Annotated in this window: 47 protein-coding genes, 1 pseudogene and 1 riboswitch (2 of these 49 running past the window's edge); of the genes and pseudogenes, 14 read left to right on the top strand and 34 right to left on the bottom strand. The window is 55.2% G+C overall.

Features of this window, described 5'->3' with window-relative positions:
* Positions 1-1,937, bottom strand: partial view of an AAA family ATPase gene (locus tag AAY24_RS18385; protein ID WP_052761032.1) — the 5' portion only. It extends 421 nt beyond the left edge of the window; the window shows 1,937 of its 2,358 coding nt (coding positions 1-1,937); its start codon is at positions 1,935-1,937; its stop codon lies beyond the left edge, outside the window.
* A 631-nt stretch (positions 1,938-2,568) separates the two neighbouring features.
* On the opposite strand from AAY24_RS18385, the gene AAY24_RS03525 reads away from it, so the two are divergent.
* Positions 2,569-3,414, top strand: coding sequence for an ExeA family protein (locus AAY24_RS03525; protein ID WP_052761031.1), 846 nt, complete (start codon positions 2,569-2,571; stop codon positions 3,412-3,414).
* A gap of 59 nt (positions 3,415-3,473) precedes the next feature.
* On the opposite strand, the gene AAY24_RS03520 is transcribed toward AAY24_RS03525, so the two are convergent.
* Together AAY24_RS03520 and AAY24_RS03515 are read right to left on the bottom strand one after the other, a co-directional pair.
* The gene (locus AAY24_RS03520; protein ID WP_046858515.1) at positions 3,474-4,787 is read right to left on the bottom strand and encodes a nucleotide sugar dehydrogenase; all 1,314 of its coding nucleotides are present in this window, start codon (positions 4,785-4,787) and stop codon (positions 3,474-3,476) included.
* Positions 4,788-4,923: 136 nt separating this feature from the next.
* Positions 4,924-5,961: an SDR family oxidoreductase gene (locus AAY24_RS03515; RefSeq protein WP_046858514.1), complete on the bottom strand. Its 1,038-nt coding sequence runs from the start codon at positions 5,959-5,961 to the stop codon at positions 4,924-4,926.
* Positions 5,962-6,272: 311 nt separating this feature from the next.
* Here AAY24_RS03515 and prsK point away from each other — a divergent pair, with 311 nt between their 5' ends.
* Together prsK and prsR are read left to right on the top strand one after the other, a co-directional pair.
* The gene (prsK, locus tag AAY24_RS03510) at positions 6,273-8,336 is read left to right on the top strand and encodes an XrtA/PEP-CTERM system histidine kinase PrsK (protein WP_046858513.1); all 2,064 of its coding nucleotides are present in this window, start codon (positions 6,273-6,275) and stop codon (positions 8,334-8,336) included.
* Positions 8,337-8,380: 44 nt separating this feature from the next.
* Positions 8,381-9,736, top strand: coding sequence for a PEP-CTERM-box response regulator transcription factor (gene prsR / locus AAY24_RS03505; protein WP_046858512.1), 1,356 nt, complete (start codon positions 8,381-8,383; stop codon positions 9,734-9,736).
* Between the two features lie 24 nt (positions 9,737-9,760).
* Here the strand turns inward: prsR and AAY24_RS03500 are convergent, their stop codons facing one another.
* The 8 genes and pseudogenes from AAY24_RS03500 to cobU all read right to left on the bottom strand — a co-directional run bounded on the left by AAY24_RS03500 (position 9,761) and on the right by cobU (position 17,337).
* Complete coding sequence (locus tag AAY24_RS03500) at positions 9,761-11,278, bottom strand: TIGR03013 family XrtA/PEP-CTERM system glycosyltransferase (protein ID WP_199930480.1); 1,518 nt, start codon at positions 11,276-11,278, stop codon at positions 9,761-9,763.
* Between the two features lie 409 nt (positions 11,279-11,687).
* Complete coding sequence (locus AAY24_RS03495; protein WP_046858511.1) at positions 11,688-12,125, bottom strand: hypothetical protein; 438 nt, start codon at positions 12,123-12,125, stop codon at positions 11,688-11,690.
* A gap of 329 nt (positions 12,126-12,454) precedes the next feature.
* Entirely contained in the window at positions 12,455-13,438 is a 984-nt protein-coding gene (cobD, locus tag AAY24_RS03490) for a threonine-phosphate decarboxylase CobD (protein WP_046858510.1), read from the bottom strand.
* The gene (gene cbiB / locus AAY24_RS03485) at positions 13,431-14,333 is read right to left on the bottom strand and encodes an adenosylcobinamide-phosphate synthase CbiB (protein ID WP_046858509.1); all 903 of its coding nucleotides are present in this window, start codon (positions 14,331-14,333) and stop codon (positions 13,431-13,433) included. Before cbiB ends, cobD begins: the two co-directional genes overlap by 8 nt.
* Entirely contained in the window at positions 14,330-15,070 is a 741-nt protein-coding gene (locus AAY24_RS03480) for an adenosylcobinamide-GDP ribazoletransferase (protein ID WP_046858508.1), read from the bottom strand. Before AAY24_RS03480 ends, cbiB begins: the two co-directional genes overlap by 4 nt.
* Before the next feature lie 68 nt (positions 15,071-15,138).
* Complete coding sequence (gene cobC / locus AAY24_RS03475) at positions 15,139-15,759, bottom strand: alpha-ribazole phosphatase (protein ID WP_234422235.1); 621 nt, start codon at positions 15,757-15,759, stop codon at positions 15,139-15,141.
* Between the two features lie 5 nt (positions 15,760-15,764).
* Positions 15,765-16,813 (bottom strand): annotated as a pseudogene (gene cobT, locus AAY24_RS03470) (nicotinate-nucleotide--dimethylbenzimidazole phosphoribosyltransferase).
* Positions 16,810-17,337, bottom strand: a complete 528-nt coding sequence (cobU, locus tag AAY24_RS03465; RefSeq protein ID WP_046858507.1) for a bifunctional adenosylcobinamide kinase/adenosylcobinamide-phosphate guanylyltransferase — start codon at positions 17,335-17,337, stop codon at positions 16,810-16,812. Before cobU ends, cobT begins: the two are co-directional and overlap by 4 nt.
* A gap of 88 nt (positions 17,338-17,425) precedes the next feature.
* Positions 17,426-17,636: riboswitch (cobalamin riboswitch) on the top strand.
* 46 nt (positions 17,637-17,682) lie between these two features.
* Between cobU and bluB the strand changes: the two genes are divergently transcribed.
* The 4 genes from bluB to lexA all read left to right on the top strand — a co-directional run bounded on the left by bluB (position 17,683) and on the right by lexA (position 22,238).
* Positions 17,683-18,414, top strand: coding sequence for a 5,6-dimethylbenzimidazole synthase (bluB, locus tag AAY24_RS03460; RefSeq protein ID WP_046858506.1), 732 nt, complete (start codon positions 17,683-17,685; stop codon positions 18,412-18,414).
* A gap of 305 nt (positions 18,415-18,719) precedes the next feature.
* Positions 18,720-20,726 (top strand): sodium-translocating pyrophosphatase, encoded by a 2,007-nt coding sequence (locus AAY24_RS03455; RefSeq protein ID WP_046858505.1) that lies wholly within the window; start codon positions 18,720-18,722, stop codon positions 20,724-20,726.
* A 237-nt stretch (positions 20,727-20,963) separates the two neighbouring features.
* Complete coding sequence (locus AAY24_RS03450; protein ID WP_046858504.1) at positions 20,964-21,419, top strand: RNA recognition motif domain-containing protein; 456 nt, start codon at positions 20,964-20,966, stop codon at positions 21,417-21,419.
* 210 nt (positions 21,420-21,629) lie between these two features.
* Positions 21,630-22,238 carry a transcriptional repressor LexA gene (lexA, locus tag AAY24_RS03445; RefSeq protein ID WP_046858503.1) on the top strand — a complete coding sequence of 203 codons (609 nt, stop codon included), beginning with the start codon at positions 21,630-21,632 and terminating at the stop codon, positions 22,236-22,238.
* Between the two features lie 37 nt (positions 22,239-22,275).
* On the opposite strand, the gene AAY24_RS03440 is transcribed toward lexA, so the two are convergent.
* From AAY24_RS03440 to smc, 10 genes are all read right to left on the bottom strand, one after another.
* Positions 22,276-22,611 carry an SET domain-containing protein gene (locus tag AAY24_RS03440; protein ID WP_046858502.1) on the bottom strand — a complete coding sequence of 112 codons (336 nt, stop codon included), beginning with the start codon at positions 22,609-22,611 and terminating at the stop codon, positions 22,276-22,278.
* A gap of 58 nt (positions 22,612-22,669) precedes the next feature.
* The gene (locus AAY24_RS03435) at positions 22,670-23,446 is read right to left on the bottom strand and encodes a polysaccharide deacetylase family protein (protein WP_234422234.1); all 777 of its coding nucleotides are present in this window, start codon (positions 23,444-23,446) and stop codon (positions 22,670-22,672) included.
* A gap of 155 nt (positions 23,447-23,601) precedes the next feature.
* Entirely contained in the window at positions 23,602-25,923 is a 2,322-nt protein-coding gene (locus tag AAY24_RS03430) for a Tex family protein (RefSeq protein WP_046858500.1), read from the bottom strand.
* Between the two features lie 1,215 nt (positions 25,924-27,138).
* Positions 27,139-27,447 carry an integration host factor subunit beta gene (gene ihfB, locus AAY24_RS03420; RefSeq protein WP_029133775.1) on the bottom strand — a complete coding sequence of 103 codons (309 nt, stop codon included), beginning with the start codon at positions 27,445-27,447 and terminating at the stop codon, positions 27,139-27,141.
* An 81-nt stretch (positions 27,448-27,528) separates the two neighbouring features.
* The gene (gene rpsA / locus AAY24_RS03415) at positions 27,529-29,205 is read right to left on the bottom strand and encodes a 30S ribosomal protein S1 (protein ID WP_046858498.1); all 1,677 of its coding nucleotides are present in this window, start codon (positions 29,203-29,205) and stop codon (positions 27,529-27,531) included.
* A gap of 104 nt (positions 29,206-29,309) precedes the next feature.
* A complete protein-coding gene (gene cmk / locus AAY24_RS03410) occupies positions 29,310-29,975 on the bottom strand; it encodes a (d)CMP kinase (protein WP_046858497.1) in 666 nt (221 codons plus the stop codon).
* On the bottom strand, positions 29,976-31,301 hold the full coding sequence (gene aroA, locus AAY24_RS03405; protein WP_046858496.1) for a 3-phosphoshikimate 1-carboxyvinyltransferase: 1,326 nt from the start codon (positions 31,299-31,301) through the stop codon (positions 29,976-29,978). It abuts the gene before it with no gap.
* Positions 31,302-31,428: 127 nt separating this feature from the next.
* Positions 31,429-33,444, bottom strand: a complete 2,016-nt coding sequence (ligA, locus tag AAY24_RS03400; RefSeq protein WP_046858495.1) for an NAD-dependent DNA ligase LigA — start codon at positions 33,442-33,444, stop codon at positions 31,429-31,431.
* A complete protein-coding gene (zipA, locus tag AAY24_RS03395; RefSeq protein ID WP_046858494.1) occupies positions 33,441-34,271 on the bottom strand; it encodes a cell division protein ZipA in 831 nt (276 codons plus the stop codon). Before zipA ends, ligA begins: the two co-directional genes overlap by 4 nt.
* A gap of 106 nt (positions 34,272-34,377) precedes the next feature.
* Entirely contained in the window at positions 34,378-37,884 is a 3,507-nt protein-coding gene (smc, locus tag AAY24_RS03390) for a chromosome segregation protein SMC (protein ID WP_046858493.1), read from the bottom strand.
* Positions 37,885-38,095: 211 nt separating this feature from the next.
* Between smc and queF the strand changes: the two genes are divergently transcribed.
* Positions 38,096-38,485, top strand: coding sequence for a preQ(1) synthase (gene queF / locus AAY24_RS03385; RefSeq protein ID WP_046858492.1), 390 nt, complete (start codon positions 38,096-38,098; stop codon positions 38,483-38,485).
* Between the two features lie 112 nt (positions 38,486-38,597).
* Here the strand turns inward: queF and rdgC are convergent, their stop codons facing one another.
* Both rdgC and amrS read right to left on the bottom strand, forming a co-directional pair.
* The gene (rdgC, locus tag AAY24_RS03380; RefSeq protein ID WP_046858491.1) at positions 38,598-39,509 is read right to left on the bottom strand and encodes a recombination-associated protein RdgC; all 912 of its coding nucleotides are present in this window, start codon (positions 39,507-39,509) and stop codon (positions 38,598-38,600) included.
* A gap of 98 nt (positions 39,510-39,607) precedes the next feature.
* Positions 39,608-40,696, bottom strand: coding sequence for an AmmeMemoRadiSam system radical SAM enzyme (gene amrS / locus AAY24_RS03375; RefSeq protein ID WP_046858490.1), 1,089 nt, complete (start codon positions 40,694-40,696; stop codon positions 39,608-39,610).
* 90 nt (positions 40,697-40,786) lie between these two features.
* Here amrS and amrB point away from each other — a divergent pair, with 90 nt between their 5' ends.
* Together amrB and amrA are read left to right on the top strand one after the other, a co-directional pair.
* The gene (gene amrB, locus AAY24_RS03370) at positions 40,787-41,575 is read left to right on the top strand and encodes an AmmeMemoRadiSam system protein B (RefSeq protein WP_046858489.1); all 789 of its coding nucleotides are present in this window, start codon (positions 40,787-40,789) and stop codon (positions 41,573-41,575) included.
* Positions 41,562-42,161: an AmmeMemoRadiSam system protein A gene (gene amrA, locus AAY24_RS03365; protein ID WP_046858488.1), complete on the top strand. Its 600-nt coding sequence runs from the start codon at positions 41,562-41,564 to the stop codon at positions 42,159-42,161. The genes amrB and amrA overlap by 14 nt, the downstream gene beginning before the upstream one ends.
* Here amrA and AAY24_RS03360 read toward each other — a convergent pair.
* A complete protein-coding gene (locus tag AAY24_RS03360) occupies positions 42,158-43,072 on the bottom strand; it encodes a pentapeptide repeat-containing protein (RefSeq protein ID WP_046858487.1) in 915 nt (304 codons plus the stop codon). The two genes, amrA and AAY24_RS03360, sit on opposite strands and share 4 nt — an antisense overlap.
* Before the next feature lie 111 nt (positions 43,073-43,183).
* On the opposite strand from AAY24_RS03360, the gene fliK reads away from it, so the two are divergent.
* Positions 43,184-44,485 carry a flagellar hook-length control protein FliK gene (gene fliK, locus AAY24_RS03355; RefSeq protein WP_046858486.1) on the top strand — a complete coding sequence of 434 codons (1,302 nt, stop codon included), beginning with the start codon at positions 43,184-43,186 and terminating at the stop codon, positions 44,483-44,485.
* Positions 44,482-44,784 (top strand): EscU/YscU/HrcU family type III secretion system export apparatus switch protein, encoded by a 303-nt coding sequence (locus tag AAY24_RS03350; protein ID WP_046858485.1) that lies wholly within the window; start codon positions 44,482-44,484, stop codon positions 44,782-44,784. Before fliK ends, AAY24_RS03350 begins: the two co-directional genes overlap by 4 nt.
* Here AAY24_RS03350 and fliJ read toward each other — a convergent pair.
* From fliJ to AAY24_RS03300, 10 genes are all read right to left on the bottom strand, one after another.
* Positions 44,781-45,212 (bottom strand): flagellar export protein FliJ, encoded by a 432-nt coding sequence (gene fliJ, locus AAY24_RS03345; protein WP_046858484.1) that lies wholly within the window; start codon positions 45,210-45,212, stop codon positions 44,781-44,783. The two genes, AAY24_RS03350 and fliJ, sit on opposite strands and share 4 nt — an antisense overlap.
* A 69-nt stretch (positions 45,213-45,281) precedes the next feature.
* Positions 45,282-46,628 carry a flagellar protein export ATPase FliI gene (gene fliI / locus AAY24_RS03340; protein WP_046858483.1) on the bottom strand — a complete coding sequence of 449 codons (1,347 nt, stop codon included), beginning with the start codon at positions 46,626-46,628 and terminating at the stop codon, positions 45,282-45,284.
* Complete coding sequence (locus tag AAY24_RS03335; protein ID WP_063370477.1) at positions 46,625-47,323, bottom strand: flagellar assembly protein FliH; 699 nt, start codon at positions 47,321-47,323, stop codon at positions 46,625-46,627. Before AAY24_RS03335 ends, fliI begins: the two co-directional genes overlap by 4 nt.
* Complete coding sequence (gene fliG / locus AAY24_RS03330) at positions 47,304-48,314, bottom strand: flagellar motor switch protein FliG (protein WP_046858482.1); 1,011 nt, start codon at positions 48,312-48,314, stop codon at positions 47,304-47,306. The genes AAY24_RS03335 and fliG overlap by 20 nt, the downstream gene beginning before the upstream one ends.
* Complete coding sequence (fliF, locus tag AAY24_RS03325) at positions 48,301-49,935, bottom strand: flagellar basal-body MS-ring/collar protein FliF (protein WP_234422233.1); 1,635 nt, start codon at positions 49,933-49,935, stop codon at positions 48,301-48,303. The genes fliG and fliF overlap by 14 nt, the downstream gene beginning before the upstream one ends.
* 91 nt (positions 49,936-50,026) lie before the next feature.
* On the bottom strand, positions 50,027-50,347 hold the full coding sequence (fliE, locus tag AAY24_RS03320) for a flagellar hook-basal body complex protein FliE (RefSeq protein WP_046858480.1): 321 nt from the start codon (positions 50,345-50,347) through the stop codon (positions 50,027-50,029).
* 59 nt (positions 50,348-50,406) lie between these two features.
* Positions 50,407-51,762 (bottom strand): sigma-54-dependent transcriptional regulator, encoded by a 1,356-nt coding sequence (locus tag AAY24_RS03315; protein WP_046858479.1) that lies wholly within the window; start codon positions 51,760-51,762, stop codon positions 50,407-50,409.
* Entirely contained in the window at positions 51,759-52,982 is a 1,224-nt protein-coding gene (locus AAY24_RS03310; protein ID WP_052761026.1) for a sensor histidine kinase, read from the bottom strand. The genes AAY24_RS03315 and AAY24_RS03310 overlap by 4 nt, the downstream gene beginning before the upstream one ends.
* A 124-nt stretch (positions 52,983-53,106) precedes the next feature.
* Positions 53,107-54,585: a sigma-54 dependent transcriptional regulator gene (locus AAY24_RS03305; protein ID WP_234422232.1), complete on the bottom strand. Its 1,479-nt coding sequence runs from the start codon at positions 54,583-54,585 to the stop codon at positions 53,107-53,109.
* 240 nt (positions 54,586-54,825) lie between these two features.
* Positions 54,826-55,410 carry a PilZ domain-containing protein gene (locus AAY24_RS03300; protein ID WP_046858477.1) on the bottom strand — a complete coding sequence of 195 codons (585 nt, stop codon included), beginning with the start codon at positions 55,408-55,410 and terminating at the stop codon, positions 54,826-54,828.
* Between the two features lie 146 nt (positions 55,411-55,556).
* Between AAY24_RS03300 and AAY24_RS03295 the strand changes: the two genes are divergently transcribed.
* A complete protein-coding gene (locus AAY24_RS03295; protein ID WP_046858476.1) occupies positions 55,557-56,828 on the top strand; it encodes an HlyC/CorC family transporter in 1,272 nt (423 codons plus the stop codon).
* Between the two features lie 213 nt (positions 56,829-57,041).
* Positions 57,042-57,671: the 5' portion of an FHA domain-containing protein gene (locus tag AAY24_RS03290; RefSeq protein ID WP_046858475.1), read on the top strand. The gene runs 57 nt beyond the window's last position; 630 of the gene's 687 nt are visible here — the first part of the coding sequence; its start codon is at positions 57,042-57,044; its stop codon lies off the right edge, out of view.

Raw genomic sequence — 57,671 nt, 5'->3', positions numbered from 1 at the left:
CCCCTATCCCCTGCGGCAGACACAGCCCCTGATGAGAGAGAGGCAGTCACTATCTCTTCTACTGCCGCGTTCTGCTTCTGGTTTTTAGCTGCAAAGGTTTGGGAAGCCAACGCGATCTTTCCGCTGTCAGCACTCTGATCCACCGCTAATGAGACCCTGGTTAGGGCCTCCTCCACATCATCTCTGTCTGTCAGTGGAGAAACGTCACTTAACTCAACCTCGGGCGCTGTTTTTTTTTCAGTCAGCACGGTCTCGCTATTCAGCAAAGTTTGAGTAACTGGATCAATGGAAGAGCGGGTCTCCTGCTGTTTCAATTCGCTGGTAGCAGAGGCAACATCAGCTCTGGCTACCTCCTCCGGGGTGACTGGCTGTGCACTCTCTGCATCCCCATTCCCGGTCTCTGTCCCGGCCGGTTGGGATACGGATTGATCAGCAGCCTGATGCCCATTAACCACAGCAGCTGGTTGATTCGGTTCCTGATCGTTTTTTGACACACGCTCATCGAGCAGTTGAGGACCAAGCAGGTAAACCGCCGCGGCAATGGTGAATGCCGCAATCAGGATCAGTAATGCAACGGACAACCGGCTCCACTTTCTGGAGCCGGCACCGGAAGAGCGGGAATCAGACCGGTATTGATTGTAGTAGTGAGTTTTGTTGGCACTAGCCGGCTCGTTCAGCTTGACACTGGCAAAACGGTCACCATAGCCACCACGCGGCTTAACTCTCGGCTCTGCTGGCTTCTTGATCGGTACCGGTTCGGAAGGGAGATCTACTGCTTCAGAGAGGGAGAAATAGTTCTCCTGGATAACATCTTCTTCCACATCATCAGGAACAGGTGAGGAAGTAACCGCATCTTGACGTTTCTGATTCTCCAGTGAGCTCAGATCAGCCACTCCATCCAGAGGTTTAATCGGGGCGGCTGCTGGTGTCTTGGTGGCAACAGGTGCCTCCTGAACAGATGGATTGCTTTTTCCGGTATCGACAGCCTTAACCGACAGCTCTTCCTGTGCCGCCATAGCCGCCGGCTGTTCCTCATTAACATCCGGCTCCATATCCGAATCAGGCTCAAGCGGCTCTTCATCCTGGGGCAAGGGCGGCAGGTCGGCCTTGAAACCGACAGGTGCGAGTTGCTCATGCTGCAACTCCTCAACCACCGTTCGCACATCTGCCACACGAATGCGATGTTTCTCTTCCACGCAGCCGTGGAGCAGGAAACGGCTACAGACCAGATTAATTCGGCGCGGAACCCCTTTACTGAATTGATAAACCAGAGGATAGACTCCCTGATCAATCTGGGGGTCATTTTTCCAGCCTACCCGGTCCAGACGATGCTTGATATAGGCCTCTGTATCCGCTTCATTCAGGGCTTCAAGATGACAGGCGGCAACCAGACGCTGATGCACCTGCTCCATACTCGGTTTCTGTACCAGATCACGCAGATTCTCCTGGCCGACCAGAAAAATCTGCAACAGAGGTTGATTGTTCAGCTGCAGGTTGGTCAACAACCTCAGCTCTTCCAGTGCGGAAGCAGAAAGATCCTGGGCCTCGTCAATGATCAATAGCGCCCGGGTGCCCTCTTCATGGTAGCGACGCAGACGGACTGAAAGTCCCTGCAACAGCACCGCCTTGTTCGGCGCATCCACTTCCAGTCCAAAGTTATAGGCGACCAGTCGTAACAGGTCATCCGCCTCCAACTGTGTGCTTACAATGGTGGCGACCACTATCTGGGAGTGAGAGAGGCCATCGACCAGGTCATTTACCAGGGTGGTTTTACCGGTACCCGGCTTGCCGGTAACCATGACGAAACCTTCAGCCCGGTGAATGGCATACTGCATGTATGCCTTGGCCTTGGCATAGCTTTTGTGGCTGAAACAGAACCGGTGATCCGGACTCAGTCGAAAGGGCTCGACCTTTAGATTATAAAAAGATTCATACATAAAACACGATCAATCCTTTGTCAGACGCAAGAACGGGAGCAACACCACCAGCCGGGAGCTATCCCCATTAACCCGACTGGCCGTTACACATAGTTGTCTACTTACAACTGTTTCGACCAGTACAGCGGCTCTCTTTAGCCACCAGGAGGCTGAGAAGGATAAAATTCCATCGGCAGATGGCAGGCTGCGAACCTATTTCTTACGAGGCAGCAGGAAGTCTAATTTCCTTTAATCAGCATGTTACAGATTACATGTACAATAGTACATGAGGATGAACGCAGATTTTATCAGCCAGCCCGATACGGACAAAGCCGGTAACACGAATCAGGTAAGATTAGTCTGTTTATTGGAAAAGATGTTGGGCGTTAAAATCCTTATCCGGAAAACCAAGACCCATAATGGGCCTCCGCAAGTCACAACGTCCCATATCTGTACTATAAAAAGCAGGAGATCCGTGCAATGAACTACTCGATGCCGTGAATGGGCGTATAATATTCAGGCGTCGATGATTCCAGTCATCTAAAGAACAACGGTTTGGCGCAGATCCATAAACGGCCAGGGACGAATAACCGGGATCGGGAATACCCCCGTCCCCATGACAAGGATGGCGGTAACTGCCATAGAAAATACTATGTATGAACAGTTTTATAATCTGACCGAGGATCCTTTTCGACTGAACCCGAATAGCAAGCCCTGCTTCAGACATGGTAGTTACAATCACGCAAAGACCTATATGCACTATGCCCTGCACCGGGGCGAAGGGGTGGTTCTTGTTACCGGCAGGTCGGGTACCGGAAAAACCGCCCTGCTGAGAGATTTTATCCAGACCATCAAGAGTGAATCAGTCGTCACCGCCGATCTGGTATCCACCCAGTTGCAGGCTGCTGACCTGATCAGAATGATCGCCTTCAGTTTCGGTATTGACAGACTGACAGGCAGCGAAAACGAGGTGATTGCAGAACTGGAGCGACATCTGTCTGGTATGCATTACCTTGGGAAGCGTCCCCTGCTGCTTATCGATGAAGCCCAGAATCTGGAAACAGAAGCGTTACGCAAGATCCAACTGTTGATGGAGTTGTGCTGGAAATCGGAGCCCCTCCTGCAAATTTTTCTTATTGGTAGGGAGAGTCTCCATGAGTTGTTGCTGTCAGATCGCCTCAAAGCACTCTACGCCCAGATAAATGCCGCCATCCGCCTTGAGCCCCTTGATCAACAAAGTACCGGGGAATATATCCAGCACCGACTCAAGCAGGTGGGCTGGAACAATGATCCCCAGTTGTCTGAAGATATTTATCCGCTCATTTTCAGCCACAGTCACGGTATTCCACGCCTGATCAATCTGATCTGCAGTCAAATGCTACTGTACGGCATGACTGAACAGCAGCACCATATCGGTCCGGCCGATATCCGGGAAGTGTTACAACAGATGCGTGATGACCAGATATTACCAACTCCCCTTCAACAGGTAACTGCTTGATCTGGCTAAAGAATAAAAAAGGGGCGGTAAACCGCCCCTTTTTACCACTGGATTACTAATCACAATCTCCAGAGTTCTATCCCTGCTGCCGCGAACCCTTGGCGATCCAGCTTGGATTTCACATCCATGACTACCGTATTGTCCTGCATGATGGCTCTGAAATCAGAAACCGAAAGCGCCTGGTACTCATTATGGGCAACCGCCAGAATAACCGCCTGGGCCTGGGGTAGTTGATCCCAGCTTTTCAGTTCGACTCCATACTCATGCACAGCCTCTTGCGGATCCGCGAGTGGATCAGTCACATGCACATTGCAGTTGTAGCTTTTCAGTTCATCAATAATGTCCACAACCCGCGAGTTTCGCAGATCCGGACAGTTCTCTTTGAAAGTCAAACCAAGAATAATCACATCGGCGCCATTGACCGAATGGCCGGCGCGGATCATCCGTTTTACTGTCTGTTCGGCAATATACTTGCCCATACCGTCATTGGTCTTGCGCCCGGCAAGGATCACCTGGGGATGATAGCCCACAGCCTCTGCCTTATAGGTCAGATAATAGGGGTCTACACCAATACAGTGCCCGCCGACCAGTCCCGGGCGGAAAGGGAGAAAATTCCACTTGGTGCCGGCAGCCTCAAGCACATCGACAGTATCGATATCCATCTTGTGGAAAATCATCGCCAGCTCATTCATCAGGGCGATATTCAGATCACGCTGGGTATTTTCAATAACCTTGGCGGCCTCAGCTACCTTGATAGTGGCAGCACGACAAACGCCGGCAGTGACAACACTTCCATACAGCTCCGCAACCAGATCCTGGGTGGTTGGCGTGTCACCGGAGACAACTTTCACAATAGTCTCAAGCCGATTCTCCTTGTCACCCGGATTGATACGTTCCGGTGAATAACCGATATAGAATCCACTATCCCGAGCGCCACTGTCCACGCCATCCTTACCGGCCCACTTCATACCCGAGACCTGCTCAATGATGGGAACACACACCTCTTCAGTACACCCGGGATAAACAGTGGACTCAAACACAACGGTGGCGCCAGGCTTCAGGTTTGCTGCCAGTGTGCGACAGGCGCCGATGACGGGGGAAAGATCCGGTTTCCTGGCATGATCAATAGGGGTCGGAACAGCGACCACGACTATGTCTGCCTCAGACAAGCGGGATGGATCGCTGGTATACGCCAAATGGGTGGCAGCCACCAGGTCCTCCGGCTCTACCTCACCGCTCGGATCAAATCCATTCCGATAATTAGTCAGTTTCCGTTCATCCAGATCATATCCAATAGTGTCGCGCTTTTTACCAAATGCAACCGCCAGTGGTAATCCGACATATCCAAGGCCTACGACTGCTATTTTATCCATTATCATTCCTGATTTTCGTTAGAGCCCATGCGGCGGGCCAGCCATAATAAAAACTTCCACAAAAGATCCGGGCTGAAATGTCCGGACAGCTCCGGGCTTTGATCAATCCGTCAGGGAATTGTGCTTGCCAATTATTTCAGGATCCAGACTCAAATTCATCTAGAAACCACTCGGTAGTAACGTCCAGTCCCTGTTGCAGATTGTGGCTTGGCGCATAACCCAGCAGCTTCGATGCTTTGGAAATATCGGCCAGTGAGTGACGCACATCACCCGCACGGAAGTCGACATATTCCGGCTGTGCCTGGGCAACCTTTTCGTGACGCAGTGCGATGCGTCCCCTGATCTCATCAAACAGCTGGTTAAGCGTTGTGCGGGTGCCAACGGCCACATTATAAACCTGGTTGACAGCATCCGGATTCGCCGTGGTGGCGGCAAGCAGATTCATCTGCACTGTATTGCTGATAAAACAGAAGTCCCGTGACGTCTCCCCATCTCCGTTGATCCGACAGGTCTCTCCACGGTAGAGCTCTTCGATCCAGCGAGGTATGACGGCCGCATAGGCACCTTTGGGATCCTGGCGGGGTCCGAACACATTGAAATACCGCAGGCCGATGGATTCAGTACCATAGGTTCTGGCAAACACATCCGCATACAGTTCGTTAACATATTTTGTCACCGCATAGGGAGACAGGGGCTTGCCGATCAGATCCTCCTGTTTCGGCAATCCGGGATGATCTCCATAGGTGGAGGACGAAGCAGCGTAAACAAAACGTTTTACTTCGGCATCCCTGGCGGCGACCAGCATATTGAGGAAACCGGTACTGTTGGTGTCATTGGTGGTTAGCGGATCATGAATCGAGCGAGGTACACTACCGAGTGCGGCCTGGTGTAGTACGTAGTCGACCCCCTGAACTGCGGTTCGACAGTGTTCTATCTCCCTGATATCCAGCTCATGGAAAGTAAACCGCTCCCACCTGGCTTCTCCTACCAGCCCACGTACCTTATCCAGATTGTGTTGATGGCCAGTGGCAAAGTTGTCCATCCCTACCACTGTCTGATCGAGCTGCAACAGCTCTTCCAGCAAATTTGAACCGATAAATCCGGCGACACCTGTAATCAACCAGGTACGTGGATTATCCCGAAGTTCATCCCGAACTCGCATAAATTCAGACATCTTTCAGATCTACCTCCCCCTCCACATCTCACTGTGTACAAGACATTCCGGGTGCTGTGGAAATCAGCCGGGTGTCATTCCAACCAGGCTGTGAATAATCCGACAGATTGTACTTTTAAACCCCCCCGGGGCCAGTGAAAATAGGTTAACATCCCTCAAGGAAATGCTGATTCACCCGACTAATAGAGAGGATGTTTAAATTCTGCTGGAGGCGGCGGTAAAATCGGGAGATTAATTCACGATCGATCAATCAGCTGGAGACAACCGAATAGCCAGCCGATCCATAAACCCAATAACGAGAGTGGACCGCTTTGAATATAGGATTTTTCAGTTATCTTTTTGCATTTCTCGCCTACGCCGCACTGACTGTCCTGCTGGTAACCTCCTGGCGTGGCAAATCCCTTGGTCGGTTATTGATATTCGCCAGCAGTTTTTCAGCGCTCTGGGCCGGCATATCGGCTCTTTCTGCCCTCTCGATCATTACTTTCCCCGGCATCCTGCAACCCCTGGAACTGGGCAGAGACACCTTCTGGTGCCTCTTTTTAATGAAAAGTGTTCAATCCAACAGCAGCCAGAAAATCAGCAGCGTGCTGCGAATCACCCCGATAAATCTGTTCTTTATCTTTCTCTTAGTGGCCAGCATCATAACGATTCTGATGCCGCTGATCGCGGTGACCACATCGAACACCAACCTGGTAAGCCATGACGCCACGCTGGGAATCTGGGTCATCTTCAATATCATTGCCCTGTTATTACTGGAGCAGCTGTTCAGGAATTCCGCTGTCGAACAACGCTGGGCGATCAAGCATCTCTGTATCGGGATAGGCTGCATATTTGCCTACGATTTTTTTATGTTTGCCGATGCACTGCTGTTTAAACAACTCAACCAGGAGCTGTGGAACGCCAGAGGCATACTTAACGGTCTGATGGTTCCGCTCATTGCAGTATCGGTGGCCCGCAACCCCAAGTGGTCTTTGGATATTTATATCTCACGGAATGTGGTTTTCCAGTCGATCACCCTGATGGGGGCCGGAATCTACCTGCTGGTCATGGCTTCAGCAGGTTACTACATCCGCTTTTACGGGGGGTCCTGGGGGTCAACGCTGCAAATTGCCTTCCTGAGCGGAACCGGTGCTCTCCTGCTGATCATCCTGTTTTCCGGGACTATTCGCGCCAAGGTGCGCGTCTACCTGAGCAAGCATTTCTTCAACTACAAGTACGACTACCGGGAAGAGTGGCTGCGATTTACCCAGACTCTTACTGAAAGTGACGAAGAGGTTCCGGTGCGGATTATCCGCGCTATGTCCGCCTTGGTGGACAGCACCGGGGGGCTGCTCTGGATCAGGCGCGACAACGGACAGTACGAACTGAACAGCGCTCTTAATATGCCTGAGCCGGCAATGGGTATCACTCACGCCCAGGACCCCCTGTGTGCTTTCCTGGAAAAGGAGCAGTGGCTGGTTGACCTGGATGAATATCAACGAAACCCCGATATCTACGTCGGCTTCACACCACCCGAGTGGCTGATGGCGATCAAAAACGGCTGGTTGATTGTCCCACTGTTATTCAAAAACAGGGTTTTCGGGTTCATCATCATGCCCCACTCCCAATCACAGCGCTCGATCAATTGGGAAGACCGGGATCTGCTGAAAATGGCCGGTCAACAGGCAGCCAGCTACCTGGCTCAACATCTGTCAGAGAAGGCGTTGACCCAGGCGCGGCAGTTTGAGGCATTTAATCGACTATCGGCCTACGTCGTCCATGATCTCAAGAATATTCTGGCCCAGCAGTCACTTATTGTGTCCAATGCTGAACGACACAAACATAAACCGGAGTTCGTTGACGATGTCATTGCCACTGTCAGAAACTCGGTTAAACGCATGACCAATCTCATGGAGCAGATGAAGAGCGGTATGCGGGGTAACAGTTCGGAGTGTATTGAACTTGGCGCACTGCTGACAGAGACAAGCGCCGCTCATTCGGCGAGAAAACCGGTACCCGAACTCAAACTTCCAGAGCAGCAACTATTTATCCAGGCGGACAGAGAGCAACTGACCACCGTATTCGGGCATATCATCCAGAATGCCCAGGATGCCACACCTAATGATGGACATGTTACCATCACTGTCGCGCCCGGTTCCGACCAGGTAGTGGTGGAAGTCCGGGACACGGGTACCGGCATGGACCAGGAGTTTATAAAAAAACGGCTGTTCCACCCCTTTGATTCGACCAAGGGGCTGACCGGGATGGGGATCGGCGTCTATGAGAGTCGTGAATACATCCGTAGTCTAAATGGCGATATCAACGTGGAAAGCGCACCCGGAGAGGGCGCTCTGTTCCGCATCACCCTACCCTGCACCCGGTCAGCAGAGTAGTGATCAAGACAAAACAAATAAAACTAGCGAAGTCGAGGTAAGCAGTGGCGGATTCAAGCAAATACCTGTTAATCGTTGAAGATGACGTTGGCCTGCAGAGTCAATTACGGTGGTGTTTTGACGACTTCGAGGTCCTGATTGCAGGAGACAGGGAAGAGGCCATCACGCACATCCGCCGTCACCAACCAGCGGTTGTCACTCTTGACCTGGGACTGCCCCCCGACCCCGGTGGAGTCAGTGAAGGTCTTGCAACCCTGGAGGAGATCCTGGCACTCGCCCCCAGCACCAAAATAATTGTTGTCACCGGCGATAATGACCGGACAAACGCCGTCAAAGCGATTGCACTCGGCGCCTATGACTTCTGCCAGAAACCGGTTGAACCTGAAATTCTGTCTCTGATAGTCAACCGCGCTTATCATGTCAATACGCTCGAACAGGAAAATATCAAGCTTCAGGAAAATCAATCAAAAACACCGCTCAATGGCATCATCGCAAGCAGTCCGGAAATGCTCAAAGCCTGCAGAACGGTTGAAAAAATCGCCCCATCGAACATAACAACACTGTTGCTGGGCGCCAGCGGCACTGGTAAAGAGTTATTTGCCCAGGCACTACACGAACTAAGCCCCCGTTCCGACCATAAAATGGTTGCAATCAACTGTGCCGCCATACCGGCCAATCTGCTGGAAAGCGAACTGTTCGGTTATGAGAAAGGCGCCTTTACCGGGGCATCCAAACAGACCAAGGGAAAAATTGAGTACGCCAATGGAGGTACTCTGTTCCTTGACGAAATCGGCGATCTCCCGTTCGACCTCCAGGCCAAACTACTCCGGTTTCTCCAGGAACGCACCCTGGAACGAATCGGTGGACGTGAAGAGATACCCATTGATGTCAGGATTATCTGCGCCACTCACCAGGACATACAGAACCTGATCGCGGAAGGCAGATTCAGGGAAGACCTCTATTATCGAATCAGCGAAGTGACGATAAAGATACCGTCACTGAAAGAGCGCGAGGGGGATGCCCTGTTACTGGCAAAAGCGTTTCTTGAACGTTTCAGCAAAGAGTATAACCAGCAGATCAATGGCTTCGATAAAAACGCCATACTTGCCATCGAACACTATGACTGGCCTGGGAATGTGCGCGAAATAGAGAGTCGGATTAAACGTGCCGTTATCATGGCGGAAGGTTCATTGATAACACTGGAAGACCTGGAACTCTCCACCCCTGACGAAGAGGCCATGCCGTTAAACCTGAAACAGGTGAGGAGTGAAGCGGAAAAGAAGGCGATTCTCCGCGCCTTGAATCACACAGACGGAAACATATCAGAGACGGCAAAAACGTTGGGCATTACGCGCCCAACGCTCTATAGCTTGATGGAAAAATACGGTATTAAACCCTGATGGACGAGCACTGAAACCGCTTGTCTAACGTACACCTTTCTTGAAAAAGACGATCTCAACGGTCTGTACCAGAATGTAGAAATCAAACAGCAGACCGTGGTTTTTCACGTAATAGAGGTCGTACTGTAGTTTCTCCATAGAATCTTTCTTGGATGCGCCATAGGGATAGCTCACCTGCGCCCAACCAGCTAACCCCGGGGTCACCCGATGGCGCTCTTTATAGAGTGCATTTACCTTGCACAACTGCTCCACGAACTCGGGACGTTCCGGTCTCGGACCAACCAGACTCATGTCGCTGACAAAAATGTTCCACAACTGGGGCAGTTCGTCCAATCTGTACTTACGGATAAATGACCCAACCCGGGTGATTCGGGAATCGTTCTTCTGTGCCCACCGGGCCACGCCATCTTTCTCCGCATCCGTATACATACTGCGGAACTTATAGAGATTGAAACACTTTCCATCCCGGCCCACACGCTGCTGGCGATACAGTACCCCGCCCTTTCCACGACTCTCCAACATAATTGCCAGGGCGGTAAGCACCATCAGGGGGGAACAGACCACCAGCAACAGGGAGCTGATCAGGATATCGAAAGTGCGTTTGGCGGTGGCACGGAGAATATTCCGTTTAAAACCGTCGGTGTAAATAAGCCAACTAGGCTGGATCAGATCCAGTCGTATCTTTTCTGTCTCCCTTTCAAAGAAATCCAGCAGATCGATAATGGCAATACCGCTCATGCGGCAATCTATGAGTCCATCAAGTGGTAGTTTTCTGCGTCTATCGTCCGGGGCGATGACGATTTCGTCAATTTGATTCTGGATGGCAAATTTGCGTATGTCATCGTCGATATTGATCAGTTTAGTGCTATCCACTTGCACGGTCTCTTCACCGGAGGTCCGCACAAATCCAACCAGATCAAATCCACGCCGATCCGTCTTGCGTCTCAGTTTGCTAATAGAGGCGGCCCGCTTTCCGGCACCAACAACCATTACCCGACGCTGGAGAATCTTTCCATCCACAAATTTGTAGAAATAGATTCTCAGCAGGATGGAATAAACAAAGGCGAGCAACACAAAACTGCCGATATAGATCGGATCATTTTTGAATTGCGGCAATAGGGCGTCAAGTGACGCGATGACCAGGAATCCGCAGAAAAACGCCACCAGGAGCCGCGATAGTGCGCCCTTGATACCCTCTCGCTGCCGGGTGTCATACAGCCCCATGGATGAGATAGTCAATATGAGTATCAGGCCGGCGAACATTGCTTCCGCCCATTGGGTCGTACCGGTCGCCTGTGCCGGCTGGAAATTCAGAAGTGGGGTTGCAAAGAGATAGACAGAGACGAAGGAGAAATACTCAACAAAGGCAAGCAACAGGAACTGGGCATGATAAAAGTGCCCGAATAGCCTTACTTTTCCCCGGAGGGAGTGAAAGCGCGAAAATACCCCCCTATCCTCTGCTGTGTCGTCGGGCGCTACCCCTTCGGGCAACTTCCCGGTTTCGGGACGTCGTTGTTTCGGTTGTTCTTTCTCAAACTGCACTAGTGAAACATTCGGACTACCCTGAATGCCCATACCTTCTCCCTTGCGTGTTGCTTCTTATTCCTTCACGAGGTTTAGCCTGACTCTACCCGGACAATGTGTCAGTAGAACTGCGATACTGTGTCAGAACACAATCGGTTTTCGGCTGGCTGTACTGAATCTTTAGAACTTACGGCTATTTTAACCCTTAGGTGGAATAATGCCTACCCCGACAGAACCGCGCCAACCCCGCTACAGACCAATGATGAATTTAAGCCCTTCAGATAGCGATTGTAATTCCCGGTAATTTGGGGATTAATTTCGACAATAAAAGGGGTTCAATTCCTTACCTGACGGAATGGGATACTGTTGCCTGCAACTCAAATACCTCATCGAGAGCAGGCTTATCAAGAACGGACAATTATGACAGTCACTGCTTTTTTAGATTCAGGACACTTCCTGTTTTGGCGGGGGTCCGATCACTGTTGATACAACCGGTTAAAACGTCAGAAAGATCGACCTTAACTTCAGGGGGCAGTTTATCCTTAGCACCGAGTTCGGTTGTATTTTTGTGCTCATCAACATGGAGAATAACAATCTTTTTATCGATAAGTGCCGCAATATAGGGAGAATTTTTCTTTTCCACATAGGGGAAACCATCAACCGACAACAGGTAACTGTATCCTGTTCCCACACAGCTATCGGTCGATTCATCAACTACAGGAGGCCGCTTGTCTCTATCTGTCACTACATCCTGTTTCGAACGCCAGGCGTTCTGTCCGTCATCCTGAATTATGGTGCCAATCAGAAGTGGAATAAGGAAAGCGAACAGAAAGCCAAAGGCGACAAAGTAGAACATTTCTCTCATGTACTCGTCCCTTCAAAGGCCGGTTGGGATCAAGCAGTAATCCATCACCAACTAATACGTGCCATTAATTCCTATGAGTTATCAGATGATTAACCCGAAAATGTGGATTTATACAGCGTCAATTTGGAGACCGTTCCTACGGGCAGATAGGCTCAATCCTACACAGGGAATAGCTGCCAACTTAAACCCGTACCAATCCATTCCACAGATACGTGCAATTTTCCGGCCATTCCTTTATCTCCATGTTATATAAGTCTTTTAACTCATAGCCCTTCACCCTGGTGTAAAAAATCGTGACATACCGCCAGGGTTATCCGTTGGCCAACGGGTTAACGGAAGAGTCGCTTGAAACAGGCTTCCATCCGCGCCCATTCGTCCGCTGTACCGGGTAGACCGAATCGCAGTGAGGCGGGTTCTGAAAAGAGTCTGACCAGAATTCCTTCCTGCGCCAGCAGATGGGCTATTTGTCCGGCTTCCCTGTGGCGTACGTATTGAAACAGCACGGTGCCTCCCCTGGGAGGCAGGCCGGCACCGGACAGTAATCTTTTCAATCTGTCTGCCGCCAACCCAAGTTCTTGTCGTGCTTTAGTCTGCCATTCACTGTCGGCGAGTGCTTTCGCCGCCACCCAACGGGAAGGACCGGCAATAGTCCAGGGCCCCAGTTTCTCTCTCATCTGCAAAAGCAGTGGATTGTCAGCCAGCACAAAACCGACTCTGGCTCCCGCCAGCCCAAAAAACTTTCCCAGTGACCGAAGAATGATCAGGCCACCCAAGGGGACGGTTTTTGCCAGACTCCACTGCGGTGTGGCATCCATAAAAGCCTCATCAACTATCAGCCACCCACCCCGGGCGTTGAGTCGTTCATGCCATGCCGACAACTGCGCTGCGGTAAATAGTCCTCCATCGGGATTGTTTGGATTGCACAGCACCAGTACATCTATCTCATCCAGGTGACGCTCAACTTCATCCGCGGCAATGGGGCGTACCTGATGGTTATGACACTTCCAGGCGTATGGATGTTCGCCATAGCCGGGTGAAACAAATCCCACTTTTGAGCGAGATCGGAGGGTGGGAAGCAGCTGGATAGCCTGCTGGGAGCCGGCCACAGCCAACAGACTATCGCAACCATAATAGCTGCACGCCACCTGCTCCAGTTCATCATGCTCTTCAGGCAGCCGGAGCCAGACGGAGTCCGGTGGACGGGGAGGCATCCAGCCGCGCGGATTGATCCCGGTGGAGAGATCGATCCATTGATCCAGCGGAATACCATACTTCTGGCTGGCATCCTGCAGCTTTCCGCCGTGCTCAAGCAAACAGCCATCCTCCGATCAATATGGCGATAACCCAGTAGAGTACACTCTTCTGGACCAGGTCCACGGCCCGATAGATGTCACCACAAACCGGGGAAAACCCTGCCCCAAAGAACGGCTTATCCCGGGTCTCTCCGTGGTAGCTGCAAGGCCCGCCGAGGATCAGGCCGAGGGCGCCCGCACCCGCAGTCATCACTACGCCCCCATTGGGGCTGTCGAGCCGGTCGGCCTGCCTGCTCCAGCATCGAATGCTTGCTCGAAATTTACCTGCCAGGGCGTAAACCAGGGCGGTCAGGCGGGCCGGAAACCAGTTCAACAGGTCATCCAGGCGCGCAACAAACCAGCCAAACTCCCGGAATCGCTCCGTGCGGTAACCCCACATGGCATCCAGCGTATTGACCAGCCGATAGATCACCACACCCGGCGCACCTGCCAGCAAAAACCAGAACAGCGCCCCGAAGATCGCGTCGGCGCCATTCTCCAGTACCGATTCGATGGTTGCGCTGACGATGGCCGGGCGTTCCATGTTTTCAGTATCCCGGCTGACCATCATGCCGACCCGTTGTCGCGCAACGGGTAAATCATTCCGTTGCAGCGCTTCCACCACCCTGAGTGCATGTTGAGCGAGACTTTTGGCTCCCACGGCCAGATAGAGCAGGATTCCATCAAACAGAGGGCCGAACCAGTCGCTCAGGATCTGGGCAGCAACTGCCATGGGTGCAACCAGGAGCACAACGCTCAACAGTCCCATAAGTCGCAACGGAACAGCGCCCGAACGGTTCAGCTGCTGTTCCGTAAACTGCGCCAAACAGCCGAACCCGGCCAGGGGATGATAGCGCCTTGGCTCGCCCAGCAACTGATCCAGTAAAAGGGCAAATACGGACAGGATCGTACTCATAGCAACAGTGCTGCTGCCACCAGGGCCATCGTCTCACCAAGCTCACAAATGGTACCGGCACTGTCACCGGTAAAACCGCCGATGCGGGACAGCAGCATGGATCGGTAGATGACAAACAACAGCCCGCAAAACAGCAACATCCACACCGCGACCCATCCCTGGATCAACAGGCAGAACAACAAAGCGGCCAGAAGTACTCTTCCAGCCTCTAAGCGGGGAAGATGGGCGGCCAGCATGGCACCCAGACCGTGTGGCCGGACATAGGGCAGGTAGAGAAAGCTGGCAATAAGATTGCTACGGCCAATCAGCGGAGCCAGCAGAATCACGCCCCAGGCATCCTGCATGATCAGGCTATTCAGCGCGGCCAGTTTCACTATCAACAGTAACACCACGGCGACCACCGCACTGGGACCACAGCGGGGGTCTTTCATGATTTCCAGGGTGCGCTCCCGGTCACCCTGCCCGCCTATCCAGGCATCGGTCATATCGGCGAGGCCATCGATATGCAGTCCGCCGGTAATCGCCACCCAGACAGTCAGTACCAGGGCTGCACATAGCAGGGATTCATCACTGCCCACCAACACACCGGTCAATATGAGCAGCAGACCGATCAGCAGTCCCACCAGGGGATAAAATAACAGGCTCCTACCCTGCTCCGTCTCACTCAGCAGGGGCAGGTTTGCCGGTACCGGGAGTCGGGTGAGAAATTGCAGGGCAAAGAAAAATTGTCTGATCATGTTTGCTGTCGGAATCAGAAGAGAACGAGAAAGAAAAAGTCGGACTGCCGCTAATCAGCCCGGTCCGGTTAATCCAGTGAGCCGCAATGAAACACCAACCGCGGGCAACCCTGTTCAATACGAATACGGCTGATTCCGGCATACGGCAGCTCTATCCTGAACAGGTGGGTCAGCGGCATCTGCAATACCTGGCCAATGATCATTCGATTGACACCACCATGGGCGACAATCAGCAGATGTTGCCCCGCATACTTCGACTGGATCTCCTGCCAGGCCGATCCCACCCGCTGCTGGAACCGCAGCATGGATTCACCACCCGGCGGGGGGCACTCCACCGGGTTGTTCCAGAAGTCGCTAACCCGCTGGGGCGACTCCCGGTACAGCACCTCGGGTGAGCATCCCTCCCACTCACCGAAGCCAATCTCCATAAGCCGCTCTTCAAAAGTCATTGGAATGCCGGATTTTTTGCTCAATTCGCCGGCAAATTCGGCACAACGCTTTAATGGCGAAGCGACAATCCCGTCCCAGGGGGCATGTCCGGCAGTTGCGTCACGCATCTGCTGCCACCCCCGGCTGCTTAACGGATCATCACGCCAGCCACGAATCAACACTCCGCCTTCCGGCTCACCATGGCGAATCAGGTCGATCGTGGTGACGGAGGAGCTATCCAGGTTAGCCGTAGTCGACAATTGAATCAGCCCTCATCCACGCCCGCATCGGCAAAGGTTGCCATCTGATTGTGCAGTTCACAGGCAGCCCGCAACAGTGGCACCGCCGTCGCCGCCCCACTCCCTTCGCCGAGCCGCATACCGAGATCCAGTAACGGCGTAGCATCCAGGGCCTGCAGCAGGGTCCGATGACCCGGTTCAGCGGAGTGATGGGAGAACAGCAACCACTCCCGGACCGCCGGCTGGAAACGTACCGCAACCAGTGCTGCTGCGGTGGTAATATAACCGTCGACCAGTACCGGTATACCCGCCTGGGCGCAGGCCAGATAAGCACCGGCCAGGGCAGCAATTTCGAAGCCACCCAGGCAGCGAAGTGCCTCCAGGGGCTCCATTTCAAGCCCTCCGTAGCGGGACAGCGCCTCCCGCAGCAGTGCCGCCTTGTGGGCCACGCCCCGTTCATCAAGCCCGGTCCCCGGACCGGCCATCAGATCCGGTTCGACGTTCAGCAGCGCACAGCCCAGCGCCGCTGCGGCTGTGGTGTTACCGATGCCCATGTCGCCACCGATGAACAGATCGGCCCCCTGCTCCTGGGCCCTGATGGCGGCCGCACGACCCGCATTGAGGGCGATTGTCAGCTGCTCACCGGTCATGGCATCCTGGTACTGAAAATTGGCGGTTCCCGGGCCGGCCCTGTGGCTGATGACGCCTGGCAGGCGATCCGGCTCGACAACAGTCCCCACGTCCACTATCTCCAGTTCAGCCCCAGAAACCTGGACAGCACACTGATGGCGGCCCCACCCGCACAGAAATTGGCAATCATCTGCACTGTCACTGTCTGCGGATATGCGGAGATACCGGATTCGACCACGCCGTGATCCCCGGCAAACACGGTCACCCGTACGCTCTCTACCCGGGGAAACTCCCGCCCCTGCAGCGCGGCCAACCGGATCGCCAGGCTCTCCAGTCGGCCCAGTGATCCGCTTGGTTTGGTGAGTTGTTGCTGCCTTTCCCTGGCTATGTCTGTCTTGGTTTTGTCCGGTTGCACGACCGGATCATTCAGCCAGCCTGGTTTCAAAGCGTATCCCCTTTCAGTGTCAGTGGCAGCCCCGCCACAGTTAAAATGACCCGATCACAGCTGTTAGCCACCCTCTGATGCAACCAGCCGGACTCATCCTGAAAACGTCGCGAGATCTCACCCAACGGTACAATACCGAGCCCCACTTCGTTACTCACCATGACCAGGTTACCAGTCAGTTCTGACAATACTGACAGAAACGCTGTCGTCTGTTGTTTAAAGTGACGACCCTCATCCATCAGCAGAATATTGGATAACCAGAGGGTCAGGCAGTCCACAATCAGAAAATGACCCGGCCCGCAATGCTCCCGGAGCGCCTCGGCAAGATTCAGAGGCTCCTCCACCAGCAGCCAGTTATCGGGTCTGCGGTCCCGATGTGCCTGGATGCGCCGCGCCATCTCCACATCACTCTGTTCGGCAGCGGCGGTTGCTATATAGATCACATTGTCGCCCGACTCGGCGGCCAGTCTTTCCGCCAATGTGCTCTTGCCTGAGCGGGCGCCGCCAAGGATCAGCTGTTTCACGTCCGGATCACCCGTAAGATGAAAAGGCACACATTATGGGGCGCAAATAATCAGAGGTAAACTTCCGCAGCAAATCCTGTAAAATTGCCAACCCAGTAAAACTTCAGGTGCCCGGCTCTGTAGAGCCGGGAGAATCGGGAAAGCGGTGCGACTCCGCTACGTGCCCAACGCTGTGATGGGGATTTCACAGACCGGCGGTTGTTTTACAGGCTGCCGCCAGCCACTGGACATAGGATTCGGGAAGGCGTCTGTGGAAGTGGAACCTGAGTCAGAAGACCGGCCTGAAGTGCAACCTCATCGGATACCTGGTCAAGTATTCGTGATTTTCCAGACAAGGGGAATATTATGGAAAATCCTTCAGGCCACCTGCAGGAAGTGGTCGAATTCAGCGTGGCGGAACGCGACGCACTCTATAAGGCCATCTTCTCCCGACGCGATGTCAGAGGGCAGTTCAAACCAAACCCTGTACCGGATCAGGTCCTGGCCCGGATACTAAGGGCCGCGCACCACGCCCCTTCCGTAGGCTTTATGCAACCCTGGAATTTCATGCTGATCCGATCTCCTGCCATCAAGCGGCAGGTCCATGGGCTGTTCCTGGAGGCGAACCGGGAAGCCCGGGAGATGTTTGAGGCAGACAAAAGGCCACTCTACAGCGCCCTCAAACTGGAGGGCATACTGGAATCACCGATCAACCTGGTGGTTACTTGTGACCGGGAACGGGCCGGCCCTGTGGTGCTGGGTCGTACCCATGACTTGGCAATGGACATCTATAGTAGCGTCTGCGCGGTTCAGAATCTCTGGCTGGCCGCAAGGGCCGAGGGGGTGGGTGTCGGTTGGGTGAGTATCTTCGACCCATCGAAATTGAAAGAGCTGCTCAATCTGCCAGCCCGGGTAGTTCCCATCGCCTATCTCTGTGTCGGTTACGTGGAACACTTTTTCACCCAACCGGAGTTGCAGAGCACCGGCTGGCGAGACCGGTTGCCGCTGCAGGACCTGGTCTACTTCGATCGCTGGGGAAACAGTCAGCCGGAGAAGGAGGGGAATCTGTTATCCGAACTGGCCAAAACCCACGGCTAGTCCCGCTATTCAGCGGGAACAAGCACGGTCTACCCTGGCAGGTAAACGGTTGGGCAGTTTATTGATATACCGCAAACATTTACTCCATCACGGACTGTGAATGACTCTGGATTCAGATATACTCTCGATTGCTTTTATTAATCAGGCTATTCGAGCAGTTTATTTAGCTTTACCATAGAGCAGTGTAATTCCATTGGTTTCATCGATCTTGTATCAGAACTGTCAAATCACGGGTTAATGTCATCTCTTATTGTCAGGCCCGTCCGGTTGTTTTTTTATTTTGAATAAAAAAAACGAGGGGAGAAATGAGTTTAAGTCACTTGATACCACCATTTTTAGGAATATTGGGCCTGGTTGCGGCCTTTAGAATCTATAAACTGGTCATGCAGTACGAGACCGGTAATGAAAAGGTTACCCGGATAGCAGAAGCAATTCATGAAGGCGCCATGGTCTTCATGCGACGCGAATACAAAATGCTGGGGGCATTCTCAGCCGTTCTCGTCATACTGCTGCTATTTATGCTGGGGGTCAAAACTGCCTTTGCCTTTGTGGTCGGGGCGGGCGCCTCTGCCCTGGCGGGTTATATCGGCATGTTCTCGGCCACCCAGGCGAACGTGCGTACCACCACGGCGGCCCACGAAAAGGGAGCCTCCGAGGCCCTCTCCATTGCCTTCTTTGGTGGCTCCATTATGGGGCTTTCAGTAGCCGCATTGGGACTGCTTGGTCTTGGTACCCTGTACCTCTTCTTCGGCGGTGATCCGGAAACTGCCCATGCCATTCACGGTTTTGGTATGGGGGCCTCTACGGTCGCCCTCTTCTCCCGTGTTGGTGGCGGTATCTTCACCAAATCCGCTGATGTGGGTGCCGACCTGGTGGGTAAGATCGAAGCCGGTATCCCGGAAGATGACCCACGCAACCCCGGCGTAATTGCCGACAATGTGGGCGACAATGTGGGCGATGTGGCCGGTATGGGATCCGATATCTTCGAATCTTACTGCGGTGCCATGATCGCGACGATCGCTATCGCTTCCACCATGACCGTCGATGTCCTGGACCCATTGGGTCAGCAGGCGGACCTGATGTTCCTGCCTCTGGCGCTGGCATCGCTCGGTCTGATCTGTTCGGTCATGGGCATCCTGCTGGTACGCAAGTACTCGGCTAAGAGTCCGGAAGTTGCCCTGCGTATCGGCACGATCAGTGCGACCATCATTTTCATTATCACCTCCCTGATACTGATTAAGCTTATCGGGGTATCGGCTGCCGTCTGGGGTGCGGTATTGTCCGGCGCGGTCGGTGGCATAATCATCGGTCTGGTTACCGAATACTATACCGCCGGCAAACCGGTCATCCAGATAGCAAAATCGGGGGAGACCGGCCCGGCGACCGTCATGATCGCGGGACTCGCTATCGGTATGCAGTCCGTGGTCATCCCCATCCTCACAATCTGCGCCATTATTTTCGCTTCCAGTTCCCTGGTCGGCCTATACGGTGTGGGTATTGCAGCAGTGGGTATGCTGGCAACGGTCGGCATCACCATGGCTATCGACGCCTATGGCCCGGTGGCGGATAACGCCGGTGGTATCGCTGAGATGGGCGGGCTGGGCGCCGAGACCCGGGAGATCACCGATTCCCTGGATGAACTGGGTAACACCACGGCGGCTATTGGTAAAGGGTTCGCCATTGGCGCTGCTGCACTGGCTGCTCTGGCTATCATTACCGCCTACGTGGAGACCGTCGCGGCCAACATCCCCGATTTTGCACTCAGTCTGAATAATCCCCATGTGCTGATCGGTCTGTTCATTGGGGGCATTCTGCCCTTCCTGATCGCCTCGATCACCATGACGGCTGTGGGTGATGCGGCATTCGACATGATCAAGGAGATTCGACGCCAGTTCCGGGAGATTCCCGGGCTGATGGAGGGCACCGCTGAGCCGGACAGTGCACGCTGTGTGGACATTGCCACAACCGCTGCGCTGAAAAAGATGATCCTGCCGGGTGTAATCGCGGTTTCGGCACCCATGGTGGTGGGTTTTGTCCTGGATGCGGAAGCGCTGGGTGGCATGCTGGGCGGCGCCCTGCTTGCCTGCGTCCTGTTGGCACTCATGATGGCTAACGCCGGTGGTGCCTGGGACAATGCGAAAAAGCATATTGAAAAGGGTAACTTTGGTGGCAAAGGCTCGGATGTTCACAAAGCCGCTGTGGTCGGCGACACCGTTGGCGACCCCTTCAAGGACACCTCGGGCCCGTCGATGAATATTCTGATTAACGTCATGGCCATTGTCAGCCTGGTTATCGCACCGCTGTTGAGCTAACCCGCACGGGTGAAGCCGATTCCGGGCTGATCCCAGAATGACCGGCGGCCGTATACTTACGGCCGCCGGTACTTCAAAGCACACCAGTCGATATATTTCCCCTGGTAGTGCTATATTTCAGGTAGTTGTCGATACAGTTACACGCCAGCGCCCCTTGTTGTGCCGGGGATCTTTAAGGCAGTGCAACTGTCAAACAGCTTGAAGCACTTCAGGAACAGCCTGCACAAGGATTGAGGTATGGAAATTTTCATTCGAAGGTTACCCAAATCGACCACCCGTCTCCATCTGATGAAGTTCATATCCGATGCACTGAAGCCGAAATGGTACCTGCTGCAGTTTTCTCCCAAAGGGACACTGCGTCACTGCGATATCTGGCGTATTGATGATCCCCAGACCAAACAGGTCGAGTACCATGGGGTTGCCCGTATCGAACCCCCTTCTGCGGCTCTGCAGTTGATAAACAGACTCAATGGACAGCCGTTTAGGACCAAGATTGTGGAGGTCAGAAAGTTTTTCCATCGCTCATCAGAGCGGGACAGAAGGCGTCTTCAGGATGAGCAGATCGCCAAAGAGTTTAGCGAAAAACGTAAACGGGACCGCAGAAGATCCGGCTTGCATATCGATCATCTCCACGCTGGAGTCACAACCGATTCTCTACCTCCATCGGGTTTTAAGGTGGCCTCCCACTCATGACAGCGGGATAAAGCGATCAGCTACACCGCCTTGAGTTCCGACAAGCAGTAAGCCGGAATACACTGCTATTGATAGTCAATGGCAGCACACTCTCCCATACGCCACTTCCCACATTGGTTTCCAGCATTTCACACAAGAATTTGCCGCAACCTGTTTCCCATTGGTTCTCTTTGCACTATAATAGAACGAAGCTAGAACAGGGAGTCAGGTATGAACGATCATTTAACGCGCAGACAGCAGGAAATTTACGACTACCTCCAGACAAATCTGGATAAGTTTCCCCATCCCCCCACGCTGGATGAACTCTGCAACGCACTCGGACTGAGTTCCAAGGGATCGTTACACAAACAGATTCAGGCCCTGATAGATGCCGGCTTGATAGAACCGATGAATAACCGCCGCCGGGGTATAAGACTGACCAACCCGGATAGGAACGAAGATCAGGGCTTGCCGTTTCTGGGTTACATTGCAGCAGGTCAACCAATTGAGGCGATTGAGCAACGGGAAACCGTCCAGGTTCCGGATTTTCTGCACACCAGCCGACCCTGCTATGTCCTTCAGGTAAAGGGTGACTCGATGATTGAAGAGGGCATTCTTGACGGCGATCAGATCATCATCGAACAACGGGATCATGCACGCAATGGTGAGATTGTGGTTGCCCTGGTGGATGGCAGCGAAGCGACTCTCAAACGTATAGAACAAAAACCTGACCGTGTGGTGCTACACCCGGCTAATGCCAATATGTCGCCCATGGTCTATGCGCCGGAACAAGTGCAGATACAGGGTATACTGGTAGGACAAATGCGTCGTTATCACTAGGAGAGAACCGGCACCGCTGCGCCCATAGCACCATGGGTTACTCCGGTTCATAGTTAAAGGTAATCTCCTCGTTCTTCCCGATTTTTACCCTGGCGTACAGATCAAAACCATCAAATTCAGCGTTACCCGGTATCTGATGATTAAGGAACCGCAGATAGTTCTTACCGCTGCGACCAACTGCATTCTCTTCATCATCAGGATCATAGACCCAAAGCACGTAGGTGCCATTCCGGCGTGCAACCGGCCCATGATAGGTACCGATATATTCACCCTTTGACAACGCCCGTTTGGCGAACACGCCGGTTCCGTGGATGCTTGAGGGGGCGATATAAACCAACTCCTTGAGCTGGCTGTTTTTAATACGCAGTTCCATCGACACCTAATCTCCCATTATTGAGCCGTGACAGCATAGTGCCTCAGGACGACCTATCTCATTTCCGCGTACTTTGGATTGCGATGTGCTCAGCGCGCCCATACACCGTACCCCATCCCACAAGGTGTCTCTTCAGGGGGGCATCAGCAATGCTGTTATAGAGTTCGCCAAGTGACTTGATTTCCCACTGCCCCCCTTTCCACATAACCAACAATCGCTCAAAGACCTCCAGCAGTTCAATCCCCTCCCTCTCAGCAGATAGACTGAATACCTCGCCATTGGGCATGATGCGCTGACATGCCGCGTAGAGATATTGGTGCAGGTTTTCTTCGTCTATTCCTTCCTGGGCCAGGAGTTCATCCAGGGTCGGCAGAGTTGTAGGTATCTGGGGACAGTTTGACGACACGCCCTGGGACTCCGGTAAAAATATGTGCTGACCGCGCACATCGGAAGCAAAATCAAATCCCAGTTCCTCCTCTTCACTGAACAAGTGAGGATTGACCTGCCATCCCAGGGCGGCAAAACAGTGTGGTGCCTTACCAAACAGATCAGTAAATGCTTCGCAGGCAAACGCCAGTTCACTATAGGTCCAGTCAGCGCTCTGGAAGGCCACGTCCTGATGCCAATCTGATGCGGTATAGGAGGCAATGCCTATATCGTGACCTGCATCGGCCACGGCCAGGAGATTGCTCCTGCAGCGTTTGCTGATTAGGGGGGCCGGCAAGTGCCTTCTGACCAGCCTGGGGATCTGATCACCGAAAGGATAACGACTATAGTCAGGACCAAGGCTGAAAAAGAATGTCGCCTTGACCTGATGCTCATCCAGCAGACGCAACAGGGCCGGCACCCCTTCACGAGCACCTTTTTCCGATCCAACTTCTATTCTGAGAGCTACTCGCAACTTCCTACACTACCTTACTTGTGACTGAACCCGATCAAAACAGTGACAAAGTATACACAGAGTAACGGGGTAATTGGGATCAAATACCCCTAACGCCGTTTTTTTAAAGCATCTCCCAGCGCAGCTGCCATAGCACCCCCCATAGGCGGATTATTCTGAGCAGGCCGTTTTACTTGTCGCTGTTTTGGCTTTGCCGCGGTTGTCCGGGCCGAATCGTTAGGACGCCTGGCTCTGTTATCACCGTCACTCTGATCTGACAATCGCATACTCAGACCAATTCGTTTTCTGGCAACGTCTACTTCCATGACCTTCACCTTTACCAGATCACCGGCCTTGACCACTTCCCGGGGATCCTTGATAAATTTCTCCGCCATGGCAGAGATATGAACCAACCCATCCTGGTGCACACCAATATCAACAAAGGCACCAAAATTGGTGACATTGGTAACAACACCTTCCAGAATCATATCGGGCTTCAGATCAGACAAGCTCTCGATCCCGTCCTGGAAACTGGCAGTCTTGAACTCGCCGCGGGGATCACGCCCCGGCTTCTCCAGTTCGGCAATAATATCCGTCACCGTCGGCACGCCGAACTTTTCATCGGTAAACTGTTCTGGCCTGAGGGTGCGAAGAAATGCCCGATCGCCAATAACATCCTGGATCCGGCGGCCAGCCTTGTGCAGAATCCGCTCAACAACCGGATAGGCCTCCGGGTGCACCGCGGAGGCATCAAGTGGATTATCACCAGCATTGATCCGCAGAAAACCAGCGGCCTGTTCAAAACTTTTGTTACCCAATCTGGGCACCTTCAGTAACGCTTTCCGGTTCTTGAACGCACCATGCTCATCACGATACCTGACAATATTTTCCGCCAGGGTTTTGTTTAACCCGGAAACCTGTCCCAGCAATGCGGGAGAAGCGGTATTGATATCAACACCTACGGAGTTAACACAATCCTCCACAACATTATCCAGTTGCCGGGCCAGGCGCGTCTGGTTGACATCATGTTGATACTGACCAACACCAATCGCCTTAGGATCAATCTTCACCAGCTCCGCCAGCGGATCCTGCAAGCGTCGGGCAATTGATACTGCACCACGCAGGGTCACATCAAGCTCCGGCAGCTCAGCCGCTGCCAGCTCAGAAGCAGAATAGACAGACGCACCCGCTTCACTAACCATGATTTTCTGAACCTTGAGTTCGGGATGACGCTTTATCATATCGGCCACTAGCCGGTCTGTTTCCCTTGAAGCGGTACCGTTCCCGATAGCCACCAGACGAACGCCGTGACGTTTCGACAGCACCGCCAGGGAATTGATCGAAGCGTCCCACTGATTCTTTGGTGCATGCGGGTAGATGGTATCGGTATCCAATACTTTACCCGTGGTGTCCACCACAGCGACTTTGACTCCGGTTCGCAAACCGGGGTCGAGTCCCAAAATCGGCAGATTTCCTGCCGGGGCAGCCAGCAACAGGTCATTGAGGTTGTGACCGAACACCCGAATCGCCTCTTCTTCTGCCGCTTCACGCAGCCGCATCTTAAGTTCCAGGTCAAGGTGGCTGAAGATTTTTACCCGCCAAGCCCAGCGAACACACTCTTTCAACCAGCCATCCGCAGCACGCCCCTGATCTTCTACTCCAAACTGTTGGGCAATAGTCATCTCACAGGGAGATGTGCCGGTTATCTCTTCATCGACAACCAGCTCCAGATTCAGCAGGCCTTCATTGCGTCCCCGAAACAGTGCCAGTGCGCGATGTGATGGAATCTGTTTAATCGGCTCGGCGTAATCAAAGTAATCTTTGAACTTGGCCGCCTCCTGCTCCTTCTCCTTTACCACCTGGGATTTGAGCACACCCTCGTTCCACAGGTATTCACGCAGCTTACCCAGCAGCTCGGCATTCTCAGCAAAGCGTTCCATGAGAATCTGCTTGGCGCCATCAAGCACCAGCTTGCTGTCGGTGAAACCGGCTTCACTATTCAGATAGGCGGATGCCTCTGTGGCGGGATCCCGTGTAGGGTCGGAGAGCAGTAGCAGCGCCAGGGGTTCGATGCCTGCTTCGCGAGCAATCTGGGCTTTGGTTCTGCGCTTCGGTTTATAGGGCAGATAGAGATCTTCAAGTCGGGTTTTGGTCTCAGCCGAAAGGATATCCCGCTCAAGTGCTTCAGTCAGCTTACCCTGTTCCCGGATGCTGTTAAGGACAGTTTCACGCCGAGCCTCCAGTTCCCTCAAGTAACCCAGGCGTTCTTCAAGATTTCGTAACTGGGTATCATCCAGACCGCCGGTTTTTTCTTTACGGTAACGTGAAATAAAAGGGACAGTCGCGCCTTCATCCAGCAACGCTACCGCTGCCGCCACCTGGTTGGCAGCGACACTCAACTCTTCAGCAATCTTGCTAACTATTTTCTGCATTACAGCCATGATTCCGGTTGTGTGCCTGGTTCACACCAACGCACAATAAAACAGTGCCGAGCTGTCAGGCTCGGCTCATTTGAATTTAAATCTCTGAATCAGCGGACCAGCTCTTCGGACTTTCCAGGTATGGCATCGATGCATATTAAACCCGGCAGCTATCGCCATAAACCGACATGATGCTTTTAAGCTCTTCCAACACCTGTTGACGCGACTGAGGAGTCAAGTGAACAAGCTCCGGCAGAATCCGCCCCTGTTCCAGCAATTCGATGTCATGCCGAACCACCCGACACCCCTTGTTACATATCGCCTCTACACAAGCATCGATATTCCTGTTCTGCATAGCGTCATAACGTCCCGATCATCTGGAGCTGAATTATATAGGAGATCGTCTAAACCCTGCCAGAAATCCATACCACCTTCCACCAGTTTAAAAACCGGATCACGAGATGTGGGTTAAGCACTTGAAATCATTCACTAAGCATGCTCGTCAAACAAAATAGTTCTCTTTTCGTTCTCGTTGAGCTATTATAGAACCATTAGAGAACAAGGATGTTCCTGACGTTTCACATACCAGGGCAAGGAAGGCGTAATTAACTTCACAGTTGACTCGTTAGGTGCACTCCATGAAATGTAAAAACGGTTATATCATGCAAGACCAGGTTCGTGATCAGATTAGCAGCTTGATGGCATGTAATCCGAACACCAGGCCGTCCCGTTCCGAGTCCCGATTACATCTGCTGTCTGTAGCGGTAGTAACTTCTGTCTACTTGTTGGCTATGGCTGTATCCGTTTAGTTGCAGAATCGAGACCTCACCTGCAGATCACCAGATGCCGGGTTAAGGGCGTCCGTTGCCTGGAACCAGAACAACTCCCGCACACCAACCCGGCCTACCATCTGTTCTGATCAAACAGCCCGACAGTAAGCTAAGATCATTCGGCTTACTTAAAGGGGCTCATCCGTCACAAATCATGTGCTTGGCAGGTGTGGTGAGGATTAAGATCCATAACGGCCTGTCCAGCTTTCCCCGGCACTATTTAGCCATTCATGGATTCGACGCTTTGAAGACGTACCCGAAAATTCGGGCAACACACATGGCGGGGCCGCCTGTGTCAGAAAAGAAAAAAGCTTATCAATAAGAATTGTTTGAAGATTTAATCTGGAAGCATCACTTCCAGATTAAACAACACGGACTCTCAACGAACCGAATCAGGTTAGCCGGTAATTTTGGAGCCACTGGCGGCACTTTCGTTTACCCGCTCGCGCAGTTCCTTACCCGGTTTAAAATGCGGCACATACTTTCCGGCCAGTGCTACCGATGCACCGGTCTTCGGATTACGCCCCTGCCTTGGTGGACGGAAGTGAAGAGAAAAGCTACCAAAACCACGGATTTCTATACGCTCTCCGGAAGCCAGGGTTTGACTCATCTGCTCCAGCATGCACTTCACAGCCAACTCCACATCGCGGTATGCAAGGTGGCTCTGTTCTTTTGCGATGACGTCAATCAATTCAGATTTTGTCATTCTTTTTGAATCCCCTCGATGTTGCCGGGACCCGATATCGGGTCCCGGCTTACTTCGATCAACTGCGTTTAGCGCAACAGATCATTTCTTGGATGCTTCGTCCATCTGTGCTTTCAGCATATCGCCAAGTGTGGCGGTGCCGGTAGGTGCACTAGAATAGGACTTGATCGCTTCCTGCTCTTCAGCAAAGTCTTTCGCCTTGACGGAGAGCGTAATTGTGCGATTCTTTCGATCCACACCCAGGAAACGAGCTTCGATCTCATCTCCCTCTTTCAGCTCTGCACGTGCATCTTCCACCCGGTCGCGGGAGATCTCGGAGCTACGCAGATAGCCCTCGATGCCTTCAGCCAGGGTGATGACCGCACCACGTTTATCGACTTCTTTGACAATACCCTTGACGATATCGCCCTTGGCATTGTTTGCCAGGTAGGACGAGAAGGGATCTTTGTCCAGCTGCTTAATACCCAGGGAGATACGTTCACGCTCAGGGTCCACGGAGAGTACAACAGTCTCCAGTTCCTGCCCCTTCTTGTAGTCACGAACACCCTCTTCACCGGCCTCATCCCAGGAGATGTCGGACAGGTGAACCAGACCATCGATTCCACCTTCGAGACCAATGAACACACCAAAATCGGTGATTGACTTGATCTTACCAGTGACGTGATCGCCCTTCTTGTGGGTCTCTGCAAACTCTTCCCAGGGGTTGTTCTTGCACTGTTTCATGCCCAGGGAGATACGACGACGTTCCTCGTCGATATCCAGAACCATGACCTCAACCTCATCGCCCAGCTGAACCAGCTTGGAGGGATGAATATTCTTATTGGTCCAATCCATCTCGGAGACGTGAACCAGACCTTCAACACCCTCTTCGATCTCGACGAAGCAGCCGTAGTCAGCCAGGTTGGTCACCTTACCGAACAGACGGGTGTTCTCCGGATAACGGCGAGCCAGATTGGTCCAGGGATCATCACCCATCTGTTTCAGACCCAGTGACACACGCTGTTTCTCACGATCGAACTTAAGCACCTTAACGGTAATTTCATCACCGATCTCCACCACTTCGGACGGATGCTTGACACGCTTCCAGGCCATATCGGTGATATGCAGCAGACCATCGATACCACCAAGATCCACAAAAGCACCATAGTCGGTGAGGTTCTTGACAATACCCTTGATCTCCATGCCTTCCTGCAGACTCTCCAGCAGCGCTTCACGTTCAGCACTGTACTCAGTCTCAACAACGGCACGACGGGAAACCACGACGTTATTACGACGCTGATCCAGTTTAATTACCTTGAATTCGAGGTCCTTACCTTCCAGGTAAGTGGTATCCCGAACCGGGCGAACATCGACCAGTGAGCCGGGGAGGAAGGCGCGAATCTCGCCCAACTCAACAGTGAAGCCACCTTTAACCTTGCCATTAATGCGGCCGGTTACGTTCTCCTCTGCTTCAAATGCTGTCTCGAGGACCTTCCAGGCGTGATGGCGCTTGGCCTTTTCACGGGAAAGACGGGTTGCACCGAATCCATCTTCGACAGCGTCGAGAGCTACCTCGACCTGATCACCAACGGCGACTTCAATCTCTCCATCCAGATTCAGAAACTGGCTCTTGGGTATAACACCCTCGGATTTCAGTCCGGCATTGACAATTACGGCGTCATTGGTGATTTCCAGTACGGTGCCGACAATAATGGCACCGGTGCGCAGCTGAGTTTGCGCGACGCTCTCTTCAAAAAGTTCAGCAAAGCTTTCGGTCATGGGTTAATAATCCTAATCGGCGAACCGATTACTGTATCGACCTGTATAAAATCTTCAGGCCGACGGGGTTGAAGTTAAAAAAACAGCCCTTAACGGGCCACCTGTCACTTGAGTTCCGGCAGGATCTGATAGACCCGGTCCAGGACTCTCTCCAGCACCTCATCAATAGAGAGTGCAGTTGAATCCACAATCAACGCCCCTTCCGGGGCCATGAGTGGCGCTACACTGCGGTTACGATCCCGGTCATCCCGTTCACGAATCTCCGCAACCAGACTCTGTAGATTAGCACTTAAACCCTTCTCTATCAACTGCTTATATCGACGTTGAGCGCGCTCTTCCGCACTGGCATCAAGAAAAATCTTCACATCCGCCCCCGGGAAAACCACACTGCCCATATCCCGGCCGTCCGCTACCAGTCCCGGCTCAACGGCACACGCCCGCTGCCAGGCCAGTAACGCCGCCCGAACCTCTGGCAGCGCAGCCACCTTGGAAGCGGCATTGCCTGCCTGCTCACTGCGGATCGCCAGAGTGACATCCTCACCATCCAGCAGCACCTGGCCATCCCGGAACTCAATACGCATATCAAGGGCCAATCGGGCCAGTTCATCGGCGTTATCGAGACTGATACCAGCCTGACCTGCGGCGTATCCCAGCAGCCGGTAAAGCGCCCCACTATCCAGACAACGCCATCCCAGAATCCCGGCAAGTCGGCTGGCGATGGTCCCCTTTCCGGAGCCACTTGGCCCATCGATTGTGATAATGGGAGCCATTCAATTCTCCTCGCTCTGCTCTATATCCAGTCCGGCGCCGGAGGCCAGCGCCACAAACCCCGGGAACGAGGTGTTCACATTGCTGCAGTCATCAATCAGAATCTCACCTTCGGAGCGCAGGGCAGCCATGGCAAACGCCATGGCGATCCGATGATCACCATGGCTGTTGATTCTGCCGCCACCTATCCGGCCACCCTGAATCACGATCCCGCCAGGCGTGGGCATTGCCTCCACACCTACAGCGGCCAGACCATCAGCCATCACCTGAATACGGTCACTCTCCTTGACCCGCAACTCTTCCGCTCCGGTGAGGAGTGTTTCACCCCGGGCACAAGCTGCGGCAATAAACAGAGCCGGAAACTCGTCAATGGCAAGGGGAACCTGATCTTCTGGTATACGGATACCGTGCAGATCCGCAGAACGGACCCGCAGATCCGCCACCGGCTCGCCACCCACATCACGCTGGTTCAGAACCTCGATATCAGCCCCCATCAGTCGCAGGATATTGATGACCCCATCCCGGGTCGGATTGATTCCCACGTGTTGCAGCAGAACATCCGATCCGGGTGCAATGCTGGCGCCAACCATAAAAAAAGCCGCCGAAGAGATGTCCGCCGGAATATCGATATCACAGGCCGTCAGTTTTCCGCCTCCCTGCAGGGCGGCGGTTGCCCCGCTGCGCTGAACCGGGTAGCCAAAGCCACTCAGCATTCGCTCGGTGTGATCCCGGGTAGGCGCCGGTTCGGTTATCCGGGTCTCTCCTGTGGCATAGAGTCCGGCCAGCAGCAGGCAGGACTTGATCTGGGCACTGGCGACCGGCAGCGGATAATCGATTCCGTTCAGGTGGTCCACCGGGTATATGGTCAGGGGCGCCGTTCCCTGTTCCGTGGTCTCCACTTGCGCCCCCATGCTCCGTAACGGATCGGTCACCCGGCGCATCGGCCGACTGGAGAGCGAACGGTCACCGATCAACGTCAGTTTCAGCCCCTGCCCGGCCAGCAATCCGGCCAGCAGGCGCATGGAGGTACCCGAGTTACCCAGATCCAACGGACCGGTTGGCAGTTTGAGGCCATGCATACCGACTCCCTGAATCGCCACGTTCCCATCTACCGGGCCACTGATCTCCACGCCCATGGCACGAAACGCCCGCAGCGTCGCCAGACTGTCATCGCCCTCCAGAAACCCGCTGATATGGGTCGTCCCCTCGGCCAGTGACCCCAACATTATCGAACGGTGCGAGATCGATTTGTCACCCGGCACACGCAGGGTACCCTTCAGGCTACCTCCCGGCCGAATATGAAAAATCAGGTTTTTGGCTGAACTCACTGGAGTCTCCAGAAATACAAAACAGGGCAGGAAAAAAATGACCGCACAGCTTAGCCCTAAACAGGACACAAGTAAACAATAAAAACAATGGGTTAGATAGATTCAGCGGAATCCTGGCTACGTCAGCCTACAGCTCCAACAGCCGGGCCAGCCCCGCTTCATCCAGAATAGCCACACCCAGTGATTCTGCCTTGGCCAGTTTGGAGCCGGCCTCGGCACCCGCCACCAGATAATCGGTCTTTTTCGAGACGCTGCCGGTTACCTTGGCGCCCCGTGCGATCAACTGTGCCTTTATCTGATCCCTGGGTTGGCTGAGGGTTCCGGTAATCACAAACACCTTGCCGGCCAGTGGCAGACTCTCGGCATCAGGCACGACAATCGGCTCCCAGCTCACCCCCGCATCAATCAGCGCCTGAATCACCTCGCGATTGTGTTCCTGGCGAAAGAAGGTGATCAGGTGCTGGGCCACCACTGGACCCACATCCGGCACTTGCAATAGCGCTTCCGTATCCGCCTGCATGATCGGCTCCAAGTCACCAAAGTGATTGGCCAGGGATTGGGCGGTGGTCTCCCCCACCTCCCGGATACCCAAGGCGAACAGAAAACGCCCCAGACTGGTTTGCTTGCTCTTCTCCAGGGCCTCCAGCAGATTGGTGGCGGATTTGCGACCCATCCGTTCCATCTGCTCCAGTTCTTCCAACCGAAGATGGAACAGGTCTGCCGGTGTCTCCACCATACCGCGGCTCACCAACTGATCGATCAGTTTGTCTCCCAGCCCCTCGATATCCATGGCCCGGCGGGCAGCAAAATGCCGGATCGCCTGGCGCCGCTGGGCGGGACAGAACAGCCCGCCACTGCAACGGACCACCGCTTCATCCGCATCACGAATTACGTCAGAACCACAGACCGGACACTGCTCAGGCATCCTGAACACTGGTAGATCGCTGCGCCGTTGTTCAGGAATGGAACGTACCACCTGGGGAATCACGTCCCCTGCCCGGCGAACAACCACCCGGTCACCGACCCGGATATCCTTGCGCCGGATCTCCTCTTCATTATGCAGCGTGGCATTGGTTACCGTTACACCGGCCACGTTGACCGGCTCCAGCCGGGCGACCGGGGTCAGTGCCCCGGTCCTGCCCACCTGGATATCGATCGCCAACAGGCGGGTCATCTCCTCCTGGGCGGGGAATTTCTGCGCAATGGCCCAACGGGGAGCCCGGGAGACAAAGCCCAGTTGCGCCTGTTGCTCCAGGTTATCCACCTTAAACACCACCCCGTCGATCTCATAATCCAGGGTGGGGCGTCGTTCACTGATTTCCCGATAATAATCCAGACAGCCGGTCGCTCCTTCCACCGTGCGCATCTCCGGTGAGACCCGCAAGCCCCAATCGGCTAAACGCCGGATGCTTTCACTCTGGGTAGTTGCCAGCGGGCCGCCCGTGATCTCGCCAAAACCGTAGCAGTACATGGCCAACGGACGTTGCGCAGTGATTTTCGGATCGAGTTGCCGCAGACTGCCGGCCGCCGCATTGCGTGGATTGGCGAAACCCTTCTCCCCGCGGATCCTGGCCTGCTCATTGAGCTTGGCAAAACCGGCCAGGGGCATATAGATCTCCCCCCGCACCTCCAAAACTTCCGGCCAGTCACTGCCCAGCAATCGCAGCGGTACAGAGGGGATGGTTCGGACGTTGAGGGTCACATCCTCGCCCCGGCTGCCGTCTCCTCGGGTGGATGCCTGTACCAGCAGGCCGGATTCATAGCGCAGGCTGATCGCCAGACCGTCAAGTTTCGGTTCTGCGGTATAGACAACCTTTTCCACACCCCCAAGGCGCTCCCGGACCCGTCGATCAAAATCGATCATATCCTCTTCGGAAAAGGCGTTATCCAGCGATAACATCGGAATCCGGTGCTGTACCTCGCCGAACCCCTCCAGGGGCTGGGCACCGACCCGCTGTGTAGGGGAAGCGGGATCGATCAGTTGCGGATATTGCTGCTCCAGCGCCTGAAGCTCACGCATCAGCCGGTCATAGGCACTATCCGGAACCTCGGGATCGTCCAGAACGTAATAGCGGTAGTTATGCTGGTTGAGCTGCTCGCGCAGCTGCTCTACGCGACGCTGGATCTCGGCAGGTATTGTCATCGTTTACTAAGGGCCAGCTGAAGCTGTCTGCGGTGTTCCCGGATGCGTTCCCGAATATGCTCAATGGTCTGCTTACTCAGAACACTATGGGTCTCGTCCTGCAACTCCCCATCCAGCAGGGCCGCCAGCCGTTCCGCGGTAAACAGCATATCAGAGAAGGCAACCAAGCCATCCTTCGGCCCGGGAAGCTGACCAAACAGCGCCAGACCAGGCGTGGTGAATTCCTCCATCCTGTCCAGCGGAAACACGCCCGGTTCCACCATGCTGGCCATACTGAAGACCACCCGGCGCTTGCTGCCGCTGGTGTCATAGCGATGAAAAATATTCATGTCGCCGTATTCAAGCTCCACATCCCGGGCCACTTGCTCTATCTGTTCACCTGAGAAGTGTCCGTTTGTCGCCACCACGTGGATCTGCAGTATCAGTCCCGGGAGACCCTCCTGAAGCAGCTCATCCAGCTGATCATCGGGGTCTTCGGCGGTAAATGAGAAAGACTCCTGTTGCATGGCAGGATCCACCTGGTCCGCGGGTTCGTGGGCCACGCTATCCAGTTGCCTGAGTTCTGTCTCCAGTTGGTCATCGTCCAGGGCCTCGGTGAGGGCCGGTTCAACCGGCTGCCGGTCATCCGCCCCATCTTCTGGTGCGTCACTCCAGTGGGGATCGACCCGTTCAGCCGGCACATCAGGCGACTCAAATCGCTCCTGTTGCGCTTTGCGTATGGCATGCACCCGGGCATTGACCTTTTTATGGCGATCCCAGAAATAGATCCCCAGAATCAGGCCCACGCCGGCGAGAAACAGAATCAGACGTAGTATATCGGCATCCATTCGTTTACGGATTCACAAATGTCACGGTGGTGGCTGTTGATAGTACAGCGCCCAACCCGGTTTTTGTAAGCTTTTTGGTTAAATCGATCACACCCGGGGTCCTGGGTTACATCGCGGCCAGCTCGGCCGCTTCAGAGATATCCACTGACACCAGGCGCGATACACCCGGCTCATGCATGGTAACACCGGTAAGCTGGTTGGCTATCTCCATGGTCAGTTTATTGTGACTGATAAAGATAAACTGCACCTGCTCCGACATAGACTTGACCAGTTCACAGAAACGCCCCACATTGGCATCGTCCAGCGGTGCATCCACCTCGTCCAGCATACAGAAGGGCGCCGGATTCAGTTCAAAAATGGCAAATACCAATGCCACCGCGGTGAGCGCCTTTTCACCACCGGACAGCAGATGGATACTGGAGTTGCGCTTGCCGGGCGGTCGAGCCATTACGGTAACGCCGGTATCGAGCAGGTCCTCTCCGGTCAACTGCAGATAGGCGTGCCCGCCACCAAACAGCTTGGGGAATTTCTCCTGCAAGCCACTGTTGACCTTGTCGAAGGTCTCCTTGAAACGGGTACGGGTTTCCCGGTCAATTTTTCGGATGGCGTTCTCCAGCGTTTCCAGCGACTCTGTCACATCAGCGTGCTGGGCATCCAGGTAATTCATCCGCTCAGACTGCTCCTGGAACTCGTCGATGGCCGCCAGGTTGATGGGGCCGAGACGCCGGATACGGGCTTCCATCTGTTCCACATTTTGCTGCCAGGTCTCGATAGTGGCCTCGCCCGGCAGTTCAAGAAACAGCTGTTCGCGCTGAAAACCGGTCTCTTTCAGCTGCTCTTCCAGGGTCTTGCAACGGATCAGCACCTCCTGCCGGGCCATCCGCGCCTGATCCATGCTGGTGCGCTGGCGTATTACCTCCTGTTCGCAGGCGGAGCGCTCCTGCTCCATACGGCGGACCCGGGCATCAATCTCTTCCAGGGTGGTTCGCGCCTTGGCCAGCTCGGCTTCAACCTCGACTCGCAGGGCCAGCTGCCGCTCCAGCTCCTCGCCTTTCTCCAGCAGCGGCTCCTGCCCCTCTTCCAGCGACTGTTTCAGCTCTTCTCGACGGGCGGTGAGATGGGCCAGTTGCCCTCGCATCCGTTCCAGACTCTGGGTCAGGGACGCCTGTGAGCTACGCATGGATTCGATCTGCAGGGCGATACTGTGGGACTGGTTGCGTTGGCGGGCGGTCTCCTCCCGGATCTCACTGAGCAGGCTGTTGTGGCTTTCCCTTTGCTCCACCAGCCGTTCCCGGCGCTCACTGAGAGTCTCCATCTCCTCCAGGGCGGCATGCAGTCGGGCCCGGGACAGCTCCAGCTCCTCCCGGTCCTGCTCCGCCTGGGCACGCAACTCCTCCATCTCCCGCTGTATGGATTCACCGCGCTGTTTCAGATGCTCGGCCCGGGTACGCTTTCCAGCCAGTTGGGAGCGCAACTCCGAGATGCCGTGCTTGATCTCATCAAGCTGTTTCTGGGCCTGCTCTTTCTCCTGTTCCGCCATGCGCAACTGTTCACGCCCATCAGCCAGGGTCGCCTCGGTCTGCGCCACCTGGTCCAGAAGCTGTTCAATCTGCTCCCCGAGCTGACGGATCTCCTGCTCCCGCGCCAACACACCGGAGGTTTCATCCTCACCCCGGTTGAGGCGCAGCCAGTTCCTGCCCAGCCAGACACCATCCGGCGTAATGACCGATTCCCCCGGCTTCAGGCTGTCACGCAGGGTGTACGCCTGGGCCAGGTTGTCGGCGGTTCGAACACCCGCCAGCAGGCTCTCCAGTGGCCAGGGCGATTGGATCCGCCTGGACAGAGCATCGGCTGTAGCCGGCCCGTTTTCAGCCCTGACACTGGTATCGAACAGGGAGAGTGAACCACTCTTCAGGGTATCCAGTACCGATTCCAGATTGGCTAAACCATCGCTGCAGACCGACTGCAGGTGGAAGCCCAGTACAGTCTCCACCGCCTGTTGCCAGCCATCCTCCACTTCGATCTCCTGAGCCAGCCGGGAGGCGTTGCCCAACTCCTGGGTCTCCAACCACTCGGTGACCGCCTGCTCCTGCTTGCCCAAAGCCGCCTGCTGCAGCGCCTCCAGGGAGGCGTATCTGCCCCGGGCGGTCTGCAGGGCGGCACGGGCCTCATCCAGCAGTTGCCCGGCGACCTGATTCTGCTGACGGAGCGTGGTAATTTTTTCCGCCGCCTCAGCCAGCTTCTCCTGCTGCAATGCGGCCTGCTCTTCCCGCTCCTGCTCCTGCAGCTCCAGATTCTCGATACTCTCCATCAATTGCGGATCGTTCAGTCGCTCCAGCTCCTCGGTAAAACGCTCAAGCCGGCGCTGGGTCTGGTTGCTTTTTTCATCCAGGTGATTGATACGGGTGCGTTCCACCTGGGCCGTTTGGGCCGGCTCCGCCGCCTGATGGTTGAACTGCTCCCACTCATTCTGCCAGGCCTGCATAGCCTGTTCCGCTTCAGCCAGCCGGGCCACTGACTCCTGTTCAATCTCCCGGGCCTGCTCCAGCAGAGGCTCCTGCTCCGCCAGGTTGGCGTTCAGCTCTGCCAGGCGCGCTTCATCCTGCTGACGATGATCGCTGGACTCCTGCCAGGCCTGCTCGGTCTGGTGCAGATCGTGTTCAAACTGGGCACGGCTCTCCTTGGCGTACTGGATCGACTGCTCCAGGCGGGCGATTTCACTGCCCACCGCGTAGAAACGGCCCTGCACCTCGTTGAAATTGTCATTCGCTTCAGTATGTGCACTCCGGTCCCGTTCGATCTCCGCTTCCAGGCGCCGTTGCTTGGCGATGGCCGCCTCAAGGTCGGTCTCTTTCTCCAGAATCTCCTTGTCGCGCCGCTTGATATCCTCATCCATGGCACGCCAACGCAGCGCCAGCAGTTCCGCCTGGAGCCGGCGCTCCTGCTCCTTGTACTCCTTGTAACGCTCGGCAGTATTGGCCTGGCGTTGCAGGTGCTGGAGCTGCTTGGCGATCTCTTCCCGCAGGTCATTCAGTCGATCCAGATTCTCCTTGGTGCGGCGGATCCGGTTTTCCGTATCCCGCCGACGCTCCTTGTATTTGGAGATACCGGCGGCCTCCTCCAGGAAGGCGCGCAGATCTTCCGGCCGGGCCTCGATCAGGCGCGAAATCATACCCTGTTCAATAATGGAGTAGCTGCGGGGACCCAGGCCGGTACCAAGGAACAGATCGGTGATGTCGCGTCGGCGGCAACGCACTCCGTTCATCAGATAGTTGGATTGGCCATCCCGGGAGACCTGGCGTTTGACGGAAATGGTGCTGTACTGGGCATACTGGCCGCCGGCTTTGCCATCGCTGTTGTCGAACACCAATTCGATACTGGCGGTACCGACCGGCTTGCGACTGGTGGAACCGTTGAAGATGACATCCGCCATCGATTCGCCACGCAGCATCTTGGCGGAACTCTCCCCCATCACCCAGCGAACGGCATCGATCACATTGGATTTACCACAGCCATTTGGCCCGACAATACCGACCAGATTGCTCGGTATGTGCACGGTCGTCGGATCGACAAAGGATTTAAATCCGGCCAGTTTGATTTTTTCTAAGCGCATAGACTCGGTAACATACAGCTAGGCGATCCTGGATACAAGAGAACCAGGTCTGATTATTCCACTTTAAAAATTAACTTTATCTTATTGTTTATTAAATATAATTAATTATCGTAGCAGGGGTTTTCACAGCCCTCAGACACGCCGGCTTCAGACCGGCCGACAACTCCCGTATAATCGCCGAATTTCTTCCACAGATCGAGAACATTCGCACATGCCAAGCCAACCCAGCAAGACCCTGGAAACTTTCGACAATCCACAACCGGAGCGAGACTACACCATCCGCATAGAAGTACCGGAATTCACCTGTCTCTGTCCGAAAACCGGCCAGCCCGACTTTGCCGAACTCACCATCGAATATATTGCAGATAAACTCTGCGTCGAACTGAAGTCCCTGAAAATGTACGCCTGGTCATTCCGCGACGAGGGTGCCTTCCATGAGGCGGTAACCAACCAGATTCTGACCGATCTGGTGAACGCCACCCAGCCCCGTTTCATGCGTCTGACCGCCAATTTTAATGTTCGCGGCGGCATCTACACCACCGTGGTGGCTGAACACCGGGCAGAAAACTGGCAGCCGCCGGTGCCGGTCACCCTGCCCTGAAGCCCGCTGGACACTCCCCCGGGCAAGGCGCGGTGAGCGGCGTCGAATGCAAACCAAGTTGCTGCTCCCCGCACCCCGCCCGGCGGCGTCACCTATCCGAGCAATCGTAAACTCACTCCGCCTCTGCCAGCCCGCCAAAGGTCTCCACCAGACGGGCGATAAAGCGCCTCAGCTCCAGGCTCATCAGGGCAAAATCCACATCGAACCGGGTGGCGGCATCTTCGGCTTCCGCCGAGGCCGCTTCCTCCAGGATCAGATCGAGAAACTTCAGCCGTTTGATCGCCATGTCATCGCACAGTACGAATCCGAGCCGCTCGCCCCACTCCAGGGCCAACTTCACCACCTGCTTGCCGGCTTCCAGGTGGATGCGTAGCTCATCGCCCTCCAGGTCCTGCTGTTTGCAGCGGATGATGCCCCCCTCTTCCACCGTATCCCGCAGTTCACACTCATCCTGAACCAGGAATTCTGCCGAAGAGAGCGCCCCGTTCAGCCAGGCGGTCATGACGGAGGCCGGAGACTGGGCCACTTCCAGCGGCTTTGCCGGCAGTGTGCCGAGGGTCTCCCGCAGCAGGCTGACCAGCTCCTCGGCCCGTTTACTGCTGGCCGCATCCACCACCAGCCAGTTCTGTTCCGTATCGATATAGGCGTAGTGGTGGGAGGATTTCACAAAGGCCCGGGGCAGCAGGTCGTGAATAAGCTCATCCTTGATCTCCTCCCGCTCTTTGCGCCGCACCTTGCGCGCCTCCGACTCCTCGATAGCGGCCACCTTCTCATCCAGCATCTCGCGCACCACGGATGCAGGCAGCAGCCGCTCTTCACGCCGGGCACAGATCATAATGCAGCCGTTGGCCGCATGGGTAAGCAGTTCCGCCCCACGCCCCAGTGGTGGTTGCCAGCCGAACGAGGCCGGCTCCAGGCTGCCACAGCTTTTCGCCGCCCGGGCCAACAACTGTTCGTGCAGTGCTTCGGGGGTGAGTTCGAACGGGGTAAGGAGTCTGAAAATCTGGAGGTTCTTGAACCACATGCCGGTATTGTTTCCTGCAAAAAGCGGGCATTATCCCGGAACCGGGATCGCCTATCCAGTCTCAATCTCCTGCTGTTGTGTGATCCGGACAGCCGAATTCACATCCCTTGATCCAGGCGCACCGGCATACGCCTGGCGCCCCAGTCACCCGGCGTCGCTTCAAACACTCCCGCACAGGTTTCCCCACAGTAGGCACAGCGCCCATCAGGGGTCAGATGCCACTCGCCCAGTTCATACCAGTCCCGCTGAATCAGCAGCTTGCCGCAACTGCTGCAATAGGTGCTGCCACCCGCTGAATCATGCACATTGCCGGTGTAGGCATGGTGGACACCGTTACTCAGTGCGATCTGCCGGGCCCGGCTCAGGGTCGCCGGTGGTGTGGGCGGATAATCCCGCATCTTCCAGTCCGGATGGAAAGCGGAAAAGTGCATCGGCACGTCCGGTCCCAGATTCGCCACTACCCAGCGGGTCATCCGGTCAAGCTCTTCGTCGCTGTCGTTCTCTCCAGGTATCAACAGGGTGGTCAGTTCGAACCAGACCCGGGTCTGCTCCTTGAGGTAGACCAGCGTATCCAGTACCGGTTGCAGGTGGGCGCCGGTCAGCTTGTGGTAAAACCTCTCATTGAACGACTTGAGGTCCACATTAGCCGCATCCACGTGCCGGAAGAACTCCACCCGGGGCTCCGGGCTGATGTAACCGGCGGTCACAGCGACCGTCCGGATATCCTGGGCATGACAGGCGATGGCGGTATCCACGGCATACTCCATGAAGATGACCGGATCGTTATAGGTAAAGGCGATGCTGCGACAGCCGAGCCGTTTTGCTGTTGCGGCAATCGTTTCCGGGGAAGCGGCATCGGCCAGGGTATCCATCTCCCGGGATTTACTCATATCCCAGTTCTGGCAGAAGCGGCAACTCAGGTTGCAGCCGGCGGTGCCGAATGAGAGCACCGGAGTCCCCGGCAGGTAGTGGTTGAGCGGTTTCTTTTCAATCGGATCCACGCAGAAGCCACTGGATCGTCCGTAAGTGGTAAGGACCACCTTGCCGTCATGACAAGCGCGCACAAAACAGAGTCCCTGCTGCCCCTCCCGCAGTTTGCATTCCCGTGGACAGAGATCACATTGGACCCGGCCATCCTCCAGGGTATGCCAATAGATGGTCGGATGGTCCGTTTCTTTCAATTGCATGTTACACCCCCACTTAAGTACTCATACTCTACACTTTAGATGTAAAATTTCATCGAATATTCGTTGCATGAAACAAGTCGGGATAACGCAATGAGCAGAACAATCAAGCATTCGGCGGTGGCAGGCGCCTTCTATCCTGCAGAACCGGAAACGCTGCATCGACAAGTACAGCAATTTATTGATGCTGCCAGGCCTGTCAGCGACACCAGACCCAGGGCCTTGATTGCCCCCCATGCCGGTTACATCTACTCGGGCCCCATTGCCGGCAGCGCCTATGCCACGCTGCTGAACAGTAGCGACATTCACCGGGTCATTCTGCTGGCACCGGCCCATCGGGTCGCGTTTCGCGGTATCGCCTACAGTTCGGCCACCCATTTTGAGACACCCCTGGGCCTGATTCCGGTCGACCAGGAGTTGCTGGGGAAAATCGCCTGCTCACCTTCCCTGCAGCTCAACGATGACGCGTTCCGGGATGAGCACAGTATCGAGGTCCAACTGCCTTTCCTGCAGGAAATATTGACTGATTTTAAAATCGTACCGCTCCTGGTGGGGGATGCCAGCCCACCACAGGTGGCTGAGATTCTCGAGCAGACCTGGGACGTGCCGGAAAACCTGATTGTGATCAGTTCCGATCTGAGCCACTACCTGGATTATGAAAGTGCCACTGAAATGGATCAAAAAACCTCCCAGGCCATCGAGGCGCTGCAACCGGAGGCGCTCACCTATCACAGCGCCTGCGGCAGGACACCGGTCAGTGGACTGCTGTTGGTGGCAAAAAAACATGGCCTGAAAGCCAGAACTCTGGATCTACGCAACTCTGGAGATACCGCCGGTCCCCGTGATCGGGTTGTGGGGTACGGGGCCTATGTGTTCAGTTAAGCAGTCGAACGAACCGTTGAGCAAAGCCGATCAGGAGAATCTGCTGCGTATAGCCGAGGCGTCCATCCGACACGGCCTGGAACAGCGCACGCCCTTGCCGGTAGACCCAACAGAGTTTTCCGCCCCCCTGCAACAGCAGCGCGCCTCCTTTGTCACACTCCTTAAGCGGGGCCAATTGCGCGGCTGCATTGGTCACCTGGAAGCCACCCAGGCGGTGGTCGCCGATGTGGCTGCCAACGCCTACTCGACCGCTTTCGAAGACCCCCGCTTCCCGCCGGTAAGCGGCACTGAACTGCCACTTCTGGAGTTGCACATCTCGCTGCTGACCCCGGCAGAACCTCTGGAGATCGGATCGGAAGAGGAACTGATCCAACAGCTGGAGCCGGGGGTCGATGGTCTGATTCTGGAAGACGGCTATCACCGGGGCACATTCCTGCCGTCGGTCTGGGAACAGCTTCCAGATCCCCGAACATTTGTCACCCAGCTGAAGCTGAAGGCGGGACTGCCGGCCGGCCACTGGTCAGAAACTCTGCGGGTCTCCCGCTACAGGACCGAGTCCATTCCTCCGCGTGACAACCACAATTAGGGCTTGATCAGACAGCTTCCCAGTGAGCCGGGCTGACACAGGGCGCCATTGATCCAGATAGCGTTATCCAGACGGGCCTGTTTAATGGCCGCCCCGCCCAGATTGGCTCCGGTGAGGTCGGCAAAGCTGAGGTCCGCACCACTGAGATCCGCGTAAGAGAGATCGGTATACCTCAATGTAGCCCCTTTCATGGAGGCGCTTTTCAGCTCCGCATAACTGAGGTCGGATTCAGACAGATCCACATACTGCATATCACCGTGATTGAATTTACCCCCGGACAGTTTCGCCCCGCGGACCGATCCGTTACTCAGTTGCACCCCATCCAGTTCAGCGCTCTCCAGCTGTAACCCATCCAGCTTGCAGTTACGCCAGTTGACCCCGGGAGCAGGTTGGCTGTCACAGTCCGGATCCGGTATGGACGCCGGGGCACCCAGGTAGATTCCAAAACCGACAGCCAGTAACACCAGGGTGCCAACGATAATCATGCTGAACAGTGGCAGGGGTTTTTTTCGACGTCGTTCCAGCAGGTCTATCTTGGCCTGCCGATGGTTCTGGATAATCTCCAGTTCAGCCTGGCGCCGCTCCCCCTTCCTGCGTTGGCGGTAGGTGCGATCATCGGCCGCTACCCGACGTTCACGGCCGTTCCGTTCATCCTCCCGCAGCCTGGAAGTGATCAGCAGTTCCTTGTCCCCGATCTCCAACGCCTTCCGGATTTCCGGGGGAACCACATCGGGAACCTTGGAAACCGGCAGCCAGTCGATCTTATCGATACTGACCTCATCGTCGACACGCACCCGGCCAAGCAGGACAAATCGCCTGATGGCGCCTGGTGGGTGGGGGCCCTTAATCTCACCATCACGCCGCACATACCAGAGCTTCTGCTTTTTGGACTCGCTCTTTTTTTCTGTCATTGTCACTCTACGCTATCGATCGCCACGCCAAGCCGAAGCGATTCAATTTAACCTATCGACCGGTCGGTCGATAAACTAAACTAACATCAGCCCTTTATACCTAACATTGACATGCAAATCACGGACCCGATTTCCAATCCACGACTCTTTATCGAGCAAACCCGTGCAAACGCCTTGCAGCAGTTGCGTCCGGGGCAGGTAGTGCAGGCCGTGGTGGAGGCACCAGCCAGTAAAGGTATTGCCCAACTGAATGTGGGCGGCGTATCGGTGCCGGTAAAAACCGGCATACAACTGGCAACCGGCCAGCAGCTCACCCTGGATGTGGTCAAGTCGGGCAACATGCCGGAGTTCCAGGTAGTCCGGGAGGCGACTGCCGCCAGCACCCGGGCACTGGCCCTTAAAGATGTTCTGCCAAAACAGCTACCACTGAATCAATTGCTCGACAGTCTGAAGGCACTCAGTACCCCATCCCTATCCGGTAGTGCCAATGGCGGCCTCCCCGCCGGGACCCAGAATGCAGTTGGCAAACTTTTCCAGCAACTACTACAACTGACTGGGCAAGCGTTGCCAGGACAATCCAACGGCCCTAATGGACTGGAGCGCAACCTGCAACTGCTTGCCAGCGCCCTGCAGGGCGAGCCAGGCCTGACTGCACAAAGCGGCCGCAACAGCGGCTCCACCAATGAGCTGGCCCGGCAGCTTAGTCAGCTGATCAACCAGCTGCTGCCCACCGGCCAGCCGGTAACAGGCAGCGCCATTCGCCAGGCATTTTTGCAGTCCGGCCTGTTTATGGAACCCCATCTGCTCAAAGGCCTGGAAGCCCAGCAGGATATGAAGGGCAACTTGCTGAAACTGCTGGAGATGTTGCAACCGATGCTGCAGATGGGAGCAAACTCCGCAGCCATCCGGGGTGATGCAGGGGCCGCCCTGCAGCTGCTGGCGGCGAAGCTGTTTGCTGAACTGCATCAGAAGGCTGAAGGCGCCCTGGCGAGAGTGCAACTACATCAGCTGGCATCCATGCCGGACGAGAACAATCCCAGGCAGTTCTGGCAGTTTGAGCTACCCATCCCCCATCCTGATGGCCATGATGAGTTTCTGATCCAGTTTGGAAGAGAGGCCAAGCCGGCCGGGCAGGAGGGGGATCGCTGGTCGGTCACTCTCAACTTCAATATTGAGCCAACCGGCCCGGTCTCAGCCCGGCTCAGTTTGAGTGGAGAGGAGATCTCCAGCCACTTTATCGCTGAGCAACCGGAAGGCGCCAACCGTATCGAACAACTGCTGCCCACTCTCCGGGAGGCATTTATCAAAGCGGGGCTGCAAGTTGGAAAACTCTCTGCCGGCCAGGGCGTTGCCACCAACAAGCGAGCCGACCAGCCCCCCTCCCCTTTGCCACTGTTGGATGAACGGGCATGAGTGAAACTTACGACCAGACACCCGATGTGGCCGTTGCACTGCTCTATGATGGTGAGAATACGCCCCGTATCACGGCCAAGGGTGAGGGAAAACTGGCAGAACAGATCTTCCAGTTGGCGCGGGAACATAACATTCCACTGGAAAATGATCCGCAATTGGCCGCCATCCTGGCACAGATTCCATTGGGGGATGAGATTCCCGAATCACTCTACCGGGCGATCGCTGAAGTGATCGCCTTTGCCTACCTGGTATCCGGCAAGAGGCCGCCGGGTTTCAGGGAAGATAAGGAGCCAGACTAACGGGGTGTGCGCTGGTTGCGGTCATCGGTCTCCGCCTGCTCCCGTTTCTCCACCTCTTTCTGCTCCGCTGTACGGAAACGGTCCATCACCTTGCCCAGCGCCTGGGTACGCACATGCTTCTGCTGCCACTGCTCTTTACGGGTGACACACTCGTTCTTGCTCGCCAGCACCACTTTCTCCTGCTCCTGAATCGCCCGATCGAGCTTCGCCAGGAACACCCGATACTCCTGCATCTGCTTGGCAGACATGCCCTGACGTGCGGTTGTTTCAAACCGCTCAAGATACTCCTGATGGTAACGCTTAAGATCACCCAGTTTCGCCTCCTGATCATGCATTCGACGCCGGGAATCACCTAACTCACGTGCCGCTTCATCCTCCTTGGACTGGGCTACCCGTTGAACCGGTTGTAATCTTTTTGAAGGGACCATTCTTTTTCTCCACCGATCCGCCCGGTCAGTCCGGGCCTGCTTTTAAGGTCGCACTATTTAGAGCGATTCTCAAGTAAAGAGTGCCATCAACTGCTCCAGGCTCTGTTCGCGGGAGACAGGGGTATTCATGTCCTGACGCAAAAACCCTTCCAACTCCGGCATTGCATCAATCGCGGTATCGATACGCTCATCACTACCACGCTCATAGGCGCCAACGTTGATCAGATCCTGGTTCTGACGATAGAGCGAATAGAGCTGCTTGAAGGCCCGGGCCGCGTTCTGGTGCTCCTTGTCGGTGATGTCGTTCATGGCACGACTGATGGAAGCCTCGATATCGATGGCCGGATAGTGGCCGCTCTCGGCCAATCGCCTGGACAGTACGACATGCCCATCAAGTATTGCCCGCGCCGCATCGGCAATCGGATCGTTCTGATCATCACCTTCCGCCAGCACCGTATAAAAAGCCGTGATAGAGCCACCACCCTGGTCACCATTGCCGGCCCGTTCCACCAGTTGCGGCAGCTTGGCAAATACCGAAGGCGGATAGCCCTTGGTTGCCGGCGGCTCATTAATCGCCAGGGCAATCTCCCGCTGGGCCTGGGCAAAACGGGTCAGGGAGTCCATCAAGAGCAGCACATGTTTGCCCTGATCACGAAAATGCTCCGCAATACTGGTGGCCAACATGGCGCCGTGCATACGCCGAAGCGGCGTGTTGTCGGCCGGTACGGCCACCACCACGGCCCGGGCCATGCCCTCGTCGCCCAGGATATTCTCCACGAACTCTTTTACTTCCCGCCCCCGCTCGCCGATCAATCCCACCACGGTGATATCCGCGTCGGTGTAGCGGGTCATCATGCCGAGCAGCACACTCTTACCTACACCGGAACCGGCAAACAGGCCCAGGCGTTGTCCGCGACCGACGCTCAACAGAGCGTTAATGGCCCGCACCCCCACATCGAGTGGTTTTCGGATAGGCGTTCTGGCGAGGGGATTATAGACCTTACCGGTGAGTGGCCGGCGCTCCACCCCGTGCAGGCGTCCCTTACCATCCAGCGGTCGTCCGGCGCCGTCCAGTACCCGGCCAAGCAGATGATCCCCGACCACCGCTTCACACACCCTGCCGGTGGGTACCACCCGGGAGTCCTGCTCCAGCCCCCGGATATCTCCGGTTGGCATCAGGTAGAGACTCTCACCGGCGAAACCAACCACTTCGGATTCTATGTGTTCGCCACTGCTGCTGATCACATCACATTGTCCGCCGATGGCGGCGCGGCAACCGACCGCTTCCAGGGTCAGTCCGATCATGCGGGTAATCTTTCCCTCAACCACCAGTCCCCGATCTTCGCCGACCCGTTGCTGGCAGTGGCGCAGACGCTCCGTCCAGATCGGGGTGCGATTCGGATCAGGCAGACTCATCGCGCCCCGCCGTCTGTCATGGAGACATCATCATCCCGTTCTCCCCCCATGATACGGGCTATCAGGGCGGAGATGCGGGACTCCAGGGTGGCATCAATCTGGGAGGTTTCGGTGACAATCCGGCAACCACCCCGGGCCAGAACCGGATCTTCAACAATCTTCCAGCTCTGTTCCCGGTCATTCATGTCATAGATCTCCCGCACCAGTTTGGCGTCCTCGGGATTCAGCTGTACCCGGATATTACGGGACGAAACCGGCAGTATGGAGAGTGATTCCCGCACAATACCAATGATGTGGCTGGGCTCCAGCCGGATTTCCCGACGCACCAGCTGACGAACCATGGAGATCACCAGATCGACCAGTTCCCGCTCGACCTGTTCATCCAGTTCCTGGAGCGGAGTATCCAGCGTCTGCATCAACGCCTCAACCTGCCCTATCAAATCGCTGATCCGCTGTTGCCCCTGTTCCAGCGCCTCCTTGTGACCGAAAGCAAATCCCTCTTTTTTGCCGAGTTCAAAACCCTCCTGGTAAGCCTCTTTCTGCAGCTCTTCGAGCTGTTCTGCTGTCAGCATGGTGGTGGATGAGCGCATTTTGACCACGCTCTTCTCCTCCTTTTCACCCATGCTGGGTGGCAGCCACTGCTGGGCCTCACCCGCATCGCTGCCGGTAAGGACTTTAGATGAATTCTTCTCCACCGCCACCTCCAAGCATGATCTCTCCGGCATCCGCCAGTCGACGGGCGACCGTCAGAATCTCCTTCTGGGCCGCCTCTACATCGCTTAAGCGCACAGGAGGCGCCGCTTCCAGGTCGTCCTGCAGCATCTCGGCAGCACGTTTCGACATATTCTTGAAAATCTTCTCCTTGAGCCCCTCGTCTGCGCCACGCAAAGCCAGCAGCAGCTGATCGGAAGCCACTTCCCGCATCAGGGTCTGGATACCGCGGTCATCCACGTCGATCAGGTTCTCAAACACAAACATATTGTCCTGGATCTCCTGAGCCACTTCCGGATCGGCACTGGCCACCTGTTCCAGGATATTGCTTTCGATACTACCCTCTATCAGGTTGAGAATATTGGCAGCGGTCTTGATCCCTCCCAGGCTGGAGGATTTCACATTGCTGGCGCCGGAAAACTGCTTCTCGAGAATCTCATCCAGCTCCTGCAGGGCGGCCGGCTGGATACCATCCAGGGTCGCGATACGCATGACAATCTCGGGCCGGATACGCTCGGGAAATTCAGACAAAACCGCAGCGGCCTGATCTGAATCCAAAAAAGAGAGCACGATGGCGATAATCTGCGGATGTTCAAGACGGATCAGTTCGGCCACTGAGCGTGGATCCATCCATTTCAACTGCTCCAGGCCCTTGCTGTTCCTGCCCAGCAGAATGCGATCAATTACGCCACCCGCTTTCTCCTTGCCCAGGGCGTTGTTCAATACGTTGCGGATGTACTGGTCTGAATCCACACCCAGAGAGGTCTGACTACGCAGGGTGTCCACAAACGAGTGCATCACCGACTCCATTTTGCCGGTGCTGACATTGCTCATGTTGGCCATTGCCAGCCCCAACTCCTGTACCTCCTTGGGGCCCATATGGGAGAGTATCGAGGCGGCATCCTTCTCGCCCAGCGCCAGCATCAGGATTGCAGCGCGTTCTACACCCGATATTTTGTTGCTATCTTCCGGCATCTTCTGCCACCCAACTCCTGATTACCTGCGCTACCCGCTTGGGATCATCTTGAACCATCTGGCGTGCTGCTTCCAGCGTGTTCTCATATTTCTCTGGCCCAGGCAAGCGCATGGCCTCGTCCGAAGAATCCAGTGATGCAGCCGATTCAGCAGCGTCAGGGGCGCCGTCGCTAGTGATCCCTTCCGGTGTGGCCACCTGATGCAGAGTGGGTGGTGCAGTCAGTTTCTTCATGGCCGGGCGCAGCACAAAGAAGATCAGAACCAATACCAGTATCAGGCCACCCAGCTGTTTGGACAAATCCCAGACCCAGGGCTCTTCCCAGATCGCCAGTTCAGGCAACGGCTCTGGCGCTACAGGCTGCATGAAGGCGGAGTTTATCACCTCCACACTATCGCCCCGCTGGGTATTGAAACCGATCGCTTCCTTAACCAATCGGGTAATGCGGCTGATCTCTTCGGGGGTGCGTTCTATCCGCGTCACCGTACCATCTTCGGCGATCGCCACCTGATCATCCACAACCACCGCCACCGATAGCCGGCGCAGCTTGTTGCTGGCTAACCGGGTATGGCTGATCGTCTTGTCCAGCTCATAGTTCCGGACGGCCCGTTTGGTACTGTTCAGGGGGGTCGGAGCCGCCGCTTCACCCTCTTCAGGCGGTGTGGCCACTTCGGGTGCAGTTCCGGCTGCCGGCGGCTGATTACTCAGCGCCCCCGGTACACCCTGCACGGCAGAGAGCCGGCTGGACTGCTCATTAACCTGCTCACTGCGCAGGGCCGGCAGATCCGGATTGAAGCGCTCTGAGGTCTGCTCGGTCACGGTAAAGTCGACATCGGCACTGACCTGCGCCCGCACCTTGTCAGCCCCCAGAATGGGAGAGAGTATCTCTTCCACCCGCTGCTGGTAGTGCTTCTCCAGCTCCCGGGTGTATTCGAACTGGCTGGCGGTAAGCATCATCTGACGGGAATCCATCTCCCCGCTCAGCAAATTGCCCTTATGGTCAACCACGGTGATCCGGTCAGCATTCAACTCGGGCACACTGGATGCCACCAGATGCACAATAGCCGCCACCTGGCCCTTGTCCAGCGCCCTACCGGAATAGAGTTTTAATACCACGGAGGCGCTGGGCTCTTTTCTATTGCGCACAAAGACCGACTGTTTCGGGGTGGCCAGATGTACCCGTGCCGATTCAATATTCGCCAGGGTACTGATAGTGCGGGCCAGCTCGCCTTCCAGTGCGCGGTGGAAACGGGCCGCTTCCAGCGCGCGACTGGTACCAAAACCGGTCTCCTGCTGGAGTATTTCAAAGCCCATGCTGTTGCTGTGCGGCAATCCCTGGCCGGCAAGTTTCATCCGCGCCTCCTGGACCTTGCCGCTGGCAACCATGACCGCACCGGTTGCCTCATTAATTTTGTAGGGAATACCATTCTGTTCCAGCGCGGCCACCACTTCGGTCGCATCCTTAGGCGCCATATTGGCGTAAAGGATGCTGTAGTTGGGAGTCTGGGACCAAAGCACCACCGCTATCCCGAGCGCCACGCTGGCCGCGATACCGATCATCACCCCCAACTGGCGTATGATCGGGTTCTGTCCCAATCCGCCCATTGGCAGTGCTTGTGTCAAGGCATTATCTTCATTGGCCACGGTCGTTACCCATCCACATATTGATTCACTACATTAAAATTACTGTTTATCACTCTGTTTTTTATACTTTTTAAATCGCCATATTCATCACTTCCTTGTAGGCATCCACCAGCTTGTTCCTGACCTGCAACATGGCTTCGAATGAGACGCTGGACTTCTGCACGGCCACCATCACTTCCGCCAGATTGACATCTTCCGTGCCGAGTTCGAACGCCTTTTTCAGCTCCCCGGCATGCTGTTGGGTTTCATTGACCTGGCTGATCGATTCCGCCAACAGATCACCAAAACTGTTGGCGACAGGTTCCTCTGCTGCCTTGGGGGCAGAAGCGGCCTGGGCTGACATGGTGCGCATCTGGGCCAGTATCTGATCAATTTGGGTTGTCGTACTCATGCTCTCGTTCCCGTCAAAACTCTGTCACTAAATTAAGGTATGCAGAAAACACACCAATATCACCCCGGAATGGCCACACCCGCTTCCCGAAGACGTGCAATCTTGTATCGCAGGGTGCGCTGACTGATACCCAGCCGCTCGGCAACCTCTTTGCGGCTTCCCCGGTCCTCCCGCAGCGCGTCGATAATCATGCGCTCTTCCATGGAACGCAGATCCTCGCTCAGACGACCGCGATTCTCTTTGGCGGGTGCCGCCACAGGCGCCGGCGCCGGTTGGGGTGAGGTGGCAAGATCCATTTCGAAACAGAGGGCATCCGGGGTGATCTCAGTACCATCACAGAGAATCAGCGCCCGCTGCATAACATTGTCCAACTCCCGGACATTACCCGGCCAGCTATGCTCCATCAGCCGCTGTTCGGCCTTCTCTGAAAGCACCGGTTCGGCGATCTGTTGTGAATGACAGATCCGGTGTAACAGGAAACGGGCCAGCGGCAGAATATCCCGTGGCCGCTCCCGCAGCGGTGCCAGATGGAGGGGAAACACATTCAGACGATAGAAGAGATCTTCACGAAAACGGCCGGCAGCCACCTCTTCCCGCAAATTCCGGTTGGTGGTCGCCAGTATCCTGACGTTGAGCGGGATCACCTTCCGGCCGCCCAGCCGCTCCACCTCCCGCTCCTGCAACACACGTAACAGCTTCGCCTGCAGGGGCAAACTCATCTCGGAGACCTCATCCAGCAACAGGGTACCGTTCTGGGCCTGCTCGAATTTACCCGGGGCAGCGCTATAGGCCCCGGTGAAGGCCCCTTTCTCATAACCGAACAACATGGCTTCCAGCATGTTGTCCGGTATCGCTGCACAGTTGATCGCCACGAACGGGCCGTCACTACAGAGGGACTGGCGGTGAATATAGCGCGCAAACACCTCCTTGCCGGTGCCGCTCTCGCCACCGATGGAGACAGTTGCCTGACTTCTGGCCACCCGCCCCGCCAGATTGAGCAGTTCACGGGTACGGATATCTTCAGCGATCACCTGCTCGTCCACCGGCTGGGTCTGTTTAATACAGGTTTTCACCTTCTCAATCAGAAGCGCCGGTTCAAACGGTTTGGCCAGATAGTCGGCAGCACCGTTACGCATGGCGGTAACGGCTTTCTCTATATTGCCGAATGCCGTCATCATGAGTACCGGCACGGTCGGGAAACGGGACCGGATGTGGGCCAGCAACTGATGGCCATCCATCGGTTTCATCTGCACATCGCTGATCACCAGACTGACCGGTTTCGACTCCAGTACCTTAAGCGCACTTTTCCCATCCACAGCGGAGACCACGCCATAGCCGGATAATTCAAGGGTGTCACACAACGCCTCACGCAGCGTTGCATCGTCTTCAACAATCAGCACCGTTGCATCACTCATGCAGGACTCCTTACAACATTAAGGCCACTCTCCGGGTCACATTCCGGCGCCCCTGCCGGCTCCCTGGTATGCGCCATGGACAGCGGCAAACAGATTTCAAAACAGCTACCCTCACCCAGCGTGCTGTTGACACTGATCCGGCCCTGGTGACTCAAAACCACGGACTGCACCACGGCGAGCCCCAGGCCGGTACCATCCGGGCGGGTGGTATAGAAAGGATCAAAAATGCGCTCCTGGTCTTCAACGCGGATACCGGGGCCGTTATCACTGATACGGATAAACAGCTCGCCGGATTGCTGTCCGGCCTGGACACCCAGTTCAATCCCACCAGCCTGCTGAAATGCATTCTGCGCCACATTCAGCAGGGCACCCGACAGGGCAGCGAAATTTCCGTCGATCCGGGTAGTCTCATCGACTTCAAACTGGTAATTGACAACAGCGTCGTGCTCCCGGCTGAGCGGCTCCAGATTTGCCACCAGTTCCATCAACAGCTCCCGCACAACGAGCGGCGTCCGTTCAAACTGGCCTCCGCGGGCAAAACTGAGCATGTCGTTGACCTGGCTCTCCATATGGTGGAGGCGTTCAAGGCAACGGGTGGAAAACTTCTCCCGCTGCTGCGGGCTGAGATCATCACGTGAAAGATGGGAGGTATAGAGCAGTGCCGAACTGAGCGGTGTGCGGATCTGATGAGCCAGTTGGGCGGCCATCTCACCCATGACGCTGAGCCGTTGCCGGCGCGCCATCCGCTCCTGCAACTGTCGCGTCTCAGTCACATCCAGAAGCAGTAGAATAGTGCCGGGCTCAGGGGCCAGTGAACGCCGGGTCAATGAGACCAGCCGCCCCGAGACGAGTTGTTGCTCATCCCCCTTTTGCCCCGGCACAATATGCAACCGCTCGATCTGCTGCCAGTCACTGTTCAGATCAATACCGGGCAATATGTCGCGAGCGGCGGTATTTATCTGTTTCACCAGTCCGGCGCCATCCAGCACCACGACAGCGGCCGGTAAAGTCTCCAGCAGGTGAACCAGTCGATTGGCCAGCGACTCCTTCTCAGCCAGTTGCAACAGCCGCTCACTGCGCGCCTCGGACAACTCCCGGGTCAGACGGGCAACCTGTTGCTGTAACTGCTGATAAGAGTCAACCAACTGCCCGGACACCTGGTTAAAAACCTGGAAGGCATCTTCGAGTTGTTCCCGTTGGGCAATCTTATGTTCTGCCATTAGCATGTACCGTTATTTGACGCTTGTGGAGAAAACTCCACGCTCTATCGTCAACTAACAAATAACATGCCAATTTTTTATTTTCTTATTATTCAGTGAGTTATATTTAACAGAAAGACTCTAGTCAAATATTTGTCGCTTCCTGGGTGCGTTGAAGGCCATATTTGCGCAGTTTCTCAACCAGTGTCGTTCTACGCATATTGAGCCGTTTTGCCGCATGGGCCACAACGCCATCACACTCATCCAGTGCCTGGCGTATAAGGCTCAGTTCCATATTACTCAGGTGGGACTTGAGATCGATGCCTTCATTGGGGAGTCGTGGAACACTTTCCACAATACCGGGCTGTTCTCCCGATATCGTCACTTCGGGAAGTTCGCTCACCGATTCCGTAATACTCATACCGACCCGGAACTTCTCCGGAAGATCCTTCACATCCACGATGCCGTAGGGATACAGGATTGCCAGACGCTCAATAAGGTTGGCCAGCTCCCGCACATTCCCTGGCCAGTTGAACTGGGTCAGCGCCATCACCGCCGCTGGAGTCAGGCGTACCGAACCGCGCTTCTCCTTTTCAATCCGGGCAATCAGGTCATTGACCAGTACCGGGATGTCATCACGCCGCTCACGCAATGGCGGCATTTCGATCGGAAATACGTTCAGTCGATAGTAGAGATCTTCCCGGAAACGGTCCTCTTTGATCGCCTCTTCCAGGTTACGGTGAGTGGCGGCAATAATCCGGACGTTGCATTGTATGGTCTTATTGCTACCGACCCGCTCGAAGGAGCGCTCCTGCAATACCCGCAGCAGTTTTACCTGCATGGGCATGCTCATATCACCGATCTCATCCAGGAACAGGGTGCCGCCATCGGCCATCTCGAACCGACCCTGCCGGGCGCTGATGGCGCCGGTAAAGGCGCCCTTCTCGTGACCAAACAGCTCACTCTCCAGCAGATCAGCCGGTATGGCGCCACAATTCACCGGAACAAATGGTTTTCCCCGTCGTGAAGAGTTGTAGTGCAGCTTCCGCGCGACAACCTCTTTACCGGTTCCCGACTCACCGAGAATCAACACCGTCGCTTCGGTATCGGCTACCTGCTCGATCATTTTATTGATCTGCCGGGTTGCCCGGCTGTTACCAGACAGGCTCCTGAACAACTCCAGCGGCCGGTGGCCGCTGGTTTTATTCTGGCAACTCTCCTGGAACAGCTGCGCCTTATACAAAAGGCCGATCAACGCTTCATATTGAGTGGGAATGGAAAGCGTGCCGATACAGGGCGGTTCCATCTCACCATCTGGAATTCCCTTATCCTTTTCACGCAACAGAAGGATGGCGACATCACTGGCCTCGCTCTTGATGATCTCTACTAGACGCTTCCTTTCGTCAGCCGGATAGTCAGGCCCGAGCAATACCGAAGTACATTTATCCTTGCTCCGTTCTATCAGCCGCTGTTTCAATCCCTGCGCATCACCAGCCGCTTCAAACTCATAATCGATAAAATCAAACAGGGTACGAAGGTAAGCGATTCGCTCCGGTTCGCTATCCACCAGCAGCACACAACCGTTATGCAACATCTCGAGGGCCTCTATCAGTTTTCCTTTCATTGCCAATATCCCTGGCCTCTATTTAAACTATCCGGTTTAGATAAAAACCTAATGATGCAATGAGTTAACCAGCTTGGGGGGTTATTGTCAAAATATTGTCGCCCCTCAATCCCCTGACATTGCATAAAAGTACCCAATAAATATTTTTGTTAACACAAACGGCTAGGATCACATTCTAATTATTATTTAAGGTAATTACTATTAGTTATTGTATTTACTAACTATATTAGAATTTTTCTTCTAACTGTTTTCCGATCTCATTTCTGCTTTTTGCTGGGCAATCATGCGGCGATGCTGGCGGAAGATCAGTTTCCCAAGCAGATCCTCCAGGGATTCTTCCAGCGCATCAAACGAAACCGAGATCTCTGACTCCTTGCCACGACCGGTAACAGCAGTTACCACCACCGGCAGATGCAGTGGCTGGGCCAGACGGGCATCAACATACAGCTCCAGCCAGAGCGGCTCCCCCACCGCCGGCACAACTTCCGCCTGACAGCTCCATGCGGCCCCTGTCAGCCAGAGCGTCACTGTCGTCTCGATCATATTCGGCCGCTCACGGCGTAACAGTTGGGACACCATGTCCAGCAACAGATCAAGCTTGGCGTCGACCCGGGCCAATTCAACAGCACCGCGATCGCCGGTCTCATCACCCGGCTCACTGTGGATCTCCTGGGAGACCAGCACCGCTCTCAGCAATCGGGCATTTTTCTCCCCGATCTCCAACAGACCCAGGCTATTGTCCGCACTGCGCGCCTCCCAACGAAGTCGCATATCGCCAGTGAACGAGACCCCTCTGGCGCTGTGTTCATCCTGCTGACCGGGCATTCTGCCTCCTACCTACCGTATCTGAATCCATCGCCGCGTTGCCTTTCTGATGCTCCGCCACACATCACACCGGATGTGCCGGCTTGACATCACTAAACAGGCAGCTTAGAAATGTTACTCACTTTATACTATAGAAGGCAGTTTCTTTGAGCGACATCTCAATTGGTGTGCTGTTCGGCATACTCATCTTCCTGATTCTGTTGTCGGCGTTTTTTTCCGGATCAGAAACGGCCCTCATGACACTCAACCGTTATCGCCTGCGCCACCTCTCCAAGGTGGGACATCAAGGCGCCGTGCGCGCCAGCAGGCTGCTGGAACGACCGGACCGACTGATCGGCCTGATCCTGCTGGGGAACAATTTCGTCAATATCATGGCCTCTTCGCTGGCAACCGTGATCGCTCTGCGCCTGGGTGGAGAAGGCGCCATCCCGGTGGCCGCGTTTTTATTGACCCTGGTCATTCTGATCTTCGCGGAAGTGGCGCCGAAAACCCTGGCCGCCCTGAAACCCGAACGACTGGCGTTCCCCGCTGCTTTTGTCTACACCCCACTGCTGCGGCTGCTCTATCCCGTGGTCTGGGTGGTGAACAGTATCGCCAACATGATTCTTCGACTGCTCAATGTCTCGCCGGAAGATATGGATGACCAGGTACTCAGCAAGGAAGAACTCAGAACAGTCGTCATCGAGGCAGGGGCCATGATACCCAAGCGGCACCAGAAAATGCTGCTCAGCATTCTTGACCTGGAGAAGCTGGCGGTGGAAGACATCATGATTCCCCGCAACGAAGTGGACGGTATTGACCTGGAAGACCCCATTGAGGAGACCATCAAACTGCTGCAGGACAGCGCCTATACCCGCCTGCCGGTCTTTGATGGCAGCATTGATAATATCGTCGGTACTATCCATGTCAGGAAGGCCATGCACGCACTGACCCATGGGCGGCTGACCCATGAGGTAATCCGGGAGATCTGCGATCCACCCTACTTCATCCCGGAAGGCACACCGCTGAATCGGCAACTGATCAATTTCCAGCGTAAAAAACAGCGTATTGGCATGGTCGTGGATGAGTACGGTGATCTGCTGGGTCTGGTCACGCTGGTGGATCTGCTGGAGGAGATAGTCGGTGAGTTCAGTACCGATCCGGCGGACAGCGTGCAGGAGGTTCAGCCGCAGGAGGATGGTAGCTTCCTGGTCTCGGGCAGCGCCAATATCAAGGAGCTGGTGCGAACCTATCACTGGGAACTGCCGCTGGATGGTCCCCGTACCATCAGCGGTTTGATTATCGAGTACATGGAGACCATACCGGAACCGGGCACCAGCCTGCTCCTGGCCGGTTATCCGGTGGAGATCCTGCAGATCAAGGACAACATGGTGCGCATGGTACGCATTCAACCCAATAAGTATCCGCAGGAAACCTGACAAATCAGCACAGCAGTTGCGTTGCACCACCGGACAATGAGAATATAGCTCCTGTTTTTTCGACACGACGGCCCTCTTCCCACCGGCTCGACATGCTACTATGGTGACCGATTTCACGTTACCAATTACAGTCCTGGCGACACCGGCCGCTAAATAAGGGGCCAAATGGATAGTTTTCCCTGAATATTGATAATCTAAGCAGCCATCACTGTCATGCCGAAGTTAACTTTATGCTTTAAAGGGCGTTTCATCGGATTACACAATCTTGGTGAAACATCTGCCACCATCGGACGAGCCGCCGATGCGGATATCCATATAGAAAGTCTGGCGATTGCCGAGCGTCATGCGTTGATCACCTTAAGGGAGAACCGGTGCCGGATCACGCCGATCAGGGATAACAAGGTGCTGGTAAATCATAGAATGATCACCAGCCCTACCCCGTTATCCCATGGGGACGTTATCCAGATTGGCAAACATGAGCTCTTCTTTTCGGAAAACAGCATGGAATTGAACCGTCCCACCCTGAAGACAAACGTCCATTCGCTCAAGCCAGCCCCGCGACAGCATGATTCGGCAAACACCGCCTTTGATCAGTTACTGAATAATCTCAACACCTTACCCAGCGGCACCATCCAGATTCTGAACGGTGGGCACCTGGGAAAGATAATTCCACTACAACGGGGACTTACACGACTGGGCCTGACCGGCAACGAGTGTGCGGTCATCGCCCACCGCAACGACGGCTACTATATATCCCATCTGGAAGGCGATGAGCCTCCCCTGGTCAATAAACAGTCCATAGCCAATCGATGCGTTCAACTCCACGAGGGCGATGAGATTCAG

Source organism: Sedimenticola thiotaurini, from assembly GCF_001007875.1.
Lineage (GTDB): Bacteria > Pseudomonadota > Gammaproteobacteria > Chromatiales > Chromatiaceae > Sedimenticola > Sedimenticola thiotaurini.
The sequence above is the reverse complement of the archived record's forward strand: the minus strand, read 5'-3'. Positions and strand labels throughout refer to the sequence as shown.

Coding starts and splice junctions, on each gene's coding strand:
- AAY24_RS03310 (WP_052761026.1), bottom strand. CDS start 52,982: ATGGCAGAACATAAGATTGCCCAACGGGAACAACTCGAAGATGCCTTC.
- smc (WP_046858493.1), bottom strand. CDS start 37,884: ATGCGCTTAGAAAAAATCAAACTGGCCGGATTTAAATCCTTTGTCGAT.
- fliE (WP_046858480.1), bottom strand. CDS start 50,347: ATGAGTACGACAACCCAAATTGATCAGATACTGGCCCAGATGCGCACC.
- ihfB (WP_029133775.1), bottom strand. CDS start 27,447: ATGACAAAATCTGAATTGATTGACGTCATCGCAAAAGAACAGAGCCAC.
- rpsA (WP_046858498.1), bottom strand. CDS start 29,205: ATGACCGAAAGCTTTGCTGAACTTTTTGAAGAGAGCGTCGCGCAAACT.
- fliI (WP_046858483.1), bottom strand. CDS start 46,628: ATGAGTCTGCCTGATCCGAATCGCACCCCGATCTGGACGGAGCGTCTG.
- amrB (WP_046858489.1), top strand. CDS start 40,787: ATGAGCAGAACAATCAAGCATTCGGCGGTGGCAGGCGCCTTCTATCCT.
- AAY24_RS03350 (WP_046858485.1), top strand. CDS start 44,482: ATGAGTGAAACTTACGACCAGACACCCGATGTGGCCGTTGCACTGCTC.
- fliK (WP_046858486.1), top strand. CDS start 43,184: ATGCAAATCACGGACCCGATTTCCAATCCACGACTCTTTATCGAGCAA.
- rdgC (WP_046858491.1), bottom strand. CDS start 39,509: ATGTGGTTCAAGAACCTCCAGATTTTCAGACTCCTTACCCCGTTCGAA.
- AAY24_RS03480 (WP_046858508.1), bottom strand. CDS start 15,070: ATGATCAGACAATTTTTCTTTGCCCTGCAATTTCTCACCCGACTCCCG.
- zipA (WP_046858494.1), bottom strand. CDS start 34,271: ATGGATGCCGATATACTACGTCTGATTCTGTTTCTCGCCGGCGTGGGC.
- AAY24_RS03455 (WP_046858505.1), top strand. CDS start 18,720: ATGAGTTTAAGTCACTTGATACCACCATTTTTAGGAATATTGGGCCTG.
- AAY24_RS03440 (WP_046858502.1), bottom strand. CDS start 22,611: ATGGAACTGCGTATTAAAAACAGCCAGCTCAAGGAGTTGGTTTATATC.
- fliJ (WP_046858484.1), bottom strand. CDS start 45,212: ATGGTCCCTTCAAAAAGATTACAACCGGTTCAACGGGTAGCCCAGTCC.
- AAY24_RS03305 (WP_234422232.1), bottom strand. CDS start 54,585: ATGAAAGGAAAACTGATAGAGGCCCTCGAGATGTTGCATAACGGTTGT.
- cmk (WP_046858497.1), bottom strand. CDS start 29,975: ATGGCTCCCATTATCACAATCGATGGGCCAAGTGGCTCCGGAAAGGGG.
- fliG (WP_046858482.1), bottom strand. CDS start 48,314: ATGCCGGAAGATAGCAACAAAATATCGGGTGTAGAACGCGCTGCAATC.
- ligA (WP_046858495.1), bottom strand. CDS start 33,444: ATGACAATACCTGCCGAGATCCAGCGTCGCGTAGAGCAGCTGCGCGAG.
- AAY24_RS03450 (WP_046858504.1), top strand. CDS start 20,964: ATGGAAATTTTCATTCGAAGGTTACCCAAATCGACCACCCGTCTCCAT.
- AAY24_RS03315 (WP_046858479.1), bottom strand. CDS start 51,762: ATGAGTGATGCAACGGTGCTGATTGTTGAAGACGATGCAACGCTGCGT.
- bluB (WP_046858506.1), top strand. CDS start 17,683: ATGGAAAATCCTTCAGGCCACCTGCAGGAAGTGGTCGAATTCAGCGTG.
- AAY24_RS03430 (WP_046858500.1), bottom strand. CDS start 25,923: ATGCAGAAAATAGTTAGCAAGATTGCTGAAGAGTTGAGTGTCGCTGCC.
- AAY24_RS03520 (WP_046858515.1), bottom strand. CDS start 4,787: ATGGATAAAATAGCAGTCGTAGGCCTTGGATATGTCGGATTACCACTG.
- AAY24_RS03300 (WP_046858477.1), bottom strand. CDS start 55,410: ATGCCCGGTCAGCAGGATGAACACAGCGCCAGAGGGGTCTCGTTCACT.
- queF (WP_046858492.1), top strand. CDS start 38,096: ATGCCAAGCCAACCCAGCAAGACCCTGGAAACTTTCGACAATCCACAA.
- AAY24_RS03360 (WP_046858487.1), bottom strand. CDS start 43,072: ATGACAGAAAAAAAGAGCGAGTCCAAAAAGCAGAAGCTCTGGTATGTG.
- amrS (WP_046858490.1), bottom strand. CDS start 40,696: ATGCAATTGAAAGAAACGGACCATCCGACCATCTATTGGCATACCCTG.
- AAY24_RS03525 (WP_052761031.1), top strand. CDS start 2,569: ATGTATGAACAGTTTTATAATCTGACCGAGGATCCTTTTCGACTGAAC.
- cbiB (WP_046858509.1), bottom strand. CDS start 14,333: ATGAGTACGATCCTGTCCGTATTTGCCCTTTTACTGGATCAGTTGCTG.
- AAY24_RS03515 (WP_046858514.1), bottom strand. CDS start 5,961: ATGTCTGAATTTATGCGAGTTCGGGATGAACTTCGGGATAATCCACGT.
- amrA (WP_046858488.1), top strand. CDS start 41,562: ATGTGTTCAGTTAAGCAGTCGAACGAACCGTTGAGCAAAGCCGATCAG.
- lexA (WP_046858503.1), top strand. CDS start 21,630: ATGAACGATCATTTAACGCGCAGACAGCAGGAAATTTACGACTACCTC.
- AAY24_RS03495 (WP_046858511.1), bottom strand. CDS start 12,125: ATGAGAGAAATGTTCTACTTTGTCGCCTTTGGCTTTCTGTTCGCTTTC.